Here is a 55,248-nt window from a genome sequence, read left to right as displayed (position 1 = left end):
TTGCCTCGTGTCGTGACGACCGTCACCGCGCGCGGCCAGCCGGCTTCCGCGACCGATGCCTCGGCGAGCGCCTGGGCCTGTTGCGGATCGGCGGCGGCGGCCAGTGCGGCGGCATCGGCCAATCCCTGGAGCCGGCGCGTTTCCAGCGTTGCCGATCCGATATCGACCGCGAACGCGGCAAAGCCGAGCACCATCGGGATGGCGGCGGCGGCGATCAGGCCGACCCCGCCGCGCCGATCCCCAGCAAGGCGGCTTTTGACGAAACGCTTCATGTAACCCCTCCTGGACGAATGACCGCGCGCCGTTCGATCATCGGATCCGGCATCGGGATCATGGTATTGCGGAACATCGGCACCGTGGTGGCGTCGAACCGAACGCGCACGGTCACGACCTGCCCGCTTTCGGTGGTGGTCGTGGTGATCTTGTCGGCGCGAAGCTGGGGCAGCGATGGGAGCGACGCCGCGACACTGGCAGTGGCGAGCGACTGTCGCTCGGTGGCGCTCACGCCGGCCACGGTTGCGCGCGCGGCGTCATTGGCCAGTTGCTGGACGCTGTGCGCAAGCAGGAAATATTGGCCGTAGCCGAGAATGCCGTACAGCATGCAAGCGAACAACGGCAGGATCAACGCGAACTCGACGACCGAGGTGCCGCGTTTGGCGCGAAGCAGGCGAGCGAAGGTCATTCCCAATTATCCCTGTGTTACAAAGGGATAATGGTCCGTCTAGGTTGCCGTGGAGAAAAGAGAAGCTGGAGACGAGTTGCGTAAATTACGCATTCCCCCTCCCCTTGGGCGGGGAGGGGTGCCACCCTCGTCAGGAAGGTGCCTGATCCGGCGTTACGGACGGGGCACAGCGCATTAAAGTCAGGTCTTCAAGATTCTCTTACCGCATCGGCAAGAGGATCGAGTCCGTTCCGAACCTGAAATCCGCAATCCGCGTAGTTGGCGGGCCGACTCAGCGCGCGCGCACGCCACCGAACGGCAAGGGCGGCGGCGGACGACGGTCGCGGCGTGGCAGCTGTGCCTGATAGGCATGGCCGCAATGCGCGACGCAATAGGGGAAACCTGGGTTCACCTTCTCTCCGCAGAAATGGAAATCGGGTTCGCCGGGATGGCCGAGCGGCCATTTGCAGATCTTGTCGTTGAGATCGAGCAACGTGGTCTTGCCCGCCATATCGGCCGACGGCTTGGCTGGAACCAGGCGGCGTGGCGGCGCGGGGGTGATCGGCGCCTGCTGCTCGCCAGGGGCCTGACGGAGAAAGCCGCCGGGGCCGACCGAGCGCAGGATCGGTTGAGGCGCTGCAACGGGCTTGGCGACAACGGCGTCCTCGCCATCGTCATCCTCGTCTTCTTCTTCGATCTCGACGGGCGCAGGCGCGGGCGCAGGTGCCGCGACTCGCTCGACCGGCTTGGGTGCGGGCGGGGGCGGGGCCGGCCTGGGTGCGACCGGCGCGGCCACCGCAGCCTTTGCGTCGGGCTCATTGGCCTTTACCGGCGACGGGCGCGATTGCAGGCCGAGGCGATGCGCCTTGCCGATCACGGCATTGCGACTGACACCACCCAGCTCCTCGGCGATCTGGCTCGCGGTGCTGCCCGATTCCCACATCTTCCTCAGCGTATCGATACGCTCGTCGGTCCAGCTCATCTCTTATCCTCAAATCTTGGCAGTGGCGGCTTGCGGGCGGCAGCGGCAGTCATTAGCGCGTTCGCTATGAGCAGCCAGCCCCCATTCGGCCCAGAAACCAGTCATCTTCAATCGGCGGTTGTTAACGCCCCCGGTGTCCCGGTCATCCGGAATGTCAATTGGGGCGGTCTTCGAACCCTCTATATCAAGGAGGTGCGCCGATTCTTCAAGGTGCAGCTCCAGACGATCTGGGCACCGGCGATACAAACCTTGCTCTACCTGATCGTTTTCACCGTTGCGATGGGCGGCCGCAGCGCGATTCATGTCGGCGGCACTCAGGTCGCCTTCGCCGATTTTCTTGCCCCCGGCCTGATTGTCATGGGCATGCTGACCAACGCCTTCGCCAATGCCAGCTTCTCGCTGCTGGTCGGCAAGATCCAGGGCACGATCGTCGATTATCTGATGCCGCCGCTGTCGACCGCCGAACTGCTCGCGGCACTGGTCGGCGGGGCGGTGACCCGCGCCTTCCTCGTCGGCTTTGCCGTCTGGCTGGCGATGCTGCTCTGGCCCGGCGTGCATGTCTTTCCGCATCATCCGATCGCGATCCTGTGGTTCGGACTGCTCGGCGCGACTTTCCTTGCCTTGCTTGGTGTGCTGACCTCGATCTGGGCGGAGAAGTTCGACCATGCCGCGGCGGTGACCAATTTTGTGGTCGGTCCGCTGACCCTGTTGTCGGGCACCTTCTATTCGGTCGACAAGCTGGCCCCGACATTCCAGGCGATCAGCCACGCCAACCCGTTTTTCTACATCATCTCGGGCTTTCGCTACGGCTTTCTCGGCACGGCCGATTCGCCGGTCTGGATCGGCAGCATCGTGATCCTGACGATCGACATTGCGCTTGGGCTGCTCTGCTATGCGCTGCTCAAGGGCGGCTGGCGGCTGAAGAATTAGCGCGATGATCGTCAGAACTAGCGCGATGATCGTCGCATGCGATCGGAAGCGTGGATGACGGCACCGAAGATCGTCCTGGCCACGATCGGCTCGCTGGGCGATCTTCACCCTTTCATCGCGATTGCCCTCGCGCTCAAGGCGCGTGGAGCGTCGGTGGTCCTCGCCGTGCCGCAAGACCATGTCGAAAAATGCCGGGCGGCGGGCGTGGAAGCCGAAGCGCTGTTGCCGACATTCGAAGAAGTGGGGCGCGCCACCGGTCTTGATGACGATGCGGTCGTCCGCAAGGTCATCGACGATACCCATTTCCTGGTCAGTCATGTACTGCTGCCGCCGCTTGCCGACAGCACCGACCGGCTGTTGCGGATTGCGGTGGGGGCAGATCTGCTGGTCGGGTCGGCTTTCGCTCTTGCCGCGCCGATCGTTGCGGAGCGACTGGCGATCCCGTTCGTTTCGACCATCCTGCAACCCATGTCGTGGTTTTCGCCAAGCGATCCTCCAGTGGCGCCTGGATTCACGGCGCTGGCCAGGCCGCCGCTGGGCCCAATCAGGACAGGCTGGAATCGCCTTGTCCTTGGCGGAGCGAAGCTTGAGATGCGCCGCCGCTATGGCCGGCGTGTCGATCGGGTCCGCGAGGCCCATGGGCTGGCGCGATCGCGCGCGGCGCCGATCCTTGAACCGGGTACCCCTCCCGCGCTCTCGCTCGGCACCTATTCGCCGGAACTGGCCACGCTCCCTGCCGAGGCGCCCAAGCCGGCACTGCTGACCGGCTTCCCATGGTTCGACAGCGCGGACGGAGCGCCATCAACGCTCACTCCCGATCTTGCCGCTTTCCTGGCGAAGGGGCCGCCCCCGCTGATCGTCTCGCTCGGCTCCTTCCTTCCCTTCGCGGCGGCCGATTTCTATCAGCGCAGCGCTGCTATTGCCGGTGAACTGGGGATGCGCGCGGTGCTGCTGACCGGCGAAGCCGTTGCCACGCCGTCGGATGACATCATGGTGTGTAATTATGCCCCGCACTCGCTGCTGTTTCCGCACGCCGCGGCGATCATCCATCACGGCGGCGTCGGGACGACCGGCCAGGCGCTTCGGGCCGGGAAGCCGCAACTGGTGGTCCCGTTCATGGGCGACCAGTTCGATCACGCCGACCGCATCACGCGGATGGGTGTTGGCCTTTCCACGACGCCTCAGCGCTTCGCGGCCGAAGCGGCGTTGCTGATAACGAGGCTTCTCGACCATCCCGAATTCTCGACCGCCGCCGCCAGGATCGGGCAGCGAGTGGCGGGTGAAGACGGCGCCGGCATCGCGGCCGAGAGAATATTGCAGCTATTGGCTGCTTCTCGTCAGAACCGGCTTTCGTAGCAATCATACGCACGCTGCGGGGCGGTTTTAGGCGCGTGCCGATCATCCAGAGAATGAGCCGGCGGCCTCCGACTGGCGTATGTCCAGCGGGCCTGGTCGAAGCTCGGCAAGGTGAGGGTTGAGTGCCGCTCAAACTATACTCATAAGATCGCCCATGCGCCCATGAGTATAGGGAGATGCCTGTGAAGTTTACCAAGCGATATCCGGGTTATGATGCGGTGCTCGACACGGACCGCTGCTCATCACGAAACAACGCGGATCTGACGCTCACCCTGCGTATCGGATTTCGCCAGATCAACCCGATGGCCGGTGCGGAGACCGGCAGCTATCCCGACTTTGGCGACCCGTCACGGACCCTGCGTCAAACCGTCAAATGGACGCCCAAGGACTGGGCCGCCTGGAAGCTTAATTTCTGCAATTCAGCGCAGAGATTCTGGGACAAGAAATTCTGGCTCGACAATCGGGGGGGCGATTTCGCGTTCCGGCAGGGAATGGAGATCTTCATCCCCAATATATTCTGTCGGCTCGAGCTGATCGGAAACGACGATACGGTCGGCACGCATCATGTCGTGATCGATGTCGTCCGCCTTGCCGCCACGGAGAGTTTTTTCGGATCGAATGCGCGGCTGTTCGACAGCAAGGATACGAATCTGGTCCAGAAAGGAACCGACAGCAAGGGCAAGGCAATCATGCAACGCGCTCATGTGCATGAAGTGGGGCATTTGCTTGGCCTGGGGCATGTCGCCATCGGGAAGCCGGGATGCCCTGCGTCGGGAGACCCTGATCTCACCCCTTGTTACGGCGTGACCGATGAGGACAAGAATTCGGTGATGGGCGGAGGTATGCGCCTCGATGTGGTGCATGCGGCGCCCTGGATAACTGCATTCAATGACCTGGCTGCCGCTCAGTCCACGTCCTCGCTTTTCAGGCTCTCGCCCAGTTTGCCGGTCTATTCACCCCCAATCCTGAAAACGCGGCCGACGGCGGCAGTGATGTCGCAAATTTACCCGCGAAACATTGCCGAGTTCGAGGCGGGCACAGAGCTGAAAACGCTCAAGCGCGGAAGGTAGACTCTGCCATGATCACTGTATCGCGATCGATAATTCCCCGGCTGTCGTGCTTCGCCATGCTGCTCATGGCAGGTTCGGGTCCGGTCATGGCCGCCAGCTCATCGTCTTCAAAAAAGGATGCCGTCATGTCGGAACAGCGTTGCGCCAACGACCAGCTTGCCCGGTCGACCTGCATGATCCGGATCATTCTCGACGATCTCCATGCCAGCTTTCCGGGCATTGACGGGGGCGGCATATCCCAGATCAAGGCCGTGACCTCGACCTCCTATGTCGTCTCGCTCCCCCGCGAGGAGCGAGTCCAGCTGCTCACCTATGAATTCGACGTGCGGGATGGCGCGGTAAAGCTCAAGCAGCGCAGCGAGTCGACCGAGCGTTTCTGACGGCCTTCATCGCCGGGTTGCTCATTCCCGCTTAAGCCCGAAGTTCGCGCGCGCGCCGTGAACCAATTTCAATCGGCACGCGGTGTTGCGCTCCCGGTCCAACCTGCTTAAAAATGCCCTTCGGGCGACCGGACGGGTCGCCCTTTGCTTTTTCAGGAGCACCGTCATGCCGATCACCCCACTCATGCCCGTCTATCCCCGCTGCGGGGTGCGGCCGGTTCGAGGCGAGGGCGTGTATCTCTATGGCGAACGGGGCGAGAAATATCTCGATTTCGCCAGCGGCATCGCGGTCAATGCGCTCGGTCATGGTCATCCGAAACTGGTCAAGGCGATCGCCGACCAGGCGGCGACGCTGATGCATGTGTCGAACCTGTACGGTAGCCCGCAGGGCGAGAAATTCGCGCAGCGGCTGGTCGATGCGAGCTTTGCCGACACGGTATTCTTCACCAATTCGGGTGCCGAAGCGGTGGAGTGCGCGATCAAGACCGCGCGCCGCTACCACTTCGTCAATGGCAATCCCGAACGCCATGACCTGATCACCTTCGACACCGCGTTCCATGGTCGGACGCTCGGCACGATCAGCGCGACCAACCAGGCGAAGATGCGCGACGGGTTCGAGCCGCTGCTGCCGGGCTTCAAATACGCCAATTTCAACGACCTCGAGGGCGCGCTGGCGCTGATCGACGACAATACCGCCGGCTTCCTGGTCGAGCCGATCCAGGGCGAAGGCGGTATCCGCCCCGCGACCGACGAATTCCTCAAGGGCCTGCGCAAGGCTTGCGACGATCACGGCCTGTTGCTGGTGCTCGATGAGGTCCAGGCGGGCTATGGCCGCACCGGCAAGCTGTTCGCGCACGAACTGTACGGCGTGGTGCCGGACATCATCGCCGCGGCCAAGGGCATTGGCGGCGGCTTCCCGCTCGGCGCGTGCCTCGCGACCGAGGAAGCGGCCAAGGGCATGGTGATCGGCACGCATGGCTCGACCTATGGCGGCAATCCGCTGGCGATGGCGGCGGGCGAAGCGGTGCTCGACGTGATCCTCGAGCCCGGTTTCCTTGAGCATGTCGAGACGATGGGCGCGCGGCTGCGCCAGGCGCTCGAACAACTGCTGCCCAATCATGACCATCTGTTCGATCATGTCCGCGGCCACGGCCTGATGCTCGGCATCAAGCTCAAGTCCGACAGCCGCCGCTTCGTCGCGCATTGCCGCGACAATCACGGCCTGCTGACGGTGGCGGCGGGCGACAATGTCGTGCGCATCCTGCCGCCGCTGGTGATCGATGAGAGCCATATCGCGGAATGCATCGAGCGGCTGAGCGAGGCGGCGCGGGTCTATGTACCCGCAGCGGACGATTGAGCTACCGTCACTTTCTCGACCTGTCGGATGCCGGGGGCGACGGGATCGCGGCGATGATCGCCGACGCGCTCGACCGTAAGGCTGCACGACCGGGCTGGCCCAAGGGCAAGGCGGATGCCGATGCGCCGCTTGCCGGCCATGTGCTGGGCATGGTGTTCGAGAAGAACTCGACCCGCACGCGCGTGTCCTACGACATGGCGATGCGCCAGCTGGGCGGTCATTCGATCGTGCTCGATGCCGGCACGACGCAGCTTGGGCGCGGCGAGACCATCGCTGACACCGCGCGCGTCCTGTCGGGCTATTGCGACGCGATCATGATCCGCACCGACGATCATGCCAAGATCGAGCAGATGGCCGAATATGCCAGCGTGCCGGTGATCAACGGCCTGACCGATGCGTCGCATCCCAGCCAGATCATGGCCGACCTACTGACCGTGATCGAAGCGGGCAAGCCATTGCCGGGCCTGAAATGGGCGTGGCTCGGCGATGGCAACAATGTGCTCGCGTCGATCATGGAAGCGGCGGCGCTGATGCATTTCGATGTCGTCGCGGCCTGCCCGCAGGGCTTCATGCCGTCGGAAAGCGACGTTGCGCGGGGACAGGGGCGGGCGCGTATCGTCGGGACGGCGGCGGAGGCCGTTAAGGACGCCGATGTCGTGGTGACCGATACCTGGATCTCGATGGGCCAGGAGCATGCCGCGACCAAGCTTGCGGCGATGTGGCCCTATCAGGTCAATGACGCAGTGATGGCCCAGGCCAGCCGGGACGCGGTGTTCCTCCACTGCCTGCCCGCGCATCGCGGCGAGGAAGTGACCGATTCAGTGATGGATGGGCCGCAATCCGTGATCTGGAAAGAGGCGGAGAACCGGCTTCATGCGCAAAAGTCGATCCTGCGCTGGTGTTTCGGCCAGATCGGCTGACCGGGATCGGCGAGTTGTCTGATGCGGGTTAATTCCTACATCGTCGGCTGAAACAAACAGATTCATTCCTTCCGTTCGCTTCGAGCGAAGTCGAGAAACATGCACCGTACTTGCAATGGTTTCCCGACTTCGCTCGAAACGAACGGAAGTGGCTGTGGGAACGACAATGGAAGACCCTGCACTCAACGACACCGACCGCGCGCTCGGTTTCACCATCCCGGAACGCCATGCGCGCGGCCGCATCGTGCGGCTCGGGCCGGTGCTCGACACGATTCTCGCTGCGCACGCCTATCCCCCGGCGATCGAGGCGTTGCTGGCCGAGGCGCTGACGCTTGCCGCGCTGATCGGCTCGACGCTAAAGGATGCCGGTGGCCAGCTGACTCTGCAGGCGCAGACCGATGGCGGCGTCGTCAAACTGCTGGTGTGCGATTACAAGGGCGGCGAATTGCGCGGTTATGTCGATTTCGACGCGGAACGGCTTGCCGCGGGCCCTGAGCAGCCGACCTTGTTCGCGCTGTTCGGCACCGGTTATCTCGCCATCACGTTCGACCAGGCGACGACGCGCGAGCGCTATCAGGGCATCGTGCCGCTTGATGGCGACACGCTGGCCGAGGCGGCGCAGAATTACTTCGTCCAGTCGGAGCAGATCCCGACGCTGATCAAGCTGGGCGTGACGCGCCGCGGCGATGACAGCCATGTCGCCGGCGGCCTGTTCCTGCAGCATCTGCCTGAGGGCGAGGAGGGCCGCGAGCGCCTCCACACGCGGCTCGACCATCCCGAATGGGAGCATGTCGCGATTCTCGGCGGCACCATGGGCATCGACGAACTCGCTGATTCGGCCCTGTCGCTCGAAACGCTGATCTGGCGATTGTTCAATGAAGAGGACGAGGTGCGCGTGCTGTCGGAAGTCGCCATGTCGCGCGGCTGCCGTTGCTCGTCCGACTATATCGCCCAGGTGCTGAGCAAATTCCCGGTCGAGGAACAGCGTGCGATGGCCGGCGACGACGGCATGATCACGGTCGATTGCGCTTTTTGCGCACAAAAATTCCCTGTTGCCGTGACGGATGTCGTTTTGTGACAATCAATGTCGTTTCGTGACCGTTATTGTAAGTCTTCGGCGCGTTCCCCAAATGATGTGAGGGTGCCGGCAGGAGTCGCGTAGGTCGCGGCGCTCGACGGGTGGGATTGAAAAGATGCGGGTTTCGACGATGATCCGCCCGGCGGTGTTCGGGCTGCTGTTTCTTGGCGGTGTCGCTGCTGCCGAGGGGCCTGCGGCCGCACCACATCTGGTCGCGCTCGATGCGATCGAGCAGGGGCAGTGGCAGCTGCGCGAAGTCGGCGGGACCAGCGTGCGGGCCTTGTGCGTGGCCGATCCCCGCGTCCTGATCCAGCTCGAACATGGCAGGGCGCAATGCTCGCGCTTCATCGTCGCCAATACGGCGAACTCGGCGATCGTCAATTATACCTGCCCCGGCTCCGGGCATGGCCGCACCACCATCACCGTCGAAACCGGCCGGCTATTCAAGCTGCAGACGCAGGGCATCGCTGATGGCGCGCCGTTCGACATGAGCTATGAAGCACGGCGCATCGGCGCATGCGGCAGCCATTAAGAACTTGTTTACCGTGGCCGGGTTAGAGAAGGAGCGTGTCATTTACGGGCACGCTTTCTTCCCTAGAGGGCTCCTGGAGGAGCCACCCCTGGGTCGCTTACGGGCGGCCCGTTTTTTTGCTCGGGCCCGATTTTCACTCAGGTCAGTTTTTGCTCAGGGTTGCGGTGCCGGGCCAATGGCCTTAGCGCGGGTTGAATAATGACATCTGCAAATACTTACGCGGTCGTCCTGATCTCGGGCGGTCTTGATTCGATGGTCGCGGCGGCGCGCGCGCGCGAGGACGGGCATCGCCTGCTCGCCTTGTCGATGGACTATAACCAGCGTCATCACGTCGAACTCGCCGCGGCACGGCGCATCGCCCATATGCTTGGCGCCGAACGCCATATCGTCATGCCGCTCGACCTGTCGGCATTTGGCGGATCGGCGCTGACCGCGGACATCGACGTGCCGAAAACCGGCGTGGAGACGGGGATCCCCGTCACTTATGTCCCAGCGCGCAATACGATCTTCCTCAGCCTGGCGCTGGGCTGGGCCGAGGCGGCGGGCGCGCGCGACTTGTATATCGGCGTCAACGCGCTCGATTATTCGGGCTATCCCGATTGCCGCCCCGAATTCGTCGCCGCGTTCGAGGCATTGGCCGAACTCGCCACCAAGGCGGGTGTCGAAGGCGCGCCGTTCCGTATCCACGCACCGCTGCAGCATATGACCAAGGCCGATATCGTGCGCGAGGCCGCCCGGCTCGGGCTCGATGCCGGGGTCAGCTGGTCATGCTATGATCCGGCTCCCGGCGGGCTGCATTGCGGACGGTGCGATTCCTGCCGGTTGCGTTCGAAGGGCTTCCAGGATGCGGGGCTGCCCGATCCAACCGCCTATGCCGTCACACCTTAAGGCGCATTTGCGATGAGCTATGCCGTTAAGGAGATGTTCCTCACCCTGCAGGGCGAGGGCGTCAATGCCGGGCGTCGTGCGGTGTTCGTGCGCTTTGCCGGCTGCAATTTATGGTCGGGGCGCGAACAGGATCGGGCAAGCGCGGTCTGCCAGTTCTGCGACACGGATTTCGTCGGTGTGGATGGGCTGGGTGGCGCCAAATTCGACACCGCCGATGCGCTTGCCGCCGCTGCGCTGGACTTTTGGGGTGAAGGTGAGGCCAGCCGTTTCGTCGTGCTGACCGGTGGCGAACCCATGCTGCAGGTCGATGACGCGCTGGTCGATGCACTGCATGCGCGCGATTTCGAGATCGCGATCGAGAGCAACGGCACGTTGGCGGCTCATCCCGGCATCGACTGGGTCTGCATCAGCCCCAAGGCCGGAAGCCAGGTCGTTCAACGTTCAGGCGACGAACTGAAGCTGGTCTGGCCGCAGGCGGGCACTGATCTGGCGGAGATCGAGGCCTGGGATTTCGACCATTTCCTGCTGCAGCCGATGGACAATCCGGAAGCCGCGGCCAATCACGCCGCGGCGATCGCGCTGGTGATGGATCGCCCGCTCTGGCGGCTGACGATCCAGACTCACAAGCTGCTCGGCCTGCGCTGACGTCCTTAGTAACGCGTTACCCACTGGACATCCGGCCCGCATTTTTTCACGACCCACTCGTTCTTCTTGCCCCAGCATATCGCGTCGAAACGCGGCATGGTGATGGTGCGATCGAAGCGCATGCCACGCGGAAAGCGTTGTTCGCCATAAGGCACCAGGCTGTTGTGCAACGAACGCAACCGGTTGCTCGCCACCTCGGCCAGTGATCCGCGCGGCGTGAAGAGTACGTCGCGGCCGACCCGCGACGCCGTCTGGCAAAAGCCATATTGCGCGGTCGCGGTCGAAAAACCGCTATAGACACGGGTGCCGAACTGATCGAGCGCGGTCTGCGCCGCCTTGGGCGTCTTGGTGACGCGTTTGAAATATTTGGTCAGCGTGTCGTAGGATTTGGCCAGCTCGTCCTTATGATCGCGCATCAGGCCATTATAGTTCGACACGGTCAGCAGCGTCGGTTCGAATTCGCAGCTCAACGCGGCGACGTTCAGCGCGGCGCGCAGGCTCCACACCAGCGAGGCGTTGAGTTCCGCATCGGTCGCGCCGGGCATTTCGATCCCGATCCCCGGTTCGTCACCACGCATCGGCGCACCGCTGAAATCGCGCGATGCCATGAAGAACTGCGCCGATGCCGGGGTTGCGGCAAGCGTGCCGGTCGCCAGGACCGCTGCAACGAGCGTACGCACCAATGTCATTACCAACCTCTCACCAGTCGCGGCGGCACCGGGTAAGACTTTTTACCCCGTGCCCCAAGCATTTTCACCATGATTCCACGCGCCTTGACGTGCCGGAACACCATGGCATCCCATCCGATATCGCCCTTGAATCGAAAAGGGCGCGATACCGCAAGGGCTAACTGCCCGGGTGGAATCAAAAGGGCCGCCCGGTTTCCCGGACGGCCCCCGAATACCAACCCGAAGGTGGATTACTTTGCGTTCGTCGTAACGGTTTCGTTCGTGACAACCGTTTCGTTCGCCACTGCCGTGTCGTTCGCCAGAGCCGCGCCATTGTCGAGACCTGCGCCGTCGACGGCGGTCATGTTGTCCGAGGTCATGGTGTCCATGCCTTCGGTGGCGTTCAGATCGGTAACCAGCGTGTTGTCGGTGGTCGTGGTGGTGGTCGGACCGCAAGCCGAGACCGCCAGTGCGGCGCCAACGATCATGGCCTTGGTGATGAATGCACGCATTTGGAAAGCTCCCTAGATAATGGATCTGGATGGTCTCGAGACCTTAATACCCAAACCGTGGTGGACATTAGACTTAATACGGGTGTGCCTCAAGCCCAGTTTTCTCGCTAGGAAGAAACTGTTTCAAGGAACGTCTCAGCGCTCAACGCCAACGCCGCGTCAAAGGTTGCAAAATCCGTCGGTTTTCCGAGGCTTCGGGCGCTCGTGACCGGGAATTCGGCAAGTCCGCACGGGACGATACCGCCAAAATGTGACAGATCAGGGTACAGGTTCACGGAGAAGCCGTGCATCGTGACCCACTTCTTCACCCGCACCCCGATCGCACCGATCTTCGCTTCTCGTCCCTGATCGAGCGTCCAGATGCCGATCCGGCCCGGCGCGCGAAACGCCTCGATCCCGATCACGCCAAGCGCGTCGATCACCCAGCCTTCGAGGCCATGGACGAAGCGCCGCACATCGCGGCCGCGCTTGTTCAGGTCGAGCACCAGATACCCGATCCGCTGCCCCGGCCCATGATAGGTATAGCGACCGCCGCGCCCGGCATCGATCACCGGGAAGCGTGGATTGATCAGCTCCGCCGGGTCGGCGCTGGTGCCGGCGGTGTAGACCGGCGGATGCTCAAGCAGCCAGGCCAGTTCGCGCGCCGAACCACCGGCCACGGCTTGCGCACGCGCCTCCATATCGGTCAGCGCGGCGGCGTAATCGACCGGTTGCGGCGCGACACGCCATTCGATGTCGTTGAGAAAGCTACCCACATGGTGCAATTGGGGCACCGGATGCGCGCGCGCAAGCATTGGCAAGCGCGACGTGGCTGGGCTAACAGCGGGACCAGCGCGAACGACGCGCCGGGAGTCGCATCTGATCATGGTCAACATGGGTAATGTCTGGGATCGTGCGACCGAGTTTTTGAGCGACAATTTATCGGCGATCGTGCCCATTGCATTGTTCGCGATCTTTTTGCCCCAATCGCTGCAATCCAATCTTCAGCCGCTGGCCAGATTAGCGCCGACGGCGACGGTGGTGATCGACATCATCTGGTGCATTGCCGCGATCGTCTCGCTCTGGGGGCAGATCGCGATCATCGCTTTTGCGATCGATCCGGCGGCGGGCCGCGTGACGGCGATCCAGATGGCCAACAAGCGCGTGGCGTCGGCTGTCGGGATCAAGCTGCTGATGGTTCTCGCAGCGGTGCTGCTGATCGCCCCGATCGGTGTGGCGATGGGCCTGGCGGGCTTCGATTTCGCGGCGGCGATGGCCGGCAGCGAACAGGATTTGCCCTCGGGCGTTGCCGGTTTCATCGCGCTCTATATCCTGGCGCTGACCGCACTGGTCTGCTGGCTCGTGGCCCGTCTCGCGTTGATCTATCCGGTCATCGTCTGGGAACGCCGCGGCATTGGCGCGCTTCGCCGGTCGGTCGTCCTGACGCGTGGTATCGCGTGGAAGGTCATTGGCGTGATGATTTTGTTCGGCGTCGTCGCCGGCGTGGCGATCATCGCCGCGCAGTTTGTCTTTGGATCGATCCTGCGGCTGGCAATGGGCGGGAAGGGCGATATTTCCGTCGCGACGGTACTGACGTCGGTTCTGGTCGGCGCGGTCATCACGGCTTTTATCGTGTTGTTTTCCGCCTTCATCGCCAAGCTCTATCTGGCGGTCCGCGATCGGCGGGAATCGATCGTCGAATCGGCGTGACGGCGCGCCATCATATGAAAAACAGGTCCTGATGAAAAATATCATGGCGGGCACGCTCGCCGACGCATGGGCGATGTGGAAGGCGGATCGCGATCTGCTGACCCGGTTGGCGGGACTGCTCCTCTTCCTCCCATCTTTTGCGATCCTGCTGCTGGTGCCGCGAATGCCCCCGCTTGTCATCGATCCGAACGCAACGGAGGCCGCGCAACGCGTGGTGGCCGAGGCGGTCGCAAGCTGGATGATGAAATATGGCGGCTGGCCGCTGCTCGCGTCGATACTTGTCCAATTCGCCGCATTGGCGTTGCAACTGCTCTACCTTCGTGCCGACCGTCCCGATCTCGGTACCGCCCTTGGACGTGCCATGCGGTTGTTTCCCCGATATCTGCCGGCGATGATTCTGGTTGGTGTGCCGCTCGGCGCCGCACAATTTTCCCTGCTTTTCTTCCTGCCGGGTCTGTATCTGTTCGGCCGCATGATGCTGACGGGACCGGTGCTCGTGGTCGATCCGAAGCCCAGCATTCGCAGGGCGGTCGCACGAAGCTGGGCGTTAACGCATGGACATGGCCTGGCCGCTGCGGGCCTGGCGGGCCTGGCTGTGTTCGGCGGTGGTACTCTCGCGTCGCTGTTCCTCGCGGTCGATCGCGGCCTCAACGCGGCGCAGTTGGCGAACCCGGTCGCGCTCGCGCTGGTCGATGCCGCCGCCGCCGCGATGATGGCCGCCACGATGCTGGCGCTCGCGCTGTTCCAGGTCGCGCTTTACCGGCGGCTGGCGTCGGGGCCGGTTTCGAACAGGGGAATTTGAGGCGCGGAATCTCGCGGTAGCGCGCCCGTCAGACGCGGATCGGGGAACGTCTCGATCATGCGTTTGATGGGGGCGAACCCGTGGCGCCGATAAAAGCCCAGCGCTGCCGGATGATCCAGCGTGCAGGTGTGGACCCAGACCCGCTCGACGCCTTTGCGCCACGCGAGGGTGAGGGCGGTGGCCATCATCCAGCCGCCATGCCCCTTGCCGGCGAGTTCGGGGACCAATCCGAAATAGCTCAGCTCGCACTGCCCGGCGGATCGGAAATCCAGCTCGACCATGCCGATCTCGATTCCCGCCCGGTCGATCGCGGCGTAAACCTCGACCGCCGGATCATCGAGGATATGGCGCAGCGCCTCATCCGGCATGACGAGCCGCGAAAACCATAGCCAGGGCGCACCGACGCGCCGGAATAGCGCGAGATAGCGTGCGCTGGCCGGCGCGGGCCAGCGAGTCAACGCAAAGGGTGCAGGCGCCATGGGGCGCACCGGCGGCCGCTGCCGCATCTCCAGCGTGGTGACGATCGTCGCCACTTCGCCATCGGGGACCGCAGTCAGGCCCATGTTGCGACCGGCGGCAGGCTCATCAGGATCGCGTCGATATTGCCGCCGGTCTTCAGCCCGAACAATGTGCCGCGATCATAAACCAGGTTGAATTCGGCATAGCGGCCGCGCCACGCGCGCATCGCGGCGATTTCCGCATCGTCGAACGGCTCATTCATCCGGCGGCGCACGATTCGCGGATATATGTCGAGAAAGGCGCGCCCGACATCCTGGGTGAAGGCGAAATTGGCGGCGAAATCGCCTTCGAGATGATCGTAGAAGATTCCGCCGACGCCGCGATGCACGCCGCGGTGCGGGATGTAGAAATAGTCATCCGCCCATTTTTTGAAGCGCGGATAGTGGCTTGCATCATGCGCATCGCAGGCGGTTTTCAGCGTGGCATGGAAATCGGCGGTGTCTTCCTCGCGCGGCAAGGGGGGATTGAGGTCCGCGCCACCGCCGAACCAGCGCTTGGTGGTGGCGAGGAAGCGCGTGTTCATATGGACGGCGGGCACATGCGGGTTGGCCATATGAGCGACCAGACTGATCCCGGTGGCAAAGAAGCTAGGATCCTCGCCCGCGCCATGGATCGATTTGGCGAAATCGCCCTCGAACGTGCCGCCGACGGTCGAGACGTTGACGCCGACCTTTTCGAACACCTTGCCTTTCATCACCCCGCGCACGCCGCCGCCGCCGGGCGCTCCGGAAGGATCGGTGCGGTCCCAGGCGATATACTCGAAGCTGGCGTCGGATCCCGCCTCGCGCTCGATGCTTTCGAATTCCGCGCAGATCAAATCGCGCAGCCGCTCGAACCAACCGCGCGCCTCTGCCTGTTCGCCATCCATGTCGATCATGCGGGATATCCTCCGGTCTGCCGCAACGCTTCACCCAGCGCGATGCCCGTCGCCACCGCCACATTCAAGGAGCGCATGCCGGGCGAGAGCGGGATCCGTACCGCCAACTCGGCGCGGTCATGGACATCAGCCGGCACGCCGCTGCCTTCCGATCCCATCAGCAGCACATCCTCCGGCGCGAATTGCGCCAGGTCGAGGCGAATCCCGCCGCGCGTCGTCAGCAGCACGATTCTGCCCACGACCTGCGCCTCGAACGCGGCCCAGTCGGCATGGCGTGTCACCATCGCCGCCGGGACATAATCCATCCCGGCGCGGCCCAGCGCGCGATCGGAAAATGCGAATCCCATCGGTTCGATCAGGTCGACCCCGACTCCAAGGCACGCCGCGGTGCGCAGAATGGTGCCGACATTGCCGGCGATATCGGGTTGATAGAGGGCAATGCGCATGTTTCGCGCATATCCAGCGTCGTCCCTGTCGCAACAAGCCTAAAATGCTGTTGGCAAAGCCGTCCGCTCGCGTCTATCAGGCCGCCAGCCTCCGTGGGGACGGAACAGGCTGGCTGAGGGCAATCTTTCTGCGCGACGCCTCGCCGCCGTTCGAACGGGTCAAGAAGTGCAAGGGCAAGTGAATGGCAATTGTTGATACCGCGGTGCCGCCCGGGGAAGACCCGGCTCCTTTCCACGAACATGTGGATGATCCGCGTCGCCGTGACTTCATCAATATCGCGGCGGTCGCCTGGATCGGCGTCGGTGGTGCGGTTACCGTGCTGCCGCTGCTTAACCAGATGAACCCGTCGGCCGACGTGCTTGCGCAGTCGACCACCGAGATCGATCTGTCGAAGATCGTTCCCGGCCAGGCGATCAAGACCTCGTTCCGCAAGCAGCCTTTGTTCGTGCGCAATCTGACGCCGAAGGAAATCGCCGAGGCCGACGCGGTCGACGTCAAGACGCTGCGCGACCCGCAGACGCTGGCCCAGCGCACCAAGGAAGGCCACAAGAACTGGCTGATCACGCTTGGCGTGTGCACCCATCTCGGCTGCGTGCCGCTGGGCGCGGGCGAAGGCGAGATCAAGGGCCCGTTCGGCGGCTATTTCTGCCCGTGCCATGGTTCGGCCTATGATACCGCCGCCCGCATTCGCAAGGGCCCGGCACCGAGCAACCTGCACGTGCCGGATTACACTTTCTCGTCGGACACGACGGTCGTCGTCGGTTGAGGATCCAGATATGAGCTTTCCCTGGGCCAAGCATTATGCGCCGACCAACCCGCTGATGAAGTGGGTCGATGAACGGCTGCCGCTCCCCCGTCTCGTCTACAACGCTGTCGGCGCGGGCTATCCCGTGCCGCGCAACCTCAATTATTTCTGGAACTTCGGCGTCCTCGCCGGCGCCGCGCTTGGCATCCAGATCATCACCGGCATCGTCCTCGCCATGCACTATGCGGCGAATGGCGGCGTGGCGTTCGATTCGGTCGAACACATCATGCGCGACGTCAATGGCGGCTGGATGTTGCGCTATGCGCACGCCAACGGCGCGTCGATGTTCTTCATCGTCGTCTATATCCACATGTTTCGCGGTCTTTATTACGGCTCGTACAAGGCGCCGCGAGAGATGGTGTGGCTGCTCGGCGTGGTCATCTTCCTGCTCATGATGGCGACCGCCTTCATGGGTTATGTGCTCCCCTGGGGGCAGATGAGCTTCTGGGGTGCGCAGGTCATCACCGGCTTCTTCTCGGCGATACCCGTGGTGGGTGAGACGATCCGCATCTGGCTGCTCGGCGGCTTTGCGCCGGACGATGCCGCGCTGAACCGCTTCTTCTCGCTCCATTACCTGCTGCCGTTCGTGATTGCGGGCGTCATCATCCTGCACATCTGGGCAATCCATATTCCGGGATCGAGCAACCCGACCGGCGTCGAGGTGAAGGGTGAACAGGATACGGTTCCGTTCCATCCTTATTACACCGCCAAGGACGGCTTCGGGCTCGGCATTTTCCTGCTGATCTTCGCCGTGCTGCTGTTCTTTGCGCCGAACTATCTCGGCCATCCGGACAATTATGTCCCGGCCAACCCGCTTTCGACGCCCGCGCACATCGTGCCCGAATGGTATTTCTGGCCGTTCTACGCGATCCTGCGCGCCTTCACCGTGGACTTCATCATCCCGGCGAAGCTGTGGGGCGTGCTGGCGATGTTCGGCTCGATCCTGCTGCTGTTCTTCCTGCCCTGGCTTGACAGCTCGCCGGTGCGCTCGGCCAATTACCGCCCGACCTATCGCATTTTCTTCTGGATCCTGATGCTCGACATCCTGATCCTCGGCTATTGCGGCGGGTCGCCGGCTGATCCGATCTATGTGATCCTCAGCCAGATCTGCGGTGCTTATTATTTCGCCCACTTCCTGATCATCATGCCGATGATCGCGCGTTCCGAACGGCCGCGGCCGCTGCCCAATTCGATCACCGAAGCGGTGTTGTCGAAGCATGGCGGCACCAGCCCAGCCGCGTCCGCGCTGGCGTAAGCGAACAAGAGGGATATCGACATGGTTCGCTTCATCGCATTGCTCGTCGGGGTCGCCTTTGCCGGCGTGCTCCTGCTCGCACTCGGCAGCACCGTTTATGGTGTGGTCACTGACCCGCCGGCGGCGACCGCCGAGCATGAATTCCACCTTCATCCGAAGGAGCTGAAGCTCGCCTCGGACGGTGTGTTCGGCAAATATGACAACCGTCAGCTGCAGCGCGGCCTGCAGGTCTACAAGGAAGTCTGCTCGGCGTGCCACTCGCTCCGCCTGGTCTCGTTCCGCGACCTTCAGGACATCGGCTATAACGAAGCGCAGGTGAAGAATTTCGCCGCCGGCTTCGACACGATCCCGACGGTCAATCCGGACACCGGCGAAGCATCGACGCGCAAGGGTATCCCGTCGGATCGCTTCCCGTCGCCGTTCGCCAATGATGTCGCCGCGCGCGCCGCGAACAACAATGCGATCCCGCCCGATCTGTCGCTGATGACCAAGGCGCGCCATGACGGCTCGGCTTATGTCTATTCGCTGCTGACCGGCTTCCAGAATCAGCCGGCAAAGCTGCTCAAGGAGTTCCCGGATTCGAAGACGCCTCCGGGGCTGCACTACAATCCCTATTTCGCGAACCTCAACCTCGCGATGGCGCCACCGCTGACCGCCGAGGGCCAGGTGTCCTATCTTGATGGTACGAAATCGACCGTCCCGCAGATGGCCGAAGACGTGGCGGCATTCCTGACCTGGACCGCCGAACCCAAGCTGCAGGCCCGTCGCCAGACCGGCTTCGCGGTGATCGGCTTCCTGCTGGTCTTCTGCGTGCTCGCCTGGGGTGCGTATCAGAATGTCTGGCGCAACGTTAAGCACTGAGGTGTCAAACGGTGCGAATGATGATCTGAAGGCGCTGATCCGCACGATCCCCGACTTTCCGAAGCCGGGGATCATGTTCCGCGACATCACCACTCTTTTGCTTGATGCGGATGGCCTGGCCCAAAGCGTCGAGCGGATGGCGGCGGCGACCATCGGCAAGATCGATCTGGTCGCGGGGATCGAGGCGCGCGGCTTCCTCTTCGCCGCCGCGCTGGCGCTGCCGCTCAAGGCTGGCGTCCTGCTGATCCGCAAGGACGGCAAGCTGCCCGGCGCGACGATCGCCGAAGACTATGCCCTGGAATATGGCAGCGACCGGATTGCGATCCATGCCGACGCCTGCGCGCCTGGCGCGCGCATCCTGCTGATCGACGACCTGATCGCCACCGGCGGCACGGCCCGTGCCGCGGTACGGTTGCTGCGCAAGGCGGGCGCGGTGGTCACGCAGGCGCAGTTCCTGGTCGACCTGCCCGATCTGGGCGGCGCTGACGCGCTGCGCGCCGATGGTATCGAGGTGACGTCGCTGGTCGCCTTCGAGGGGCACTGAGCCCCGTCGATCGGGCCGTCTCTCTTTAAATCGGCAGACTCGAGAGCAGCGTCGGGTTGCGCGGAATCACCCTCCCCCGTTCGGGCTGAGCTTGTCGAAGCCTCGTTCTCTCTTGCGGCAAAGGCAGCCGAAGAAGAGCGGCCCCCTTCGACTGCCTGCTAAGGCAGGCGCTCAGGGCAGGCTTCGACAAGCTCAGGGCGAACGGAAGGGGTGGATCAACTCAGCTCGAAGCCGCTCTAAGCCCCCACTCTCCGTTCGTTTCGAGCGAAGTCGAGAAACAGGCCACTAGTGCCGCGCATGGTTTCCCGACTTCGTTCGAAACGAACGGGAATGTCGTTCGGCGCCAGGCCCTGGAACGGCTTCCCGGTTGCGCTCAGCTCTTCGGCCGCGTCTGCACCAGGCCGATCGAGGTAAAGCTCATCACCGGCACATCGTCCTGGTTCAGCACCGTCATCCTGGTGCGGAAGCTGCCCATTTCCGGGCGGCTTTGCGAGGCGCGCTTCTCAAGCACCTCGGTCTCGCAGCGCAGCGTATCACCGGGATAGACCGGCTTCAGCCAGCGCAGTTCGTCCACGCCGGGCGACCCAAGACCAGCCTGTTTGTTGGCCTTGAGATTGGCGACGACCATCGACATGACCATGCCGCAAGTGTGCCACCCGCTGGCCGAGAGGCGCCCGAAATGCGTCTTCGCCGCTGCCTCGTCGGACAGATGGAAGGGTTGCGGGTCGAACCGCTCGGCATAAGCGACCACTTCTTCGCGCGTGACCTGATAGCTGCCGAAGCTGGACTTGGTGCCGATGGCGATGTCTTCGAAATATTGCATAATATCAGTTTCGCAATGAAACCTGCTTTGCGCAAGTGCCGAATTCAGCGCTTCGCCGCATCCCAGGTCGCCAGGCTGCCATCACCCTTTGGCGCCGTGATGCCAAGCGTGGCGGCAAGCAGTGGCTGGATGTCGACATTGTCGAAGGCGGGCGGGGTATGGCCGCGGGCAAAGGCCGGGCCATTGGCGATGAACAGCGCGGCCATTGCCGGGTCGGCATTGTCATAGCCATGGGTGCCGCCGCCCGAGGCTTCGGTCGGCGCGCTCTTGTTGATCAGCCAGCCAGTCTCGGCGAGGCAGAGATAGGGCGGCACGCGCGGGTTCCTGCCATAAGCGAAACGCGCGGGAATGTCGGCCTTGCGCCAGCATTGCATATGCGCGTGCGGCGCGAGCAAGCGCTGCTCCAGCGCGGCCTCATGCCCCGGAATGGCGGCGAGCGAGGCATAAGGGCCATATTCGACGATGCGATAGTCCGCGGGGTCGGCGACCTTGTCGAGCGCCACCACGCGCTCGCTGCTGGTCGCGGCCATGCCGTGATCGGCGACGATGATCAGATTGGCGGGCTGACCCAGCGCCTTCAATCCATCGACCAGTTCGCCGATCGTCGCGTCGATCTCGCCCACGGCCTTGGTGATGCGCGGATCGTCGGGGCCGTACAGATGGCCCGCCGTATCGACCGTATCGAAATAGAGCGTCACGAAACGCGGCCGGATCGCGGCCGGGCGGCGCAGCCAGTCGATCACCGCATTGACGCGCTGATGCCCCGACACGGCCTGGTTGAACTGCTGCCAGTCATCGGGCCGGGCGCCGCCGGTGATGGCATTGGGCCATTTCGCCGCGCGCGTGCCACCGACCGGCACATTGGATCCGGGCCAGAACATCGTGGCGGTGCGGATCCCCGCCTTGTCCGCCGTCACCCAGAGCGGCTCGGCTTGGTTCCACCAGAACGGGTCGTCGGTCGCCATGGTGAATGTCTCGCCGGGGCGGGCTGCATCCTCCATCATATTGGCGACGATGCCGTTGTGGTCCGGACGCAGCCCGGTGACGAGCGTATAATGGTTGGGAAAGGTCTTGGACGGGAAGGACGGCCGCATCGGCGCGGTCACACCTTCCGCCGCCAGCCTCGACAGCACCGGCGTCACGCCGCGCGTGAGATAATCCGGCCGGAAGCCGTCGATCGATACCAGGATCGTCACCGGCGCGCGAACCTCCGCCGCGACCGGCGGCGCCGGCGTGTTGGCCGGCGCGGTGACGCAGGCCTGAAGCGCCACGCAAAGCAGGGCGGCGATGATACGGCTGGTCCAATGCATCACCGCCTCCTGCTTCAGTTCCGCGTCACCCGTATGACGCCATTATCCGGCGATGGCGTCCGCTCACACATTGAAGCGGAACAGCATCACATCGCCGTCATGCACGACATATTCCTTACCTTCGGACCGCAGCTTGCCCGCATCGCGCGCGCCGCTTTCGCCGCCCAGCGCGACATAATCGTCATACGCGATCGTCTCGGCACGGATGAAGCCGCGTTCGAAATCGGTGTGGATCTCGCCTGCCGCCTGTGGCGCCTTGGCGCCGACATGCACGGTCCAGGCGCGCGCTTCCTTCGGGCCGACGGTGAAGAAGGTGAGCAGATGGAGCAGCGAGTATCCGGCGCGGATCACGCGCGCGAGGCCGGTTTCCTCCAGGCCCAGCTCGGCCAGGAATTCGCCGCGCTCCTCCGGCGCCATCGTCGCGATCTCGGCCTCGATCGCGGCGGAGACGATCACCGCTTCCGCACCCTCGGCCTTGGCCTTTTCGAACACGCGCGCCGACAGCGCATTGCCGTTCGCCGCATCGCCTTCATCGACATTGCAGACATACAGGACCGGCTTGGAGGTGAGCAGTTGCGCCTGCGCGAACACGCGCGCTTCTTCCTCGTCCTTCGGCACGGTCAGCCGCGCCGGCTTGCCCTCGCGCAGCAGCTCGAGCGCCTGGCCCAGCACTGACACCGCGATCTTCGCTTCCTTGTCGCCCTGCGCCGCCTTCTTGGCGAAATTGGGCACGCGCTTTTCCAGGCTTTCGAGATCGGACAGCATCAGCTCGGTCTCGACCGTCTCGGCATCGGCGATCGGGTCGACCTTGCCCTCGACATGAGTCACGTCGCCATCCTCAAAGCAACGCAGCACATGGACGACCGCATCGACCTCGCGGATATTGCCGAGGAACTGGTTGCCGAGACCCTCACCCTTTGACGCGCCGCGCACCAGGCCGGCAATGTCGACAAAGCCGAGCTGCGTCTCGATGATCTTGGCCGATCCCGCGATCGCCGCGAGCTTGTCGAGCCGCGGGTCGGGCACCGCGACGTTACCGACATTCGGCTCGATCGTGCAGAAGGGATAATTTGCCGCCTGCGCCGCCGCCGTTTCGGTCAGCGCGTTGAACAGCGTCGATTTGCCGACATTGGGCAAGCCCACGATACCGCACCGAAAACCCATCTTGTCGCCTTGATCGTCATGAAGCCGGTCCACCCGGCGGTTGGTGACGCGCGATAGGGGGTTCGGACGCCGAGCGCCAGTGTTGCGTTACAGCGCGACGATCGACTGTCTCAACTCACCAGACAAAGGGCCGGGCGCGCCGGCGATGGGGATCCCGGTGGCGCGCTCCTCGTGCATCTTTGCCAGCGTCCGGTGCACGCGCGCGACCGAGGGGTCGAGGGCGCGATGGGCACGGATCGTTTCGGCCTGCGCGCGCTGCTCGTGATATTCGCGATCGTCCAACTGCATAGCCGAATCCTCGTTCGAGTCGTTGGCCCCGGTGACGGTAGCTATACCTGAAATCGCGACGATCCGCCTTAACATCCGTCTAGTCGACTGCTTCGCCTGGCGAGGGGGGCAGGTTGAATGGGCAGACGCTGTCCCCCTTAGGCGTCGTTTCGATATGTCGATCATCACCACGTCAATGAGCTTTGCTTCGGCCTGATGATAAGTAACTGATGAATAATAGGGGTGCTCCGGAACTGTTTCCCTAGTTAATTGACTATAAATATTGATTCCACGAGAGCAGTATTGTGACGATTCGACAAATTATGCCTGACATGTAATGGTAAAAGTGATCGAGTCGAAAGAGCCGCTCATGACTCAGCAAGATATGGTTCTTTCTTCAGTATCGATCATCGTTAGGTGATCGCTGAGTCGCCTGCGCACGAGTTTTTGTGCGTCACAATGTCTGTCCAGTATGATGATCAAGCATGGCGCAAATGCGCTACAAGGAGATTTGTTATCGATCACGCATAGGAAGAGGATATCGAAAATGAAAATGATCACGAAGATTGCTGCTTCGGCACTCGCGCCGGTCTTTATGGCTGCGGTCGTTACATCTGCGGCGGCTCAGAACATAGTATCTCCAGCGCCTGGTACCAATATAACGATGGTTGGGATACTAATTAACACCGGCCCTACGGGACCAGGTCCGGGGGCGGGTGGTCCCGGTAACCCTGGATGCCCATTTATATTAAATGGGAAGGTATTGTCGGGAACTCCTGGGGTTATTCAGGTTGATAGTGTCACAAGTTGCAAGGTATTTACGGTTCCCATATTCTTTAGATATTTATCTGCAAATTCAGGAAAAATAGATAGGCTAGAAGCTACGCGCTTGGCTCAGTTTTCCATGAATGAAAAATGTGGAGCCAGTAATATAATGTTTTCATGGACTAATCCGGATCATGCCTATGTTCCGCCAACCGTGGGAAATGTTCCTAGTCTACCAGGGTTTCCGGCATGCTCGCTTGAAATCCATTTTTACACTTCATCTCCCGTCATTGTTCAGTAGCTAACTGCCAATGGTAGCGCAAAAAGGGTCATCAACTGATGCAGCCGGGCGGCGTGGCGCGTTCCATGCCACGCCGTCAATCCTTCCCGCCCGGATTGAAGCATCCCACCTGTGAGTCGGTTCGACGCGCGAACCCCGCCGCGAACGCACCATCAGACGTCGGCAGAACGTAGGTCATGCACAAGGCCGCTGCGCTCATCGCGCCGCGGCAATTCTGTTTTCCGACCATAAGAAAGAGCGCGCCGATACAAGCCCGGCAAGCGATCCATGGTCGATCCTGTGCGATGGTTGAATCGCCATCGGCGACAGGACCGCGCGCGGGGTCCTGAAAGAGCGGATCGCGGGAGATATGTTACGCCCACCTGTAACATGTCTCCCTGTCGCCGTCACAACGGAGAATTCACATAATTCATTATATATCAGTAGCTTAATGCGGCATCGCCGACCCCGGCCGCTGCCCGGTGCGCGGCTCGATTCCGGCGCATGCCGGCCTCAGCGATAATTGAAGCTGATGCTGATCCGCTCGCTCTTGGCGGTGCCCGGCGGCACTTCGTGGCGCAGCCAGCTTTCCCACAGCAGCACAGTGCCGTCGGACGGCGCGACATAGACGAAGCTGCGCAGATCCTCCGGCGCATCCTCGTCGCGGGTCGGTGCCGCCATCATCAGCGGCAGGCGCGGGTCTTCGAGCTTCAACGGTCCGGCGCCCGGCGGGACGGCGATATAGACCGTGCCCGACACCACCGAATGCGGGTGGATATGGCCCGAATGCGTGCCGCCGGGTTTCAGGATATTGACCCACAGGCTGTCGAGCTTGAGCTTGCGCCCGCCCAGATCGAACGCGCAATCCATGGCAAAGGCGGCGACATGCTTGTTGAGCCGTTTGACCAGCTCGCCAAAGGTCGGGTCGCGCAGCGGCAGGTCGTCGAGCGAGGCGTAGGACGTATAGCCGCGATAGCCATGCTCCTTCGACCAGGCGCGCCCGGCGCGGTCGTCCTCGCTGAGCATGCGGCAGGCATGATCCAGTTCCTCGACAAAGGCGGCATCGTCCAGCGCGCCTTCGTACAAGCGGGTGGCGAACAGGCTGCGGCTGCTCATGAGTCGGCGAGCCGGAGCGCGACATCGCTCATGAAGCGCGCATCGTCACCCTTCGCCAGCCATGGCGCCTCGGCTGACACTGCGCCGAGCAGGTCCGAGAGCGAGTCCATTTCCGCCTTGGCATAATTGCCCAGCACATGGCCGTGCACCCGGTCCTTATGGCCGGGATGGCCGATGCCGATGCGCACGCGGCGGAAATCGGGGCCGAGATGCTGGTCGATCGACTTCAGCCCGTTATGCCCAGCAGTGCCGCCGCCGGTCTTCACCTTGACGCGAAAGGGATCGAGATCGAGCTCGTCATGAAAGACCGTGAGCGCATCCATGTCGAGCTTGTAGAAGCGCAGCGCCTCGCCGACGCTGCGGCCGCTTTCGTTCATAAAGGTCGCGGGCTTGAGCAGCAGGATCTTCTCAGCCCCGACCCGGCCTTCCTGGGTCCAGCCCTGGAACTGCTTCTTGATCGGCGCGAAGTCGTACAGGTCGGCGATCGTGTCGGCGACCATGAAGCCGACATTGTGCCGGTTGAGCGCATAGTGCGCACCGGGATTTCCAAGGCCGACCCAGAGTTGCATTCGATCTCCCTGAGGCAAGGAAAAGGGGGAGGCAAGAAAAAGGGCAGCGGAAGCGGTCTTTTCGACCGGCATCCCACTGCCCCTCGTTCAATCCTCTCCCGCGAAGGAGAGGGTTTGTCGGCTTACTCGGCCTTGTCGCCTTCGGCGGCTTCGCCAGCGTCGGCGGCTTCGGCCTCAACGGCTTCAGCTTCGGACTCGGCGGCCTGTGCCTCGGCAACGGCGGCATCAGCTTCGTCGTCGGCGGCGGTCGGGACCGTCGGCGGGACGATCGTCGCGATGGTGAAGTCGCGATCGCTGATTGCCGAGGTCACGCCCTTGGGCAGTGCCACGTCGGAGATGTGGATCGCATCGCCGATCTCGCGGCCGGCGAGCGAGATGGTGATCTCGTCCGGGATATGGGCCGCGTCGCACACCAGCTCAAGCTCGTGCTTGACGATGTTGAGGACGCCATTGCCCTTCTTGATGCCGGGCGATTCTTCCTCGTCGGTGAACACGACGGGGACGTTGACATGGACGGTGGTGTGCTCACCGATGCGCAGGAAGTCGACATGGACCGGGCGATCGCTCACGGCGTCGAACGCGACATCCTTGGGCAGCGTGCGGATAGCCTTGCCACCGGCATCGATCATCACGACCGAATTCATGAAGTGACCCGTCATCAGGAGGCGCATCAGCGCCTTTTCCTCGACATGGATCGACAGGGGATCTTGCTTGTTGCCGTAGATCACGGCGGGTACGCGGCCTTCGCGACGCAGCGAACGGGAGGCTCCCTTGCCAACCTGTTCACGCGTCTCGGCTGCGAGCGTCAGCTGTTCGCTCATATTCTTGCTCCGAGTGTGCGTTGTCATTTCCGCGTCAGGCCTCCAGGGATGACCCTGACCGGAAGCGCGGCGCTATAGGGGAGAGCGGACCGGGACGCAACTATTGCACGCGCTCGACTTTCAACCCCCGCGCCCGCAGCATCGCGACGACTGACGTGCCGCCCGCCAGATGCCCCGCGCCGACCGCGACCAGCACCGTGCCGGGTGCGGTCATGCGCTGCGCGATCCAGCCCGACCAGCGCCGGTTGCGGTCAGTGACCAAAATGGTTTCCAGCGCTGGCGCGCCGCGAAAACCGGGCTCGAAGGTCGCGGCGATCCTGGCCGTGTCGCCGCTGCCCCAGGCGGCAAGCGTGCGGTGATAGCCATCGGATTGCTCGATCGCGCGCAGCAGCAACAGGCGCTGCGCCGCTTCGGGCAAGGTATCGAACATCGCCAATTGCCCGGCCTGGGTTTCCAGCGCGCGGCGCGGCTTGCCCGCCGCCGCGAAGCGCCGTGCGACCACGGCTTCGACGCCATGGTCGATCGTCGCGCCCATCGCCCGGCTCTCGCCGCCGCTGAGCGTCGCCGCCACGGCCCAGCTCTTCATCCCGCCCAGCGTGTCGGCCGACAGGCCGGCAGCGCGCGCCGCCTGCTTCAGCCGGTCGCGCTGCCCGGGCGGTACGCGGTCGGCGATTGGCGGCAACCCGTCCGCATGGGCGGCGGCGGCAAAGGTCGCCGCTGCCTGTTCGGGCGGCTGGGCCGGGATTTCGGTCACCAGCATGTCGGCCGCATCGATCGCCTGGTCGATCGCCGGCGTCTCCCATTTCACCCCGGGCGGCAGTACATGGATCGTGCCGAGCAGCCAGATCGTCGTATCATGATCCTGCACCCGCCACAGCGCCGGCCGCGCCTCGATCATGGCGGGCCGGTCGCAGGCGGTGACGAGCAGCGCGATCGCCGCTGCCAGCAAGGGCCGCATCATCGCAGGAGCAACATTGTTCGAGCAACAGGGGATTGGGCAGAATCCCCTCGCCCCGTTCGGGCCGGGCCTGTCGAAGCCCCGTTCTTTCTCGCCGCAGAAGAACGGCCGTTCGACAAGCTCAGGGCGGATCGAATGGAGTGGAGCAAGCCACCCCCGTTCACCCTGAGCCCGTCGAAGGGTACGCGCAGCGCATGGGCTTCGACGGGCTCAGCCCGAACGGACGGAGGAAGGCTATTCCACCCAAGTCGATGGTGCCCTGGAGGAAAACCACGGATCAATGCAGGACTCGGGTGGCCTTCAGTCCGTAGCGGGCGAGCTGGCGCTGCACGCTGTCCGGGCCGGCCAGATGGCCCGCGCCGACCGCGACGAACACCGTGCCCGGCTGCTTCATGCGATCGGCGATCACCGTCGCCCAGCGCTGGTTGCGATTCTTCAGCAGCACATCGTACAGCGAGCGCGAATCCTTCAGGTCCTCATTCATCATTTCGCCCAGCTTCACATCCTGTCCCTTGCTCCAATAGCCGAGCATTTCATTGATCTTCGGGCCGAATTCCTCGGCTTCCTCGATGCTGCTCATCAGGAACACGACCTGCGCCGCCTCCGGCAGCGTATCGAAATAGCCGAGCTGCTGAGTCATGGTCTCGAAGCCTGACAGGCGCTTACCCGCTGCCTTGGCCGCCTTGGTCAGCTGCGCCTCGGTGCCGTTCTCGGCGCTGAAGCCGGCCTTTTGCATGGCCATTTGCGACAGCATGATGCTGACGAACCAGGGTTCATATTGCTCGACCGCGGCGGGCGGCAGGCCAAGCCTGGTCATGCCGGCGGTATAGGCCGCGCGCTTGTCCTGCGGGATCTTGTCGGACAGCTTCTTGCCGCTGGTATCGGTTGCAAGCGGCATGATGATCTTCTGCGCTTCGGCCGCCTCCGGCATATTGAGTTCGAGCACGACCTGGTCGCTGGCGTCGAACGCGGCTTTCACCGGGCCGTCGAACCAGTTGAGATTGGGCTTCAGCGCATGAAAGGTGCCGAACAGATAGATCGTCGTGTCCTTGTCCTTGACCACCCACAAGGCCGGGTCCGCCTCGACCTTCCCGGCGGGTGCGGCTGTCGGATTGGGCGACGGGGTGGGGGCGGGGGTTTGCGCCCAGGCTGATGTTGCCGACAGGATTGCCGCGATCAGCGCGGCGATGAAACGCTTCATGAAGTTCGAGTCCTTAACAGCTGGATCGGGAGGAAGATGGGGGCGTCTTGCGCGAAAGCCTAGCGGAAGCATCATCATAAAAAGGTTATCGCCGCAGTTGGGGTGACAGGTTCCCAGATGAAGGCCCCCCCCCAGGAGACTGGCCCCCCGGAGATTGGGCCCCAGGAGACTGGCTGCGCGGGATTGGCGGTCGTGCCGGATCGGGTTCGTCACGGGCAACGCCCGAACTACTGGATACGCGTGACCTTGATGCCCCGCCGCTCGAGCAGGTCGATCACTGATCCCGGCCCGATAAAATGCCCCGCGCCCGCCGCGAACAATATCGTGCCACGCCCGGTCCGCAGCCGCCGGATCAATTCCCCGGTCCAGGCCTGGTTGCGATCGGTGAGCAAGGGCGCCGACAGCGCCGCCGACCCGGTGACCGATTGCAGGTCGACGGTCAGCGCTGATCCGGGCCCGACTTCGCCCCTGGCCCAGGCATGGATCGAGGCGCGCATTTCGGCACGCGAGAGTTGCGGCGCGTCGAGCGCCCGGTCGAGCATCCGGCGCTGATCGGCTTCCGGGATCGCATCCACAGTCGCCATCACCTGCGCGCCATCTTCGATTTCCTCGACCGGGCGGCCGCGTGCGCGGAAATTCTCCTCGAACCAGTCATCGGCGCCCGGGCCCGGTATCTCGCCGCTGCGATAATCGCGCACGAACGACACCGCGACCGCCGCGATCCAGGTCGGCAGCGCGTCCATCATGCTGTTCGCCTGGGGCGGCAGTGCCGCGCGAAACCGCGCCAGTGCCGCACGGTGGCTGGGCGAGACGCGCGCGGCAAGCGGTGGTGGCCGCAGCCCCTTGCGCTGCGCGCCCGTGAGCAAGTCGATCGCCGCGAGACCGTTCCCCGCAACACCGTCATCGACGGCTTCGACGATCAGGGTCTGCGCTTCGGCGGCGATCCGGTCGACCGCGGCGTCGCGCCATTCGAAGCCGGGCGGCAGGACATGGATCGTGCCGAACAGATACAGCGTCGTGTCGTGATCGGCGATCCGCCAGATGGCGGGGTGCGGGCGGTAATTCTGCGAGAGCTGCGCCAGCTTCAGCCGGTCGATCAGCGCTGCCTGTTGCGCCGCCGACGGCAAATCCTCGGCATCGTCGTCATAAACGAAATCGTCGGGCGTGACGCGCTCGTCGGCCGGCAGTTTCGGATAGACGATTCGCGGCGGCGCATGACGCGACGTGACGATCGGCGTGTCGGGGATCGCCGGATAGGGGATATGCCGGGCAGCGGCGGATTGCGCGCCGATGACCAGCAACAGGGCGGCCATCCCGGCCGCACCGCGCCGTCCCCCCACGCCGTAGCCCGGCTTACGCGCGACCAGCCCCCGGTTCATCATGGTTAACAAGCCCAAAGCCGACCCGCCGTCAATCGCCGCACCGGCGCTTCGGGCGCGCCACATGCCATGGCCTCTCCCCTCACTTCACTCGGTTCGATTCACATCACTCGCCGGCGGCATCATGCTCGCTCTCCGGCGCGCATCCTGTGTGCGGCGAAGAAAGAACAGTCGACCGACCATTTGACTCAACCAGACCCGGAACCGAGCCGATCATGACTCTCACGCCCGCTTTTTCCCGTCACTCCCGCAGCACGCGCGAAAAACTCCCGTGCGGATCCATCAAAACTCCCGCAGCTTTTCCCGCAGCCTCCCGCAGAACCCTCAAAAAGCATTTTCCCCCGGAAACTCCCGCAACAACTCCCGCAGCTGCGGGAAAATGACGGCGCTGGCGGCACTGTTCCAAAGCGCTTCGGGGCGGGGATGATCACGCCGATTCAATCGCACCGGTCGATCCGTGCCAGTTGACCCTAAAGAGGCCATGCGCCAAAGCGGCGGCGCTTTTTATCCCGCACTTGCGAAGGGTTTCCGCCGCGTGACCGCTGGTCCCGACACCAAGCCGCTGAGCTTTCAGCGCATGATCCTGACGCTCCATGACTATTGGAGCGATCATGGCTGCCTGATCCTGCAGCCTTACGACATGGAAATGGGCGCCGGCACTTTCCATACCGCGACCACCTTGCGCGCGCTTGGCCCCGATACGTGGAACGCCGCGTTCGTGCAGCCATGCCGCCGCCCGACCGATGGTCGCTATGGTGAGAATCCCAACCGGCTGCAGCATTATTACCAGTATCAGGTGATTCTGAAGCCAAGCCCGCCCAACCTGCAGGAACTCTATCTCGGCAGCCTGGCCGCGATCGGCATCGATTTCACCCATCACGACATCCGCTTTGTCGAGGATGACTGGGAATCGCCCACGCTCGGCGCCTGGGGTCTGGGCTGGGAAGTGTGGTGCGACGGGATGGAAGTGACTCAGTTCACCTATTTCCAGCAAATGGGCGGGTTCGACTGCAAGCCGGTCGCGGGCGAGCTGACTTATGGGCTCGAACGCCTCGCCATGTATTTGCAGAACAAGGATTCGATCTACGACCTCGCGTACAATGACGTGCCCGAGGGACGCAACGTGCCGGCGGTGAGCTATGGCGACGTCTTCCTCGAAAATGAGCGTGAGATGTCGAAATGGAATTTCGAGATCGCCGACACCGACACGCTGTTCGACCTGTTCCGCAAGGCGGCGGCGGAATGCGAGAATTGCCTCGCCAATGAACTGCCGATCCCCGCATACGAGCAGGCGATCAAGGCGAGCCATGTCTTCAACCTGTTGCAGGCGCGCGGCGTGATCTCGGTCGCGGAACGCCAGGCCTATATGGGCCGGGTGCGCGATCTGGCGAAGGGCAGCTGCCAGGCATGGATGGACAAGAACGGGTGGGCGGCGTGACGGCTCTCTTAAATCCTCCCCGGAACGGGGAGGGGGACCAGCGTAGCTGGTGGAGGGGGCGTGCCTCGGACGTTACGCTTGTGGAGGTCCCCCTCCACCACGCGCTGAAGAAGCGCGCGGTCCCCCTCCCCGTTCCGGGGAGGAGCACAATATGACCGATTTCCTGCTCGAACTCCGTTCGGAAGAGATTCCGGCGCGCATGCAGGACAAGGCGCGTGACGATCTCGCGCGGCTGTTTGCCGCTGAGCTCGACAAGGCGGGCCTGAAGGCCGGCGCGCTCGAAACGCTCGCCACGCCGCGCCGCCTGACCTTGATCGCCCGCGACCTGCCGCTTCAGACCGAAGCGGTGTCGGAGGAGACCAAGGGCCCGAAGACCTCCGCACCGCCCCAGGCGCTGGAAGGCTTTCTGCGCAAGACCGGCCTGACGCAGGATCAGCTGATCGACCGTGACGGCATCTATTTCGCCGTGGTCGAAAAGCCTGGCCGCGCGACCGCTGATGTGCTGGCGGAGGCGATCCCGGCGATCATCCGTGCTTTCCCCTGGCCCAAATCGATGCGCTGGGGCGATGCCTCGGCCTCGACCGAAAGCCTCAAATGGGTCCGCCCGCTCCAGGGCATCATCGCCTTGCTCGGCGAGACGATCGTGCCGTGCCAGATCGCCGGGATCGCCTCGGGCGCGACCACCGTCGGCCACCGCTTTCATGCTCCGGCTGCGATCACCATCACCAGCGCGGCGACCTATGCCGAGCAATTGCGCGATGCGCATGTCATTGTCGACCAGGCCGAACGCCGCCAGATCATTGCGCTCGGCGCGACCATGGCCGCGCGCAAGGCCGGGCTGGAACTGGTGCAGGACGAAGGCCTGCTGACCGAGAATGCCGGGCTGACCGAATGGCCGGTGCCGTTGCTCGGCCGCTTCGACGAAGCGTTTCTGGCGGTGCCGCCCGAAGTGATCCAGCTCACCGCGCGGGTGAACCAGAAATATTTCGTGTGCCGCGATGCGGGCGGCAAGCTCGCCAATGCGTTCGTGTGCACCGCCAACATCGACGCGGTCGATGGCGGCGCGAAGATCATCGACGGCAACCGCAAGGTGCTGGCGGCGCGGCTGTCGGACGCGAAATTCTTCTACGAGACCGATCTGAAAGTGCCGCTCGAGGCGCAGGCGAAGAAGCTCGACCGCATCATATTCCATGAGAAACTCGGCACGGTGGCGGACAAGGTCGACCGCGTCGCGAAGCTGGCAAGGTGGCTGGTCGAGGAAGGCATTGTCGGCGCCGATCCGACCACCCGTCATCCCCGCGAAAGCGGGGATCCCGCTTCTTCTACTTCTTCTGCTTCGCCGTCGGAAACCGCACAAGGCAGCGGGATCCCCGCTTTCGCGGGGATGACGGCGGAGGAACGGGCGCAGCTTGCCGATATGGCCGAACGCGCCGCACGCCTGTGCAAGGCCGATCTCGTCACCGGCATGGTCGGCGAATTCCCCGAGCTACAGGGCCTGATGGGCGGCTATTACGCCGCCGCGCAGGGCGAACCCGCCGAAGTCGCCGAGGCGATCCGCGATCATTACAAGCCAGTCGGGCAGGGCGATGATGTGCCGACTGCGCCGGTAACGGTGGCGGTGTCGTTGGCGGATAAGCTGGATACTCTCATTGCCTTTTTTGGCGCCGACGAATTGCCATCGGGGTCGCGAGATCCGTTTGCTCTACGACGCGCAGCTTTGGCGGTTATCCGACTCCTCGTTGATGGACAACACCGTCTGCCGATCCGGTTGCTCTACCGTAAGGTTTTGAAGACTCTGGTTCCTCAGCGCATGAGGGCTTTCAGCAAACCGCAAACGCAAAATGACATTGAAGCGTTTAATCGGGCAGGGGTTGATCTCGACGGTGAAGCGCTAGAACGATATTTAGATAACTTGGTCGATCAGCCTCACATCGCGGCGATGATAGAAGAAATTGCCAAAGGCCAACAACTACTCCTCGACTTCTTCGCCGACCGCCTCAAGGTCCAGCAACGTGAAGCCGGCGTCCGTCACGACCTGATCGACGCGGTGTTCGCGCTTGGCGGCGAGGACGATCTCGTCCGCCTGCTCGCCCGCGTTCACGCCCTGCAATCCTTCGTCACCACCGAGGACGGCGCCAACCTGCTCGCCGGGTACAAGCGCGCCGCGAACATCCTCAAGAAGGAAGGCTTTACCGCCGCCGAGGATAAGCTTGTGGCGTATGACCGCGATCCCGCCGAAGGGGCGCTGGTCGCCGCGCTCGATTCCGCTGAGCCGCGCGCACGTGACGCCGTGGCGGCGGAGGATTTCGAGGGGGCGATGGCGGCATTGGCGAGCCTGAGAGGGCCGATCGACCAGTTCTTCGAAGACGTGACGGTCAATGATCCCGATCCGGACAAGCGCGCCGCGCGGCTCGCGCTGCTTTTGCGGGTGCGCGACGCGGTCCATTCGGTCGCTGATTTTTCGAAGATCGAGGGCTGACACTTTTCACGGCAGCCGGCACAAATCTAATGGGGACGAGTGAATGACGCAGTACGTCTACCGCTTCGGCGGCGGGGTTTCCGATGGGGGCAAGGGCGACAAGAATCTGCTCGGCGGCAAGGGCGCGAACCTCGCCGAAATGGCCTCGATTGGCCTGCCGGTGCCGCCCGGCTTCACCATCTCGACTGAATTCTGCGAAGTCTATTATGACGAAGGCCGCGCCTTTCCGCCGGCGCTGCGCGACGAAGTCGCCACCGGCATCGCGCATATCGAGGGCGTGACGACCAAGAAGTTCGGCGATGCGTCGGATCCGCTGCTCGTCTCGGTCCGCTCCGGCGCGCGTGCGTCGATGCCGGGCATGATGGACACGGTGCTCAACCTCGGCCTCAACGACGAAACGGTGAAGGGCCTTGCCGCCACCTCGGGCGACGCGCGCTTCGCCTGGGACAGCTATCGCCGCTTCATCCAGATGTATGCCGATGTGGTGCTCGAACTCGATCATGGCAGCTTCGAGGAAGCGCTCGAGATCGCCAAGGAGGACAAGGGCTATTATCTCGACACCGAACTGACCGCCGAGGACCTGCAGGCGCTGGTCGCCGAATATAAGGCGCTGGTCGAGGCGCAGTGGAACAAGCCCTTCCCGCAGGACGTGCATGACCAGCTCTGGGGCGCGGTCGGCGCAGTGTTCGGATCGTGGCAGTCGGAACGCGCCAAGGTCTATCGCCGCCTCAACGACATTCCCGCCGCCTGGGGCACCGCCGTGAACGTGCAGGCGATGGTGTTCGGCAATATGGGCGATACCTCCGCGACGGGCGTGGCGTTCACGCGTGACCCGGCCAAGGGCGACCGCGCTTATTATGGCGAATTCCTGATCAACGCGCAGGGTGAGGATGTCGTCGCCGGCATCCGCACGCCGCAATATCTGACCAAAGCCGCGCGCGAGACCGCCAATGCCAAGCCGGCCTCGATGGAAGAGGCGATGCCCGCGGTGTTCGGCGAGCTGGCCAAAGTGTTCGACCTGCTGGAGACGCATTACCGCGACATGCAGGACATCGAATTCACCGTGCAGCAGGGCAAATTGTGGATGCTGCAGACCCGTTCGGGCAAGCGCACCGCCAAGGCTGCGCTGAAGATCGCGGTCGATATGGCCGAGGAAGGGCTGATCACGCGCGAGGAAGCGGTGGCGCGGGTCGATCCGCAGGCGCTCGATCAATTGCTTCACCCGACGCTCGACCCGAGCGCGGTGCGCGATGTGCTGACCAAGGGGCTGCCGGCATCGCCGGGGGCCGCCAGCGGCGCGGCGGTGTTCGACAGCGACACCGCGGAGCGGCGTGCGGCGGCAGGCGACAGCGTGATCCTGATCCGCGTCGAGACGTCGCCGGAAGACATTCACGGCATGCACGCCGCCAAGGGCATCCTGACCGCACGCGGCGGCATGACCAGCCATGCGGCGGTGGTCGCGCGCGGCATGGGGCGTCCCTGCGTCTCGGGCGCGGGCACCATCTCGATCGACGCCAAGGCGGGCGTGATGCGCGTCGGCACCGGCAGTGCCGGGCGCGAAATACGCGAGGGCGACACGATCACCATCGACGGCACCACTGGCGAAGTGATGGCCGGCGCGGTGCCGACCGTGCAGCCCGAACTGTCGGGCGATTTCGGCACGCTGATGGTGTGGGCCGATGGTGTTCGCCGCCTGAAGGTCCGTGCCAATGCCGAAACGCCACTCGACGCCCGGGTCGCACGCGAATTCGGCGCCGAGGGCATTGGCCTGTGCCGTACCGAACATATGTTTTTCGACGCGGCGCGGATCACCGCGGTGCGCCAGATGATCCTTGCCGAGGATGAGAAGGGCCGCCGCGCCGCGCTGGACAAGCTCCTGCCCGAACAGCGCGCCGACTTCATCCAGCTGTTCGAGGTGATGGCGGGCCTGCCCGTCACCATCCGTTTGCTCGATCCGCCGCTGCACGAATTCCTGCCGCATGAGGAAAGCGAATTCGCCGAGGTCGCGGCGGCCGCCGGGGTCGATGTCGAGATCCTCAAGCGTCGCGCGGCTGAACTGCATGAATTCAACCCGATGCTTGGCCATCGCGGCTGCCGGCTCGGCGTGACCTATCCCGAAATCTACGAGATGCAGGCACGCGCCATTTTCGAGGCGGCGGTCGAAGTCGCGGAGAAATCGGGCGACGCGCCGATCCCCGAAGTGATGATCCCGCTGGTCGCGACGCGGCGTGAGCTGGAGCTGATGAAGATCGTCGTCGACAAGGCCGCGCAGGCGGTGTTCGCCGACAAGGGCCGCACGATCGAGTATCTCGTCGGCACGATGATCGAACTGCCCCGCGCCGCGCTGATGGCGGGCGAGATTGCCGAGATCGGGGAATTCTTTTCCTTTGGTACCAATGACTTGACCCAGACGACGCTCGGGGTGAGCCGCGACGACGCGGCGCGCTTCCTGACCACTTATGTCGAGCGCGGCATCTACGCCAAGGACCCGTTCGTCAGCCTCGATATCGAGGGCGTCGGGCAGCTGATCGAGATCGCGGCGGAACGGGGCAGGGCGGCGCGCCCGGGCATCAAGCTCGGCATTTGCGGCGAGCATGGCGGCGACCCGGCATCGATCGCGTTCTGCGAAAGCATCGGGCTCGATTATGTCAGCGCCTCGCCCTACCGCGTGCCGATCGCCCGGCTGGCGGCGGCGCAGGCGGCGCTCAAATAGGCTGGCCTGCCCGCCGCTTTTCGCGCAGTCTCCTGCTCAGGGCAGGGGGAGACAGCGCGATGTGGCCATGGGCAAGATATGCGATCACCGGCGTGGCCGGCATCCTGATCGGTGCCGGCGGTGCGGTATGGAGCGTGCGTGCCGGCGCGCTGGGCAGCGCCACATCGATCGGGCCCTGGACCACCGGCAAGGATTACGGCACCGCCGCGGCCAGCGCGAAGACCCGCGCGGTGGTGGCGTTGCGCGGGCTGCTCGCACTGCCGGCGACCGAGACGCGCTACTACAACGCCGCGACCGATGATGCCGGCCGCCCGCTCGATGGCAAATGTCGCTACCTCGTGATGGGCGGCGCCTTGCCGGTCAAATGGTGGAGCCTGACGCTTTACGATCCGCAAGGCTATCTCGTCGCCAACCCGGCCAATATCTGGTCGATCGGCAGCGCTGCGCTGCCGGCGGCGGAGCAGGGGCAGTGGCTGGTGACGATCGCGCCCGACAAGCAGGTGGGATACTGGCTGCCGACCGGCAGGCCCGGTCGGTTCGAACTCACCCTGCGCGCCTATCTGCCCGCCGATCGCGGCGCGGGCGATTTCACCCGCGACCAATTGCCCAGCATCGTGCGGGAGGGCTGCGCATGATCCGCCGCTGGTCTCTCCCGCTGCTCGTCGGGCTCGTGCTTGGTCTGGTCGCCTGGCAAGCGACTCTGGTCGCCACGCCACGGGTGCTGATGTGGCTCGCGGTCAAGCGCGTCGCGTCGATCGGCGGCGTCAACCAGATGACGCACACGCCGCTCGCCACCGCCGCGTCGCGGGCGATCGTCCGGCCAAGCCCCGATCTGGCCTATTCCTCCTGCCCCTATGACGTGTCGCGCGGCCCGGTGCTGGTCGAGGCGATACCGGTCGCGGCGCCATACTGGTCGTTGTCGATCTTCGATGCGAACACCAATGCCGTGTTCGTGCGCAACGATGCGGCGGGCGCGCGCAAGCCGCTGCGCATCGCCATCGCTCGTGCCGGCCAGACGATTCCGGCCGGGGCCGAGGTGGTGCGCGTCGAGGGCGACCGCGGCGTGGCGCTGATCCGCATCCTGATTGAGAACCGCGCCGGTTTCGCCGCGATCGATGCGGCACGACGCTCGGCGCGCTGCTCGGCGGTGGCCGGCTGACGCGTCAGGCCGCGCCGAAGCGGGCGCCATGCTCCTCGGTCTTGCCGGCGCGCAGCAGGGCCGCCTGATCGCGCCATTGTTCGCTGGTGATCAGGCCGGCGGGGATGCCGAGCCGCTGCTCCAGCGCCATTTCATCCTCGGCCGACATTTGTTCGATATCGGCAAAGCGGGTGACGCCGAGCCCGGCAAGCTTTTCCCGGAGCGGCTCGTCCACGCCGCGCAGGCGCGAAAGGTCATCCGGGTTACCTTCCGCTGGCAGATCCGGTTCGACCACCGGTTCGGCCCCTGGCTCGGCTGATGCGAGGGCGGGTGAGGGCGGATCCGGCACGGCGACGGGGGGCGCCACCTCCGGCTGACCCCGGAGCGAGGCATTGTCGCGTTCGAGCTCGGCAATGCGGGCGCTGCCTTCGCTGATCTTCGCTTCGGCCTTGCGGCGATAGGCGCTGTACGCCTCGCTCTCGGCGTAAAGGCGCTTGCGCCATTTCTTGCCGCCCGGATGCAGCCCGAGCCCAAGGCAGAGGCCACCGAAGAAGAGCAGCACCAGGACGACGACCTGGCCAAAGCTAGTGAACAGCATACGAGCATTCCCGACGAGTTCCGGCGCGATGCGTGTTGCGCCGGTAACGATCCTGACGAGTCAGGCGGTCGGGATCAAGCGTGTGCGGAGCCTAGATCCCGCTCTTGAACGCGTCGGAGATGGAGCATGCCGCCGGGCCGAGAATGACGACGAACAGCGTCGGCAGGATGAACAGGATCAGCGGCACGGTCATGATCGCGGGCAGGCGCGCGGCCTTTTCCTCGGCGCGCATCATGCGCTCATTGCGGAATTCGGCCGACAGCACGCGCAGCGCGGACGCCAGCGGCGTGCCGTATTTCTCGGTCTGCACCATGGTCGTCACCACGCCTTTGACGGCGTCCAGCTTGACTCGCATGGCGAGGTTCTCGAACGCCTGGCGGCGTTCGGCGAGAAAGCCGAGCTCGATCGCGGTCAGGGTGAATTCGTCGCCCAGCTCGGGATAGGCGCGGCCCAGTTCGCGCGACACGCGATGGAATGCGGCATCGACGGTCAGTCCCGCTTCGGCACAGATCACCAGCAGATCGAGCGCATCGGGCAAACCCTTGCGGATCGCATCGGAACGCTTGGTGATCTTGTTCTTGAGGAAGATGTCGGGCGCCTTGTAGCTCAGGATGAACGTGCCCGCGACGATGCCATAGCGTTTGATCGCGCTGTAGTCGGCGAACATGTCGGTGCCGTAGACGAGATAGAGCATCAGCCCGCCAAAGATGATCGGCAGGACCAGGCGGCCGAAAATGACCGCGACGGCATATTCCTTCGACCGGATGCCGGCCTGCATCAGCTTGATCTGCGCGGCCTTGACCTGGCTGTCCTGCAGCACCTGGAGCGACGACAGGATCGACCGGATCCGGTCGGTGGTGTGGTTCTTGGTGACCAGCTTGGCGCGGCGCTTGGTCGAGGCGGTGATGCCTGCCTTCAATTGCTCGCGGCGTTCGTTCAGCGCCTTGACGCGCTTGACCATCGGGTCGCGCACCGTCGTCGCCGCATAGATGGCGAGCATGACGGCGAACGCGGCGACGCCGGCGAGCAGCGTCGCCGCCATCATCACATCGACCCCGAGGATCGTTGGTCCAGCCGTGTCGCCCATGATGCCCGTATTCTTCCTTAAATCTCGAAGTTGATCATCTTGGCCATGATGAAGGCGCCGATCGCCATCCACAGCATCCCGCCGCCGCCGGCGACCATCAGTCGCTCGTCCTTGAAGAAGGTCTGCATATAGTTGCCGTTGATCATCCAGATCATGCCGAACACGATGAACGGCAGCGATCCGATGATGTAGGCGGATGCCTTGGATTCGGACGACATCGCCTTGATCTTGAGCTTCATCTGGCCGCGCATGCGCAGCACCGTGGCGAGATTGGCGAGTGTTTCCGCCAGATTGCCGCCGGTCTCGCGCTGAATCGCGATCGAGATGACGAAGAACTGGAATTCGGGCGTTCCGAGCCGGTCGGCGGTATCCTGCAACGCGACGTCGAGCGTGCGGCCGATCTTCATCTTGTCGGTGACCATGCGGAATTCGACGCCGACCGGGCCATGGACCTCGTTGCCGACCACCGCGATCGTCTCGGTGATCGGCAGGCCCGAACGCAGGCCGCGCACGAGCAGCTCGATCGCGTCGGGCAGCTTGGCGGTGAATTGCGCGATGCGGCGCTTGATGAAGAAACCGACGACCATATGAGGGATGCCCGCGCCGAGCACCACGCCAAGCAGCAGCGACAAGGCCAGGGGCAGGCCCTGGAGCCAGAGCAGGGCGCTGACCACGACCAGGATGCCGACCGTCGCCATGCCATATTGGCCGAGCGTCCAGGGCTTGCCGGTCATTGCCAGACGCTTCTTCAGCACGGCGGGGCGCGGCAGGAAGCGCATCGCCACGCCGTCCATCCGCGTGTCGCGATTGGCGGTGATACGGCGCATCTGCGCTTCGACCGCGACATTGGTCGAGTCGCTGTGACGGGCGCGCACCGTCGACAGGCGGCGCGCCTGGGCACGCTCCGCCGAAGGCCCGGAAAAGGCGAAGGCGATGAGCAACAGGACGACCACGGCGCCCCCGCCCAGCATGATGATTGGCGTCAATTCCATGACGGTATCAAGCGCTCCGCTTGGTTACGATCCGGTCAATCGACCGGCCCGCAACGGTTTATTTTTTTCGTTTCGGCATCATCGATTTGAAATCGCCGAACTTGCCCATCAGTGACGTGCCCTTGGCGACCGCTTTCTTGGCCGGGGCATTTTCCGCCGCCGCATCGCCTGCGCCCATCAGCTTCATGGCGAGATCGACGATCGGTGCGACGGTTTTCGACCCCTTGCCGGCTTCCGCCAATGGCTTGCCGAGCTTGGCCGATTGCGCCGCGATCTTCTGGTCGAAGGCGACCAGGAAATCGATGCGGCGTTCGATCGAGCCTTCGAAATCCTTGCGGCTGATCTCGAGCTGCGCGTTGGCATGGACACGGTTGGCGACGACGAAGACCTGAGTCTGTGGCGCGTTCGATTTCAACCAGGACAGGATGCGGATCGAATCGCGCGCGGCGGCAAGCGTCAGCTCGGTTACCACGACGGCGATCTGCACATCGGTGATCAGGTGCGGATGGAGCACCAGCATGTTGCGCGGCAGATCGACCACGGTGCACTCGAACGCCGAGCGCATTTCCTCCTGCAACTGGTAGAAGGCGGCGCCGTCGGTCAGCACCGGCGAGTTGATCGGCGCTTCCGCCGACAGCACGGACAGCGTGTCGCTCGACTTGACCATGGCGCGTTCGATGAACAGGCCGTCGATGCGGCTGGGATTCTCGATCGCGTCGGTCAGGCCGCGGCCCGGCTCCAGGTCGAGCGTCAGCGCGCCGGTGCCGAAATGCACGTCGAGGTCGAGCAGCGCCGTGTTGCGCTTGCCCTTCTCGCTCAGCACCCAGGCGACCGACGTGGCGATGGTCGAAGCGCCGACCCCGCCACGCGCACCGATCACCGCGGTCGAGCAATGCGGCCGTTCGGCCGAGGCATCGGCCACCTTGGGCGCATTGAGCATGGTCTGCGCATGGGTGAAGGCCTCGCGCAGCATATCGGGGCTGAGTGGCTTCAGCAGGTAATCCTGGATCCCGCTGACCACCAGGTCGCGGTACAGGCGCACGTCATTGACCTGGCCGGCGGCGATCACGACCGTGCCGGGCTCGCACACTTCGGCGAGCGCGTTGATGTCGTTGAGCGGGTCGCCCGATTCGGACAGATCGACGAACAGGATCTGCGGGCTCGCGGAGACCGAGAGCGACTGGACCGCATTGCGCAGCCCGCCCTTGTTCACCTTTTCGGGCGCCCAGCCCATTTCGACGACGACCGGACGGATCGATTCAGCCGTGGTCTCGTCGCAGACATAGGCGACGAAGGGTTCGCGGTGCCCGACGCGACCGGGGTTGAAGGGTGCGTTCATGACTTAATTGCTCCCGCCGCTTTTACCCTGGCTGGTACCGACGCTGATCGGTGCCTTGCGATAGGCGTCGATCGCCTTGGTCGACGACGCCGGATCGGTGACGTCCGCGCCCGGCTGTCCGCGGACCAGATCGACCGGGTTGGCGACCATCGCGGCGATGTTCGAATTGATCGAGCAGCCCTGGTTGGACGATGTGTTGCTTTCGAATTCGGGCTGGCTGACGCGGCTGAAGTCGGGGCATCCGGGAACCTTGGCGCGCATCCGGCTGACCACCACGCGGACCATGCCCGGCTGTACCGGCGCGCCGGTGATCGGAGCATCGTCGGACAGCAACAGACCATAGCGGGAGATTTGCGACTGCACGTCGTCGCGAACGCCATTGCCCGAAGGATTGGGGTCGTCGATCGCGACACGGTCGCCATAGCCGAGATGCAGCGATCGCATCCATCCGCCGAGGCGCTGTGCCTCGCCGTCGGCCAGGCCGTTGCCGTTGGTGCTTGCGTCGAACACGAGATCGGTACGGCTGACGACCGGCTGATGGACCGATTCGAGACCACGGTTCTTCGTGCCGGTGCTGCACGCCCCCACCAGCAGGGCCGGAGCGAGGGTCGATGCGATCAGGATACTGCGCTTGAACATGGTTCTATCCCTTTGGGGCTCATCTCTTCTTGGCCGGTCATTTTTGGCCCGTCGCTGTTTGAACATGGTCAGTTGAGGCTGAAGCCGGGCGCGACGGCCGCGCCCTTCTTGGCCTTTGCGGGTGGCGGGGCCTTTTCTTCGCGGCGGTCCTCGGCGCGGGGTGCGGGGAGGACGGGCGCCGCGGCGCCAAAGGATGGAGTCGCCCCTTCATCCGGGGCCATGCGCGGCTTGGGTCGGTCACCGCCGGTGATGCCGCCGCTGAGCTCGCCCATGAAGACCCGCCCGAGATCGGTCGGCGCCTTATAGCCGTCGGTCGGCAGGACGATGGAATTCGCATCGACCGGCTTGACCAGATACGGGGTGATCACGATCACCAATTCGGTCTCGTTGCGCTTGAAGCCGTTCGACCGGAACAGCGCGCCAAGCACTGGCACATCGCCCAGGCCCGGGGTCTTGTCGATCGAGTTGTCATGGCTGTTCTGCAGCAGCCCGGCGATCATGAAGCTCTGGCCGGAACCGAGTTCGACCGTTGTTTCCGCGCGCCGCGTGCTGATCGCCGGGATGGTCGTCCCGTTCAGCTGCACCGCGCCCGCCGAGGTGAGCTGCGACACTTCGGGACGCACCCGGAGCGAGATGCGCCCGTCCGCGAGCACGATCGGCGTGTAGGACAGGCTGATGCCATATTGCTTATATTCGACCGACACCGCGCCCAGCCCCTGGCTGATCGGGATCGGGATCTCGCCACCGGCCAGGAACGTGCCGGTCTCGCCCGACAGGGCGGTCAAATTCGGATTGGCCAGCGTCGAAACCTGTCCGAGCGTTTCACCCAGATCGAGCGATGCGAGCAAATCGACGCCAAGCAGACGCCCGGCCGCCCCGATCGTGGAACCCATGCCAAGCGCGGGTGGGAATTTCACGATCGTCTGGCCCGGAAGAGCGCCATTGGCGTCGACCGTGCCGCTGCCGATAACGCCCGGCGCGGTCGCGATCGATCCCTGACGACCCTGGGCGAGCCCGAACAGGAAGCCACCCTTGTCACGCGTAGTCAGATTGACGCCGATATTCTTGACGAAACTGCGGCTGACCTCGGCGAACTTGACCTGCAGATTGACCTGCAGCGGCGTCGCGTTGCGCAGGCGGCTGATCACCTTGGTGTTGTCGCCGACAAAGGCCTGAACCAGCCGCTCCGCTTCGGCGCCGTCCGCTGGCGTGGCGACGGTGCCGGTCAGCAGGATCAGGCCGTTCATCGGGGTCGCCACGATATGCGCTTCGGGCATGGCGAGGTTCAGCATCTGCTGGATCGAATCGAAATTGTTGCCGACCCGGACCGTGGCGGAATAGACCACCGCGCCCGCCTTGTTGGTGGCGGAGATGGTGGTCTCGCCCGCCGTCTTGCCGAACACGTAGATTTGCGTGGCCGAGCGGACCTGTACGTCAGCAATCGAATCGCTGGCGACGAACACGTCGCTCATTGGCCGGGCGAGCGTGATCAGCCGGCCTCGACCGGTGTTGACCTGCAGCACGGGTGCGGCGGCGGCGGCGGCGGCGGTCTGGGCCGGGGCGGGCGCGGAAGCGCCGCCAACGGTTGCCGCGACAAGAGCGGCGGCCAGCGGCCAGCCGATCGGCGTGAGCGCGATACGCATGTTACTTCTTCCCCCCGACCGGAACTTCGGTCACGTTGTTACCGCGTGCGACGCGCACGACCGGGCCGTGCACGGCGGCGACCGGAAAACTCCCCGCCGGCACCGCGCCCCCCGGCGCTCCCGGCATCATGCTGGTTTCTGCGGCCTTGCCGGGCACGGTGCGGCGCTGGAAGCGCGACACATCGGCACCGACGGCGAATGTGTTGTTGCCGGTGGCGGGCTGGCTCGCAAGCTTCAGCATCATCGCCTTCTCGGCCTTGGGATCGTCGGTTTCCGGGACCTTGATGTCCCCGCTGGCGATCGCCTGTTCGAGTTCGGAATTATTGTCGGCGATCGAACGCAGCGACAGCGACAGCGCGCCCAGCGTCTGTGCGACGGCGATCTGTTCGGCGATCTTGGGCGTCGCCTCGATCGTCACGTTGGAAAAGGTGCGGACCACGGTCTTGCCGTCTTCGCCGGTGGTGTTGTCGGTGCGCTGGTCCGTCGCGAGGACGCGCAGGTTGCGCATGATCGTCTCGGACGCCTTGAGCGGCGGGCCATCGCCACCACCGGGAACTGTCTGGGTCAGGATCAGGTCGATGCGGTCGCCCGGGAACACGAAGCCGGCAACGCCGGTCTGGACCGAAATCGGAATGGTCACGGCGCGCATGCCGGCGCCGAGGGCCGCCGCCAGGAAGCCGCGGTCGCCGGGCTTGACCAGCGCGCCTTGCGTCACCGGCTGCCCCGCCGTGATCGCATTGCGCACGACCGTGCCCTGCAACGCCTTCAGGTCGGTGTCGGCCTTGATGTAATAGGCGTTCTCGACCAGCTCCTTGGGCCAGGGCTGAAACTTCAGCGCCGTCGCGTCGAGGATGGTGCCGACCGGTAATGCGCGCGTCGCCACCAGCACTTCCGGTCCATCGACCGGCGCGGCCACCGTCGCTGCACCGGCGACAGGCGCAGGGCTGCCCGTGATCAGGCTGCGCGCCATGAACGCGGTGATGGCGGCGACGATCAATGCACCCACCAGCAGGACGATCTTACGGGTATCCATAACGCTTCGGACCTTTTCGAGCGCGGATCACGGTCGATCCGGCGTTAATCATTCACAGAAACTGGTTAAAAATCGGTTCGCGAACTGTAATGAGGGCGGCGATCGCGATCGCGACGCCGTAAGGGATCTCCGGCGACCCCGGCTTTTTGCGGACGCGCTGCTCGATCAGCAGCAGTAAAGTCAGCGCGCCGCCGACCAGCGACATGATGATCAGCATCGATGCGAGCGGAACGAGCGGGAACCACAAGGCGAGCGCGCCGATCATCTTGACGTCGCCGCCGCCCATCTGACCGAAATGGAACGCGATGTAGAACAGCGTGAACACGATCAGAGCCAGGCCGATCTGAGTCGCCATGTCGGGCCAGATCGCGAGGCCGTTCACCCACCACCAGAGCGGGGCGAGCAGCGCGATCGTGATGTTCTTCCAATCGGCGATTTCACGGTGGCGCAAATCCTCGATCCCGGCGGAAACAAGGAGCAGCGCCAGTGCGCCGAGCAGCGAAGCAATCGGAATTCCCCAACCCATAAGGGAATTCCCTAGACGGCATGGCTTTCCAAAAAGTAACGATTGCCAATGGATTCACCTCAATCGTATCGCCGCGCGATTCCGCCGGGTGCCGGCATCACCCATTGGCAGGGCCCCGATGGCTGGGAATTCCGCCGTTTCGACTGGCCCGCAGCGGGCGCAACCAAGCGCGGCAGCATATTATTCGAGGGCGGACGCGGCGATATTTTCGAAAAATATCTTGAGGTTTTCGCGCATTGGCATGCCCAGGGCTGGTCGATCACGTCGCTCGACTGGCGCGGACAGGGCGGATCGGGGCGGGTGTCGCCCGATTCTCATGTCGGCCATATCGAGGATTTCGGCACCTATATCGCCGACTTCGCCGCCTTTTGGGCCGAATGGCAGCAAGCGGCTGTCGGCCCGAAGATATTGATGGGCCATTCGATGGGCGGGCATTTGATCCTGCGCGCGATGATCGAGGGTGTTGCGAAACCTGATGCGGCGGTCCTGGTTGCGCCGATGCTTGGCCTGCACAGCCCGCTTGGCGCGCGGCTGGGTGAGCGGATGGCGAAATTCCTCGGTGGCGTCGGCAATTCGGCGCGACCGGCGTGGAAGGGCAATGAGCGCCCAGCAACGACCGTGACGCGCCAGGCGCTGCTGACTCATGACCGCGCGCGGTACGATGACGAAATCTTCTGGCAGCGGACCAAGCCCGAATTGCTGCTCGGCCCACCAAGCTGGCGCTGGGTGATGCAGGCATTCGAATCGACCCGGCGCCAGCGCGACGACCCGCGATTGAAGACCATGACCGTGCCGACATTGCTCATCGTCGCGGAGGCCGACAAGCTGGTGAACCCGAAGGCGGCGTTGCAGGTTGCGGGCAAGCTGCCCGATGTGCGCGTGGTACGTTTCGGCCGGGAATCGTCGCATGAGGTGCTGCGCGAGGGCGATGCGGTGCGCAATCGCGCGATCGGTGAGATCGACCTCTTCCTCGCGGCGCGCGCCCGGGCCTGAAACGAACCGCGCATGGACCGCTACGACATCGCCATTGTCGGCGCAGGGATTGCCGGTGCGAGTCTGGCCGCCGCCGTGGCGCCGCACGCGTCGGTCGTCCTGATCGAGGCCGAGGATACGCCCGGCTATCATTCGACCGGGCGATCCGCTGCCTTCTGGTCCGAAACCTATGGCGGTCCCGGCATCCAGCCGCTGACCACCGCATCCGGCCCCGCGCTTCGTGATGGCGGCTTTCTCGATCCGCTCGGATCGCTCCATATCGGCCGTGCCGAGGATGAAACGGCGATCCAGGCCTTGCTGGCCCGGTTCGCGGGAACCAGCGTCCCGCTCGTCGCGGTCGATCCCGCCGGATTGATCCCGGGCCTGCGTCCCGACTGGACATTGGGTGTGCTGGAGGCGAGCACCAACTATATCGATGTCGGTGCGCTCCATGGCGATTTTCTCGCTCGCGCACGGCGGGCGGGGGCCATGCTGAGGCTGTCGGCGCCGTTGCGCAGCGCCGTACGGCTGGCCGATGGCTGGCAGGTCGAGGCAGGCGCGCAGCCGCTCAACGCGACCGTCCTGGTCAATGCCGCCGGCGCCTGGGTGGACCAGGTGGCGGCGATCGCCGGTGTCGCGCCGATCGGTATCAAGGCCTATCGCCGCACCATCGCGCAATTGCGGATCGATGCCGTCACGCCGGCGGACATGCCGATGGTCGCCGATATTGCCGGGCGCTTCTACTTCAAGCCGGAAGGGGCCGGGAGACTCTGGCTCAGCCCGCATGACGAAACCCTGGTCGACCCGGGCGATGTCGCGCCCGAGGAACTCGATGTGGCGATCGCGATCGACCGATTCGAACAGGTGGTCGATTGGCGTATCGCGGCGGTCGAGCATAAATGGGCCGGGCTGCGCAGCTTCGCGCCCGACCGGCTGCCGGTCTATGGTTTCGATCCCGTCGTGCCGGGCTTTTTCTGGTGTGCGGGGCAGGGCGGTTTCGGCATCCAGACCGCACCGGCCGCCGCCGCGCTGGCCGCGGCGCTGTTGCTCGGCCGCGCACCCGACCCGATCGTCGCGGCGATCGATCCTGCGGCGTACGCGCCCGGCCGTTTCAGACCGCTGGCGTAACGGGATTTTTGCGCTTAACCTGAATTAGTCCAACGATGGAGGATGACCATGGCGCACAAGTTCGAGATCTATAAGGACAAGGCTGGCGAATTCCGCGTTCGCTTCAAATATAACAGCGAAGTGATGTTCTCGACCGAAGGCTATTCGAGCAAGGCATCCGCCGAGAATGCGATCGACTCGATCAAGAAGAACGGCCCGGGCGCGCCGACCGAAGACAATAGCTGAAGCTGAAGAGCTAAAGCCTAGCCTTTGCGCGCGGCATCGGCCGCGTCGCTTGCCAGCCGGTCGGCCCGCTCATTGTCGGGGTGACCGGCATGGCCCTTTACCCATACCCATTCGATGCGGTGCGGCTTGGCGGCGTCAAGCAATTCCTGCCAGAGATCGGCATTCTTGACCGGCTTCTTGTCAGCGGTCTTCCAGCCATTACGCTGCCAGCCCTTGATCCATTTGGTCAGGCCATCCATCACATAGCGGCTGTCGGTCGACAGTGTGACCAGGCACGGCCGGGTCAGCGCGTTCAGCCCCCGGATCGCCGCGGTCAATTCCATCCGGTTATTGGTGGTCAGCTTCTCGCCGCCGGACAATTCCTTTTCCTTGCCGCCCGACCGAATCAGCGCACCCCAGCCGCCAGGCCCCGGATTGCCCTTGCACGCGCCATCAGTGGCGATCTCGACTCGCGTCATCTCAGTCTTGGTATCAGTCATGCGAAAAGCGTCGCGCCTTCTGCCTCATAGGCGTTGAGCCGGCGCAGATAGGCCAGCGGATCCTTGCGCGTGACCAGCGCATCGGCGGGCGTATTGAGCCAGTCCCAGGCGCGCGTCAGCAGGAAACGGATGCACGCGCCACGCGCAAGCACCGGCAGCGCCGCACGTTCGGCATCGCTCAAGGGGAAGCGCGAAGCATAACCCTCGACCAGTGCCGGCCCGATGTCGCGATCGGCCATGATACCATGCGCATCGAACGCCCAGGCGCTGTGCATTACCGCCAGGTCCCAGGCCCGGATATCGGTGCAGGCGAAATAGAAATCGATCAGCCCGCTGACCTGATCACCGAGCATCAGGACATTGTCGGGAAACAGATCGGCATGGATCGCCGCACGTTGCAGATCGTGCGGCCATTCGGTCAATACGCGGGCCAGCGCCGTATCGACATGGTCGAACAGGCCTGGCTCGATCGTATCGAGATCGCGCCCGCAGCGGGCCAGCAAAACTGCCCAGTCGTCCGGGCCAAGGCTATTGGGCCGTGCACCGGTGAAGTCGGTCAGCGACTCATGCATCCGCCCCATGGCAGCCCCGGCCGCAACGGCCTGCGCCCGTGTCGGGTGCGATATGGAGACGCCGGGCAGGAATTCGATCAGGCATGCCGGCCGACCCTCGAGTTGCTGGATCGCGACGCCTGACCGGTCGGTCAGCGCGCGCGGCACCGGATTGCCGCGTTCCGCGAGATGATCGAGCATCGCGAGGAAGAAGGGCAGATCGCCTTCGTTCACACGCTTCTCGTACAGGGTCAGGATAAATCGGCCGCTCGTCGTATCGACCATATAGTTGCTGTTCTCGACACCCTCGGCGATGCCCTTGGCCGAGACGAGTTCGCCATGATCATAGCGCGCGAGGAAACCGGTCAGCGCTTCGGCTGACACATGCGTATAGACGGCCATTCAGGCGGCCGCTTCGAGGCCGCGGGGGAGCTTGAACGAGACGGTTTCGCGATTGGTTTCGACTTCCTGCTCGTCAATCGTGAAACGCTGGCTCAGTCGTTCGACCAGTTCGCGTACCAATATCTCGGGAGCCGAGGCGCCCGCGGTGATGCCCAGTGTCGTCACGCCCGCGAGAAAGCCGAAGTCGAGATCGTCGGCGCGCTGGATCAGCCGCGCCGGCGTGCCCTCGCGCTCGGCGACTTCCACCAGCCGCACCGAATTCGACGAATTGGGGGCGCCGATCACCAGCATCGCGTCGCACATCGACGCGATCGACTTGACCGCCGCCTGGCGATTCGACGTCGCGTAGCAGATGTCGTCGGGGCGCGGCGTCTGGATGGCGGGGAAGCGGCGCTGCAGGGTCGCCACGACATCGGCCGTATCGTCGACCGACAAGGTGGTTTGAGTCAGAAAGGCGATGTTGGTCGGGTCGGCGGGCGCGAAATTCTCGGCATCGGCGACATCCTCGATCAGCGTCATCGCGCCTTCGGGGACTTGTCCGAACGTACCGATCACTTCGGGATGGCCGGCATGGCCGATGAACACGATATGCCGGCCCGCCGCAACGAGCCGTTCGGCCTGGCGATGCACTTTCGACACCAATGGGCACGTCGCATCGAGATAGGTCAGGCCGCGATCCTGTGCTGCGGTCGGCACGGATTTCGGCACGCCATGCGCGGAGAACACCACCGGCACGCCTTCGGGAACCTCGTCGAGTTCTTCGACGAAGATCGCGCCCTTGGCGCGCAGCGTGTCGACGACATATTTGTTGTGGACGATCTCGTGCCGGACATAGACCGGTGTGCCATGCTTCTCGATCGCGAGTTCGACAATGCGGATCGCACGATCGACGCCGGCACAAAAACCGCGCGGAGCCGCGATCAGCAGTTGCAGGGCAGGCTTTTCCGGGATGCTCATGTGGCGTGGCTCTACGCGATTGCTTGCGCGGGCGAAAGCCGGTTCCTATGGTGACGGCATTTCCGGGGCCGGCATGCGAGTGTCATGGCCCCTTCCTTGTGATAAGGTGCGTATGCCCGTGACAGCCCCGAAAATCGTCCTTCCCGTCATTGCGCTGTTGCTGGTCGGCGGCTGTGCCAAAAAGGGCGACATCGACCTGACGGGCGGCGTCGGCATCACCGCGGTCCGCTCGGCCTGTCCGACGGTCGGTATTCCGGCCGCGACCGGTGACGTCACCCTGTTCGATCCGCCGGCCAGCCGCGATGCGTCGGCGATCGACGTGACCGCATCGATGACCAATGTGCGTTCAACCTGTGCCGATGCGACCAATGATATCGTCACCAGCGTGACGTTTGAGGTCCGCGCCAGCCGCGTCCGCGCCGATGCGCCGCGCGATGTGACGCTCCCCTATTTCATCACCGTGGTGCGGGGTGGCACCGCCGTCATCGCCAAGCGGATCGGGCACGTGAACCTGCACTTCGACGCCGGCCAGACCCGCGCCTCGGCCACGGGTGAGGGCAGCTCGATCATCGCGCGCAGTGCCGCGACGCTGTCCGATGAGGTGAAGCAGAAGCTCACCCAGAAGCGCAAGGCCGGCGACAACGACGCTGCGGTTGATCCGTTGACCGCGCCGGAGATTCGCCAGGCGGTGCAGCGCGCGACCTTCGAGGCGCTGGTCGGCTTCCAACTGACCGACGATCAGCTGAAATATAACGCCACGCGTTGATCGATGCGGTGGCGTCTTGCTGGATCAAATTCTAGCAGGGCGCGCCAGCCGCATACCAGCGATCATAGCGCGTCACCGATGCGCCGGCCTCGGCGCTGAGCCATTCCCTCAGGACATGGACGTGGGGCCGCGAGCGCAAATCGGCGCTGGCATAATGAAGGCTATAGCATTGGTCGGTGGGAAGCCGCAGGTGCGCAAAGGCAACCAGCCGCTCATCGGCCAGGAAGCGCTCCGAGACCATGGGTGTCGCCAGCGCCACGCCCAGCCCGGAAGCCGCCGCTTCATTCTTGAGCTGGTTGGTATCATAGCTGGCGATGACCGCGGGTGGCGGGCCGCGATAGCCGGCCTTGTGCAGCCAGTGCCGCCACAGCCCGGCATTGGCCCGCACTTCGATCAGCGGCTGTTCGGCCAGGTCGGCGAGCGTTCGGGGCGCTGAGCCATTATCGGTCAGCCGTGGCGCGATGACCGGCACCGCGTCGAGATTGGCGATTACATCGACCAGCGGCTTCCGGTCGGCCGTCGGCCCGCCCCACAGCGCGATGTCGGCCATTTGTGTGCGCAGGCAGTCCGGATCGCGCGATACGACAAGGTCGAGCTCGATGCCGGTTTCCGACAGGAGCCTCGGCAGCCGCGGCATCAACCATTCGGCGGCCAGCGAATGGGAGGTCGCCATGCGCAGCATATGGTCGCTCCCGGTCTGACGCAGCGAACGGGTCGCGTGCAGGATCGTTTCGATCGCTGGCCCGATATCGGCCAGATATCGCGCGCCATCCGCACTCAGGAATGTCGCTGAGCTGGTGCGCTCGAACAGCTGCCGCCCAGCAAAGCGCTCGAGCAGCTGGATACGCCGGGAAAAGGCCGAAGGACTGAGTGCGAGCGCGGTGGCGGCGGCGCGGAAACTGCGCGATTTCGCCGCGACGAGAAACGCTTCGACGGCTTCCAGCGGGGGCATTTGACGCAACATGCAGACCAATTAACACGCTCCCGTGACGGTTCCGTTGCGTCGCACGCAACGCGACGTGCGGCTCTGCGCGATACCGGCCCCGATCGCCCTGCGCTTATGGACCGCGCAGAAATCGGGGGTTGATCATGCGTTTGACGTTCATCACTATGTTGCTCGCCGCTTCAGCGGCGACGCCGGCATTTGCGCAAGAGGCGGAGGAAGCCGACATTCTCGTCGTCGGCACGCGCTCCTCGGGCCGGCTGGTCACGGAATCGCCATCGCCGGTCGATGTGTTCAGCAGCGATGACCTGCAGGCGCGGGGGCTGACCGATCTCAACCGCGCGCTGCAATATCTCGCGCCGTCGTTCAATTATCCCCGCACCGCGACGGGCCCGTCCGGCGCCAACACGCGCGCGGCGACCTTGCGCGGGCTGGCGCCAGACCAGGTGCTTGTGCTGGTCAATGGCAAGAGATGGCATTTGTCGTCAGTGCTCAATTTCAACAATGTCGTCGGGCGCGGATCGGTGCCCGTCGATCTTGGCGCCATTCCGGTCTCGGCGATCGAGCGGATCGAGATCCTGCGCGACGGCGCCGCGGCGCAATATGGCTCGGATGCGATCGCGGGCGTGATCAACATCACGCTGCGCTCATCCGCCAGCGGTGGCTCCGCCAGCGTTCAATCGGGCGTCACCGAAAAGGGCGACGGCCGGACTTTGGTCGCGGCGCTCAACCATGGCTTTGCGATCGGGCAGGGCGGGTCGCTCAACCTGACTGCCGAGCTGCGCGATCGCGGTGCGACCAACCGTGCCGGCGTGGACAGTCGTTATGGCCGCATCACCAGTGAACAAGGCGACCCCAAGTCGCTCGACATCAATCTGGCGGGCAGCTTCCGTCTGCCGATCGGGGCCGTCGAACTCTATGCTCAGGGCATTTACGATCATCGCCGCTCGACCAGTCCGGCGCAGTATCGCGCGCCAACGATCGCGCCCGCCTTTTATCCGCAAGGATTCGTGCCGCATATTCGCGTGAACCTTGACGATGCCGGCGGATCGGTCGGCGTTTCGGGGGATGTGGATGGCTGGCGCTTCGATCTCAGCGACACGATGGGTCTGAGCGACGCGAGCTTCAATGTCTTCGACACGGTGAACACGTCGCTCGGCGCGGCAAGCCCGCGCGCCTTTGCCGGTGGCGGCGCGCGCTATTTTCAGAATGTCGCGAACCTGGACATCAGCCGGAAGATCGATCTTGCCGCCGGCCTGAACCTCGCCGCGGGCGTCGAGCATCGCCATGAGACCTTCAAGCTCCGCCCGGGCGAGCCGGGTTCCTATACCGGCGCGGGCGCACAGGGGTTTCCCGGCTATAACCCGCCCATTCCGGTCGATGAAAGCCGCAGCGCCTGGAGCTTCTATGGCGATCTCGAGCTGAGCCCGATCCGGCACATGACCCTGGGCGCCGCCGTGCGCCATGAGCGTTACAGCGACTTCGGCAATGCGACGACCGGCAAGCTGAGCTTCTTCTACCAGCCGGTGGACCTGATCGCGCTGCGGGCGACCGCGTCGACCGGGTTTCGCGCGCCATCGCTGCAGCAGCAATATTTCAGCACGGTCACCAGCCAGTCGAGCGGCGGGGTATTGGTCAATATCGGCACCTTCGCGGTTTCCGATCCCGTGGCGATCGCGCTTGGCGCTTCCCCCTTGCGCAGGGAGCGGTCGCGCAATCTCAGCGGCGGCATCGTGCTCAAGCCGTTCGCCGGCTTCGTCCTGTCCGCCGATCTCTTCCATATCGAGATCGCCGACCGCATCGCGCTCAGCGAGACGCTGAGCGGCGCGGCGGTCACCGCCATCCTGAAGGCGGCGGGCATCACCAATGCCTCGCAGGCGCGCTTCTTCACCAATGCGCTCGACACCACCACCAGGGGGTATGAGATCACCGCCGACTGGACCCGGCGCTTCGGCGGCATTCGCGCCAATGTGACCGCCAGCTATGCGCATGTCGACACCAGGGTGGATCGCCTGGCGGTCAATCGCGTGATTCCCGCGCTGCCGCTGCTCGGTGGACCCGCGTTGCAATTGCTCACCGTCGCGCAACCCAAGGACAAGCTTGCCCTTGCCGCGCGGATCGATGCCGGCGCTTTCGGCTTGAGCGCCGCGCTGGTCCGGTTCGGATCGTTCACCACCACGTCGGTGCTGACCCCGCAGACTTATGGCGCGGTGACGTCGATCGATCTCACCGCCGAACTCAAGGTCGCCGAACGCTTCCGCTTCGGCATTGGCATCCTGAACCTGACCAATGCCTATCCCGACAAGACCGTTGAGCGTGCCCTGACTCAGGGCGGCGGGCTGCTTTACCCCGAAGCGGGCGCGATCGGCACCAATGGCCGCGAGTTCTTCGCGCGCGCCACCATGACCTTTTGAAGGACCCGGGATGAGATCGCTGTTCGCACCGCTGCTGGTCGTCGCCATCGTCGCGCCATCCGCGCCCGCTCAGGCCTGGAGCAGGCCGGGGCATATGGTGGCCGCGGCGATCGCGTATGACGAACTGATGCGTGACGACCCGGCGGTGGTCGCGGAGATGCTGCGGCTGCTTGCCGCGCATCCGGATCCTGGTCCCTTTCAGGTGGCGATCGATCGCGCCGAGGGTGCGGAGCGCGACCGGCGCCGGTTCCTGGAAATGGCGCGCTGGCCCGATGATGTGCGCGGCGGCGCGCAGGATCATCCGACCTGGCATTACCGGATGCGGGCCGTGACTCAAGGCGGGGCGGGCGTGAAG

General features: G+C 64.3%; 60 protein-coding genes (1 of these 60 only partly in view). 28 read left to right on the top strand and 32 right to left on the bottom strand.

Annotated features, from left to right (window positions below):
- From OO12_RS19940 to OO12_RS19930, 3 genes are all read right to left on the bottom strand, one after another.
- Positions 1 to 272: the start of a pilus assembly protein TadG-related protein gene (locus OO12_RS19940; RefSeq protein WP_034160489.1), read on the bottom strand. It extends 1,384 nt beyond the left edge of the window; only the first 272 of its 1,656 coding nucleotides appear in the window; the start codon lies at positions 270 to 272; its stop codon lies beyond the left edge, outside the window.
- Entirely contained in the window at positions 269 to 682 is a 414-nt protein-coding gene (locus OO12_RS19935) for a TadE/TadG family type IV pilus assembly protein (protein WP_034160488.1), read from the bottom strand. The genes OO12_RS19940 and OO12_RS19935 overlap by 4 nt, the downstream gene beginning before the upstream one ends.
- Before the next feature lie 271 nt (positions 683 to 953).
- Positions 954 to 1,643, bottom strand: coding sequence for a GcrA family cell cycle regulator (locus tag OO12_RS19930; RefSeq protein ID WP_034160487.1), 690 nt, complete (start codon positions 1,641 to 1,643; stop codon positions 954 to 956).
- A gap of 66 nt (positions 1,644 to 1,709) precedes the next feature.
- Here OO12_RS19930 and OO12_RS19925 point away from each other — a divergent pair, with 66 nt between their 5' ends.
- The 3 genes from OO12_RS19925 (at position 1,710) to OO12_RS19915 (ending at position 4,999) form a co-directional block, all read left to right on the top strand.
- Positions 1,710 to 2,573: an ABC transporter permease gene (locus tag OO12_RS19925; RefSeq protein ID WP_034160486.1), complete on the top strand. Its 864-nt coding sequence runs from the start codon at positions 1,710 to 1,712 to the stop codon at positions 2,571 to 2,573.
- A gap of 36 nt (positions 2,574 to 2,609) precedes the next feature.
- On the top strand, positions 2,610 to 3,929 hold the full coding sequence (locus OO12_RS19920) for a glycosyltransferase (RefSeq protein WP_235364904.1): 1,320 nt from the start codon (positions 2,610 to 2,612) through the stop codon (positions 3,927 to 3,929).
- A gap of 182 nt (positions 3,930 to 4,111) precedes the next feature.
- Entirely contained in the window at positions 4,112 to 4,999 is an 888-nt protein-coding gene (locus OO12_RS19915; RefSeq protein WP_152616543.1) for a hypothetical protein, read from the top strand.
- On the opposite strand, the gene OO12_RS28705 is transcribed toward OO12_RS19915, so the two are convergent.
- Positions 4,983 to 5,126 carry a hypothetical protein gene (locus tag OO12_RS28705; RefSeq protein ID WP_160296855.1) on the bottom strand — a complete coding sequence of 48 codons (144 nt, stop codon included), beginning with the start codon at positions 5,124 to 5,126 and terminating at the stop codon, positions 4,983 to 4,985. The genes OO12_RS19915 and OO12_RS28705 overlap by 17 nt on opposite strands.
- Between OO12_RS28705 and OO12_RS19910 the strand changes: the two genes are divergently transcribed.
- From OO12_RS19910 to queE, 7 genes are all read left to right on the top strand, one after another.
- Entirely contained in the window at positions 5,125 to 5,379 is a 255-nt protein-coding gene (locus tag OO12_RS19910) for a hypothetical protein (protein WP_034160485.1), read from the top strand. The genes OO12_RS28705 and OO12_RS19910 overlap by 2 nt on opposite strands.
- Before the next feature lie 166 nt (positions 5,380 to 5,545).
- Complete coding sequence (locus tag OO12_RS19905; RefSeq protein WP_034160484.1) at positions 5,546 to 6,736, top strand: aspartate aminotransferase family protein; 1,191 nt, start codon at positions 5,546 to 5,548, stop codon at positions 6,734 to 6,736.
- A 53-nt stretch (positions 6,737 to 6,789) separates the two neighbouring features.
- Entirely contained in the window at positions 6,790 to 7,656 is an 867-nt protein-coding gene (gene argF / locus OO12_RS19900; RefSeq protein ID WP_052216127.1) for an ornithine carbamoyltransferase, read from the top strand.
- Positions 7,657 to 7,822: 166 nt separating this feature from the next.
- On the top strand, positions 7,823 to 8,734 hold the full coding sequence (hslO, locus tag OO12_RS19895; protein WP_034160482.1) for an Hsp33 family molecular chaperone HslO: 912 nt from the start codon (positions 7,823 to 7,825) through the stop codon (positions 8,732 to 8,734).
- Between the two features lie 115 nt (positions 8,735 to 8,849).
- Positions 8,850 to 9,266: a DUF3617 domain-containing protein gene (locus OO12_RS19890; protein ID WP_034160481.1), complete on the top strand. Its 417-nt coding sequence runs from the start codon at positions 8,850 to 8,852 to the stop codon at positions 9,264 to 9,266.
- A gap of 198 nt (positions 9,267 to 9,464) precedes the next feature.
- Positions 9,465 to 10,154 carry a 7-cyano-7-deazaguanine synthase QueC gene (queC, locus tag OO12_RS19885; protein WP_034160480.1) on the top strand — a complete coding sequence of 230 codons (690 nt, stop codon included), beginning with the start codon at positions 9,465 to 9,467 and terminating at the stop codon, positions 10,152 to 10,154.
- A gap of 12 nt (positions 10,155 to 10,166) precedes the next feature.
- Positions 10,167 to 10,799: a 7-carboxy-7-deazaguanine synthase gene (queE, locus tag OO12_RS19880; protein ID WP_034160479.1), complete on the top strand. Its 633-nt coding sequence runs from the start codon at positions 10,167 to 10,169 to the stop codon at positions 10,797 to 10,799.
- A gap of 5 nt (positions 10,800 to 10,804) precedes the next feature.
- Here queE and OO12_RS19875 read toward each other — a convergent pair whose 3' ends face one another.
- The 3 genes from OO12_RS19875 to lipB all read right to left on the bottom strand — a co-directional run bounded on the left by OO12_RS19875 (position 10,805) and on the right by lipB (position 12,734).
- Positions 10,805 to 11,488, bottom strand: a complete 684-nt coding sequence (locus OO12_RS19875) for a hypothetical protein (RefSeq protein WP_034160478.1) — start codon at positions 11,486 to 11,488, stop codon at positions 10,805 to 10,807.
- 230 nt (positions 11,489 to 11,718) lie between these two features.
- The gene (locus tag OO12_RS19870) at positions 11,719 to 11,979 is read right to left on the bottom strand and encodes a hypothetical protein (protein ID WP_034160477.1); all 261 of its coding nucleotides are present in this window, start codon (positions 11,977 to 11,979) and stop codon (positions 11,719 to 11,721) included.
- Positions 11,980 to 12,086: 107 nt separating this feature from the next.
- Entirely contained in the window at positions 12,087 to 12,734 is a 648-nt protein-coding gene (gene lipB / locus OO12_RS19865) for a lipoyl(octanoyl) transferase LipB (protein ID WP_235364903.1), read from the bottom strand.
- Between the two features lie 109 nt (positions 12,735 to 12,843).
- On the opposite strand from lipB, the gene OO12_RS19860 reads away from it, so the two are divergent.
- Together OO12_RS19860 and OO12_RS19855 are read left to right on the top strand one after the other, a co-directional pair.
- Positions 12,844 to 13,668: a hypothetical protein gene (locus OO12_RS19860; protein WP_034160476.1), complete on the top strand. Its 825-nt coding sequence runs from the start codon at positions 12,844 to 12,846 to the stop codon at positions 13,666 to 13,668.
- A gap of 31 nt (positions 13,669 to 13,699) precedes the next feature.
- Positions 13,700 to 14,470, top strand: a complete 771-nt coding sequence (locus OO12_RS19855) for a hypothetical protein (protein WP_034160475.1) — start codon at positions 13,700 to 13,702, stop codon at positions 14,468 to 14,470.
- Here the strand turns inward: OO12_RS19855 and OO12_RS19850 are convergent.
- The 3 genes from OO12_RS19850 to OO12_RS19840 are packed head-to-tail and all read right to left on the bottom strand — an operon-like array spanning position 14,425 to position 16,312.
- Complete coding sequence (locus OO12_RS19850; protein ID WP_034160474.1) at positions 14,425 to 15,033, bottom strand: GNAT family N-acetyltransferase; 609 nt, start codon at positions 15,031 to 15,033, stop codon at positions 14,425 to 14,427. The genes OO12_RS19855 and OO12_RS19850 overlap by 46 nt on opposite strands.
- Positions 15,024 to 15,866 carry an oxygen-dependent coproporphyrinogen oxidase gene (gene hemF / locus OO12_RS19845; RefSeq protein WP_034160473.1) on the bottom strand — a complete coding sequence of 281 codons (843 nt, stop codon included), beginning with the start codon at positions 15,864 to 15,866 and terminating at the stop codon, positions 15,024 to 15,026. Before hemF ends, OO12_RS19850 begins: the two co-directional genes overlap by 10 nt.
- Entirely contained in the window at positions 15,863 to 16,312 is a 450-nt protein-coding gene (locus OO12_RS19840) for a tRNA (cytidine(34)-2'-O)-methyltransferase (RefSeq protein WP_034160472.1), read from the bottom strand. Before OO12_RS19840 ends, hemF begins: the two co-directional genes overlap by 4 nt.
- Positions 16,313 to 16,356: 44 nt before the next feature.
- Here OO12_RS19840 and OO12_RS28700 point away from each other — a divergent pair, with 44 nt between their 5' ends.
- Genes OO12_RS28700 through OO12_RS19820 form a run of 5 tightly spaced genes read left to right on the top strand, consistent with a single transcriptional unit; the run spans position 16,357 to position 19,778 of the window.
- Entirely contained in the window at positions 16,357 to 16,494 is a 138-nt protein-coding gene (locus OO12_RS28700; RefSeq protein WP_160296854.1) for a hypothetical protein, read from the top strand.
- Positions 16,495 to 17,079, top strand: a complete 585-nt coding sequence (gene petA / locus OO12_RS19835) for a ubiquinol-cytochrome c reductase iron-sulfur subunit (RefSeq protein WP_052216087.1) — start codon at positions 16,495 to 16,497, stop codon at positions 17,077 to 17,079.
- A 10-nt stretch (positions 17,080 to 17,089) separates the two neighbouring features.
- Positions 17,090 to 18,373, top strand: a complete 1,284-nt coding sequence (locus OO12_RS19830) for a cytochrome b (RefSeq protein WP_034160471.1) — start codon at positions 17,090 to 17,092, stop codon at positions 18,371 to 18,373.
- A 21-nt stretch (positions 18,374 to 18,394) separates the two neighbouring features.
- Positions 18,395 to 19,234, top strand: coding sequence for a cytochrome c1 (locus OO12_RS19825; RefSeq protein ID WP_034160470.1), 840 nt, complete (start codon positions 18,395 to 18,397; stop codon positions 19,232 to 19,234).
- 1 nt (position 19,235) lies between these two features.
- Positions 19,236 to 19,778: an adenine phosphoribosyltransferase gene (locus OO12_RS19820; RefSeq protein ID WP_034160469.1), complete on the top strand. Its 543-nt coding sequence runs from the start codon at positions 19,236 to 19,238 to the stop codon at positions 19,776 to 19,778.
- 373 nt (positions 19,779 to 20,151) lie between these two features.
- Here the strand turns inward: OO12_RS19820 and OO12_RS19815 are convergent, their stop codons facing one another.
- From OO12_RS19815 to OO12_RS19770, 10 genes are all read right to left on the bottom strand, one after another.
- On the bottom strand, positions 20,152 to 20,601 hold the full coding sequence (locus OO12_RS19815; protein WP_034160468.1) for a MaoC family dehydratase: 450 nt from the start codon (positions 20,599 to 20,601) through the stop codon (positions 20,152 to 20,154).
- 44 nt (positions 20,602 to 20,645) lie between these two features.
- Complete coding sequence (locus tag OO12_RS19810; protein WP_034160467.1) at positions 20,646 to 21,911, bottom strand: alkaline phosphatase family protein; 1,266 nt, start codon at positions 21,909 to 21,911, stop codon at positions 20,646 to 20,648.
- A 63-nt stretch (positions 21,912 to 21,974) separates the two neighbouring features.
- On the bottom strand, positions 21,975 to 23,075 hold the full coding sequence (gene ychF / locus OO12_RS19805; protein WP_034160653.1) for a redox-regulated ATPase YchF: 1,101 nt from the start codon (positions 23,073 to 23,075) through the stop codon (positions 21,975 to 21,977).
- Positions 23,076 to 23,162: 87 nt separating this feature from the next.
- Positions 23,163 to 23,363: a hypothetical protein gene (locus tag OO12_RS19800; RefSeq protein ID WP_034160466.1), complete on the bottom strand. Its 201-nt coding sequence runs from the start codon at positions 23,361 to 23,363 to the stop codon at positions 23,163 to 23,165.
- Positions 23,364 to 24,900: 1,537 nt separating this feature from the next.
- Positions 24,901 to 25,503, bottom strand: coding sequence for a TIGR02466 family protein (locus OO12_RS19795; protein ID WP_034160465.1), 603 nt, complete (start codon positions 25,501 to 25,503; stop codon positions 24,901 to 24,903).
- Complete coding sequence (pth, locus tag OO12_RS19790; RefSeq protein ID WP_034160464.1) at positions 25,500 to 26,072, bottom strand: aminoacyl-tRNA hydrolase; 573 nt, start codon at positions 26,070 to 26,072, stop codon at positions 25,500 to 25,502. The genes OO12_RS19795 and pth overlap by 4 nt, the downstream gene beginning before the upstream one ends.
- A gap of 122 nt (positions 26,073 to 26,194) precedes the next feature.
- Positions 26,195 to 26,893, bottom strand: coding sequence for a 50S ribosomal protein L25/general stress protein Ctc (locus tag OO12_RS19785; RefSeq protein ID WP_034160463.1), 699 nt, complete (start codon positions 26,891 to 26,893; stop codon positions 26,195 to 26,197).
- A gap of 100 nt (positions 26,894 to 26,993) precedes the next feature.
- The gene (locus OO12_RS19780; RefSeq protein WP_235364900.1) at positions 26,994 to 27,854 is read right to left on the bottom strand and encodes a TraB/GumN family protein; all 861 of its coding nucleotides are present in this window, start codon (positions 27,852 to 27,854) and stop codon (positions 26,994 to 26,996) included.
- Between the two features lie 274 nt (positions 27,855 to 28,128).
- Positions 28,129 to 29,052: a TraB/GumN family protein gene (locus tag OO12_RS19775; RefSeq protein WP_034160462.1), complete on the bottom strand. Its 924-nt coding sequence runs from the start codon at positions 29,050 to 29,052 to the stop codon at positions 28,129 to 28,131.
- Positions 29,053 to 29,279: 227 nt separating this feature from the next.
- The gene (locus OO12_RS19770) at positions 29,280 to 30,434 is read right to left on the bottom strand and encodes a TraB/GumN family protein (RefSeq protein WP_235364899.1); all 1,155 of its coding nucleotides are present in this window, start codon (positions 30,432 to 30,434) and stop codon (positions 29,280 to 29,282) included.
- Positions 30,435 to 31,008: 574 nt separating this feature from the next.
- On the opposite strand from OO12_RS19770, the gene OO12_RS19765 reads away from it, so the two are divergent.
- From OO12_RS19765 to OO12_RS19745, 5 genes are all read left to right on the top strand, one after another.
- The gene (locus OO12_RS19765) at positions 31,009 to 31,869 is read left to right on the top strand and encodes a glycine--tRNA ligase subunit alpha (RefSeq protein WP_034160650.1); all 861 of its coding nucleotides are present in this window, start codon (positions 31,009 to 31,011) and stop codon (positions 31,867 to 31,869) included.
- Positions 31,870 to 32,020: 151 nt separating this feature from the next.
- Positions 32,021 to 34,348, top strand: coding sequence for a glycine--tRNA ligase subunit beta (gene glyS / locus OO12_RS19760; protein WP_034160461.1), 2,328 nt, complete (start codon positions 32,021 to 32,023; stop codon positions 34,346 to 34,348).
- A gap of 43 nt (positions 34,349 to 34,391) precedes the next feature.
- Positions 34,392 to 37,061, top strand: coding sequence for a pyruvate, phosphate dikinase (gene ppdK / locus OO12_RS19755; RefSeq protein WP_034160460.1), 2,670 nt, complete (start codon positions 34,392 to 34,394; stop codon positions 37,059 to 37,061).
- Positions 37,062 to 37,120: 59 nt separating this feature from the next.
- On the top strand, positions 37,121 to 37,696 hold the full coding sequence (locus OO12_RS27110) for a DUF1214 domain-containing protein (RefSeq protein ID WP_052216084.1): 576 nt from the start codon (positions 37,121 to 37,123) through the stop codon (positions 37,694 to 37,696).
- Complete coding sequence (locus OO12_RS19745) at positions 37,693 to 38,220, top strand: DUF1254 domain-containing protein (protein WP_034160459.1); 528 nt, start codon at positions 37,693 to 37,695, stop codon at positions 38,218 to 38,220. The genes OO12_RS27110 and OO12_RS19745 overlap by 4 nt, the downstream gene beginning before the upstream one ends.
- A gap of 4 nt (positions 38,221 to 38,224) precedes the next feature.
- Here OO12_RS19745 and OO12_RS27105 read toward each other — a convergent pair whose 3' ends face one another.
- The 8 genes from OO12_RS27105 to OO12_RS19700 form a co-directional block, all read right to left on the bottom strand.
- Positions 38,225 to 38,797: a hypothetical protein gene (locus tag OO12_RS27105; RefSeq protein WP_052216083.1), complete on the bottom strand. Its 573-nt coding sequence runs from the start codon at positions 38,795 to 38,797 to the stop codon at positions 38,225 to 38,227.
- Between the two features lie 91 nt (positions 38,798 to 38,888).
- Complete coding sequence (locus OO12_RS19730) at positions 38,889 to 39,884, bottom strand: type II secretion system F family protein (protein WP_034160458.1); 996 nt, start codon at positions 39,882 to 39,884, stop codon at positions 38,889 to 38,891.
- A gap of 17 nt (positions 39,885 to 39,901) precedes the next feature.
- Positions 39,902 to 40,876 (bottom strand): type II secretion system F family protein, encoded by a 975-nt coding sequence (locus OO12_RS19725; RefSeq protein WP_034160457.1) that lies wholly within the window; start codon positions 40,874 to 40,876, stop codon positions 39,902 to 39,904.
- A 58-nt stretch (positions 40,877 to 40,934) separates the two neighbouring features.
- Positions 40,935 to 42,215: an AAA family ATPase gene (locus OO12_RS19720; RefSeq protein WP_034160456.1), complete on the bottom strand. Its 1,281-nt coding sequence runs from the start codon at positions 42,213 to 42,215 to the stop codon at positions 40,935 to 40,937.
- A 3-nt stretch (positions 42,216 to 42,218) separates the two neighbouring features.
- Positions 42,219 to 42,854, bottom strand: coding sequence for a CpaD family pilus assembly protein (locus OO12_RS19715; protein WP_034160455.1), 636 nt, complete (start codon positions 42,852 to 42,854; stop codon positions 42,219 to 42,221).
- 68 nt (positions 42,855 to 42,922) lie between these two features.
- A complete protein-coding gene (locus OO12_RS19710; RefSeq protein ID WP_034160454.1) occupies positions 42,923 to 44,497 on the bottom strand; it encodes a type II and III secretion system protein family protein in 1,575 nt (524 codons plus the stop codon).
- A 1-nt stretch (position 44,498) separates the two neighbouring features.
- A complete protein-coding gene (cpaB, locus tag OO12_RS19705) occupies positions 44,499 to 45,530 on the bottom strand; it encodes a Flp pilus assembly protein CpaB (protein WP_034160453.1) in 1,032 nt (343 codons plus the stop codon).
- Between the two features lie 52 nt (positions 45,531 to 45,582).
- On the bottom strand, positions 45,583 to 46,056 hold the full coding sequence (locus OO12_RS19700) for an A24 family peptidase (protein WP_034160452.1): 474 nt from the start codon (positions 46,054 to 46,056) through the stop codon (positions 45,583 to 45,585).
- 48 nt (positions 46,057 to 46,104) lie between these two features.
- Here OO12_RS19700 and OO12_RS19695 point away from each other — a divergent pair, with 48 nt between their 5' ends.
- The 3 genes from OO12_RS19695 to OO12_RS19685 are packed head-to-tail and all read left to right on the top strand — an operon-like array spanning position 46,105 to position 48,381.
- Positions 46,105 to 47,049 carry an alpha/beta fold hydrolase gene (locus OO12_RS19695; protein WP_034160451.1) on the top strand — a complete coding sequence of 315 codons (945 nt, stop codon included), beginning with the start codon at positions 46,105 to 46,107 and terminating at the stop codon, positions 47,047 to 47,049.
- A 12-nt stretch (positions 47,050 to 47,061) separates the two neighbouring features.
- Entirely contained in the window at positions 47,062 to 48,156 is a 1,095-nt protein-coding gene (locus OO12_RS19690; protein ID WP_034160450.1) for an NAD(P)/FAD-dependent oxidoreductase, read from the top strand.
- A gap of 48 nt (positions 48,157 to 48,204) precedes the next feature.
- On the top strand, positions 48,205 to 48,381 hold the full coding sequence (locus tag OO12_RS19685; RefSeq protein WP_082006694.1) for a YegP family protein: 177 nt from the start codon (positions 48,205 to 48,207) through the stop codon (positions 48,379 to 48,381).
- 17 nt (positions 48,382 to 48,398) lie between these two features.
- Here the strand turns inward: OO12_RS19685 and rnhA are convergent, their stop codons facing one another.
- From rnhA to ispH, 3 genes are read right to left on the bottom strand one after another with little or no spacing between them, the layout of a single operon-like run.
- Positions 48,399 to 48,860, bottom strand: coding sequence for a ribonuclease HI (gene rnhA, locus OO12_RS19680; protein ID WP_034160448.1), 462 nt, complete (start codon positions 48,858 to 48,860; stop codon positions 48,399 to 48,401).
- On the bottom strand, positions 48,857 to 49,813 hold the full coding sequence (thrB, locus tag OO12_RS19675; protein WP_034160447.1) for a homoserine kinase: 957 nt from the start codon (positions 49,811 to 49,813) through the stop codon (positions 48,857 to 48,859). The genes rnhA and thrB overlap by 4 nt, the downstream gene beginning before the upstream one ends.
- Positions 49,814 to 50,770: a 4-hydroxy-3-methylbut-2-enyl diphosphate reductase gene (ispH, locus tag OO12_RS19670; protein WP_034160446.1), complete on the bottom strand. Its 957-nt coding sequence runs from the start codon at positions 50,768 to 50,770 to the stop codon at positions 49,814 to 49,816.
- A gap of 112 nt (positions 50,771 to 50,882) precedes the next feature.
- Here ispH and OO12_RS19665 point away from each other — a divergent pair, with 112 nt between their 5' ends.
- Positions 50,883 to 51,536: a hypothetical protein gene (locus OO12_RS19665; RefSeq protein ID WP_200887521.1), complete on the top strand. Its 654-nt coding sequence runs from the start codon at positions 50,883 to 50,885 to the stop codon at positions 51,534 to 51,536.
- A 31-nt stretch (positions 51,537 to 51,567) separates the two neighbouring features.
- Here OO12_RS19665 and OO12_RS19660 read toward each other — a convergent pair whose 3' ends face one another.
- Positions 51,568 to 52,488, bottom strand: coding sequence for a LysR substrate-binding domain-containing protein (locus OO12_RS19660; RefSeq protein ID WP_034160445.1), 921 nt, complete (start codon positions 52,486 to 52,488; stop codon positions 51,568 to 51,570).
- Positions 52,489 to 52,625: 137 nt separating this feature from the next.
- Here OO12_RS19660 and OO12_RS19655 point away from each other — a divergent pair, with 137 nt between their 5' ends.
- On the top strand, positions 52,626 to 54,893 hold the full coding sequence (locus OO12_RS19655) for a TonB-dependent receptor plug domain-containing protein (protein WP_034160645.1): 2,268 nt from the start codon (positions 52,626 to 52,628) through the stop codon (positions 54,891 to 54,893).
- Between the two features lie 10 nt (positions 54,894 to 54,903).
- Positions 54,904 to 55,248, top strand: a 345-nt coding sequence (locus tag OO12_RS19650) for a hypothetical protein (protein WP_034160444.1), incomplete at its 3' end; no start/stop codon positions are given.

This window comes from Sphingomonas sp. ERG5 (assembly GCF_000803065.1).
In the GTDB taxonomy this organism is placed as follows: domain Bacteria; phylum Pseudomonadota; class Alphaproteobacteria; order Sphingomonadales; family Sphingomonadaceae; genus Sphingomonas.
The sequence above is the reverse complement of the archived record's forward strand: the minus strand, read 5'-3'. Positions and strand labels throughout refer to the sequence as shown.

Coding starts and splice junctions, on each gene's coding strand:
- OO12_RS19695 (WP_034160451.1), top strand. CDS start 46,105: ATGGATTCACCTCAATCGTATCGCCGCGCGATTCCGCCGGGTGCCGGC.
- OO12_RS19770 (WP_235364899.1), bottom strand. CDS start 30,434: ATGATGAACCGGGGGCTGGTCGCGCGTAAGCCGGGCTACGGCGTGGGG.
- OO12_RS27110 (WP_052216084.1), top strand. CDS start 37,121: ATGTGGCCATGGGCAAGATATGCGATCACCGGCGTGGCCGGCATCCTG.
- OO12_RS19690 (WP_034160450.1), top strand. CDS start 47,062: ATGGACCGCTACGACATCGCCATTGTCGGCGCAGGGATTGCCGGTGCG.
- OO12_RS19825 (WP_034160470.1), top strand. CDS start 18,395: ATGGTTCGCTTCATCGCATTGCTCGTCGGGGTCGCCTTTGCCGGCGTG.
- OO12_RS19930 (WP_034160487.1), bottom strand. CDS start 1,643: ATGAGCTGGACCGACGAGCGTATCGATACGCTGAGGAAGATGTGGGAA.
- OO12_RS19840 (WP_034160472.1), bottom strand. CDS start 16,312: ATGCGCATTGCCCTCTATCAACCCGATATCGCCGGCAATGTCGGCACC.
- pth (WP_034160464.1), bottom strand. CDS start 26,072: ATGCAACTCTGGGTCGGCCTTGGAAATCCCGGTGCGCACTATGCGCTC.
- thrB (WP_034160447.1), bottom strand. CDS start 49,813: ATGGCCGTCTATACGCATGTGTCAGCCGAAGCGCTGACCGGTTTCCTC.
- OO12_RS19800 (WP_034160466.1), bottom strand. CDS start 23,363: ATGCAGTTGGACGATCGCGAATATCACGAGCAGCGCGCGCAGGCCGAA.
- ispH (WP_034160446.1), bottom strand. CDS start 50,770: ATGAGCATCCCGGAAAAGCCTGCCCTGCAACTGCTGATCGCGGCTCCG.
- OO12_RS19715 (WP_034160455.1), bottom strand. CDS start 42,854: ATGTTCAAGCGCAGTATCCTGATCGCATCGACCCTCGCTCCGGCCCTG.
- queC (WP_034160480.1), top strand. CDS start 9,465: ATGACATCTGCAAATACTTACGCGGTCGTCCTGATCTCGGGCGGTCTT.
- argF (WP_052216127.1), top strand. CDS start 6,790: ATGATCGCCGACGCGCTCGACCGTAAGGCTGCACGACCGGGCTGGCCC.
- OO12_RS19920 (WP_235364904.1), top strand. CDS start 2,610: ATGCGATCGGAAGCGTGGATGACGGCACCGAAGATCGTCCTGGCCACG.
- OO12_RS28705 (WP_160296855.1), bottom strand. CDS start 5,126: ATGACGGCATCCTTTTTTGAAGACGATGAGCTGGCGGCCATGACCGGA.
- hslO (WP_034160482.1), top strand. CDS start 7,823: ATGGAAGACCCTGCACTCAACGACACCGACCGCGCGCTCGGTTTCACC.
- ychF (WP_034160653.1), bottom strand. CDS start 23,075: ATGGGTTTTCGGTGCGGTATCGTGGGCTTGCCCAATGTCGGCAAATCG.
- OO12_RS19935 (WP_034160488.1), bottom strand. CDS start 682: ATGACCTTCGCTCGCCTGCTTCGCGCCAAACGCGGCACCTCGGTCGTC.
- petA (WP_052216087.1), top strand. CDS start 16,495: ATGGCAATTGTTGATACCGCGGTGCCGCCCGGGGAAGACCCGGCTCCT.
- OO12_RS19830 (WP_034160471.1), top strand. CDS start 17,090: ATGAGCTTTCCCTGGGCCAAGCATTATGCGCCGACCAACCCGCTGATG.
- OO12_RS19785 (WP_034160463.1), bottom strand. CDS start 26,893: ATGAGCGAACAGCTGACGCTCGCAGCCGAGACGCGTGAACAGGTTGGC.
- OO12_RS19850 (WP_034160474.1), bottom strand. CDS start 15,033: ATGGGCCTGACTGCGGTCCCCGATGGCGAAGTGGCGACGATCGTCACC.
- OO12_RS19745 (WP_034160459.1), top strand. CDS start 37,693: ATGATCCGCCGCTGGTCTCTCCCGCTGCTCGTCGGGCTCGTGCTTGGT.
- OO12_RS19685 (WP_082006694.1), top strand. CDS start 48,205: ATGGCGCACAAGTTCGAGATCTATAAGGACAAGGCTGGCGAATTCCGC.
- OO12_RS19655 (WP_034160645.1), top strand. CDS start 52,626: ATGCGTTTGACGTTCATCACTATGTTGCTCGCCGCTTCAGCGGCGACG.
- rnhA (WP_034160448.1), bottom strand. CDS start 48,860: ATGACTGATACCAAGACTGAGATGACGCGAGTCGAGATCGCCACTGAT.
- OO12_RS19775 (WP_034160462.1), bottom strand. CDS start 29,052: ATGAAGCGTTTCATCGCCGCGCTGATCGCGGCAATCCTGTCGGCAACA.
- OO12_RS19795 (WP_034160465.1), bottom strand. CDS start 25,503: ATGAGCAGCCGCAGCCTGTTCGCCACCCGCTTGTACGAAGGCGCGCTG.
- OO12_RS19890 (WP_034160481.1), top strand. CDS start 8,850: ATGCGGGTTTCGACGATGATCCGCCCGGCGGTGTTCGGGCTGCTGTTT.
- OO12_RS19855 (WP_034160475.1), top strand. CDS start 13,700: ATGAAAAATATCATGGCGGGCACGCTCGCCGACGCATGGGCGATGTGG.
- OO12_RS19765 (WP_034160650.1), top strand. CDS start 31,009: ATGATCCTGACGCTCCATGACTATTGGAGCGATCATGGCTGCCTGATC.
- OO12_RS19860 (WP_034160476.1), top strand. CDS start 12,844: ATGGTCAACATGGGTAATGTCTGGGATCGTGCGACCGAGTTTTTGAGC.
- OO12_RS19710 (WP_034160454.1), bottom strand. CDS start 44,497: ATGCGTATCGCGCTCACGCCGATCGGCTGGCCGCTGGCCGCCGCTCTT.
- OO12_RS28700 (WP_160296854.1), top strand. CDS start 16,357: ATGCTGTTGGCAAAGCCGTCCGCTCGCGTCTATCAGGCCGCCAGCCTC.
- OO12_RS19665 (WP_200887521.1), top strand. CDS start 50,883: ATGCCCGTGACAGCCCCGAAAATCGTCCTTCCCGTCATTGCGCTGTTG.
- OO12_RS19810 (WP_034160467.1), bottom strand. CDS start 21,911: ATGCATTGGACCAGCCGTATCATCGCCGCCCTGCTTTGCGTGGCGCTT.
- OO12_RS19780 (WP_235364900.1), bottom strand. CDS start 27,854: ATGATGCGGCCCTTGCTGGCAGCGGCGATCGCGCTGCTCGTCACCGCC.
- cpaB (WP_034160453.1), bottom strand. CDS start 45,530: ATGGATACCCGTAAGATCGTCCTGCTGGTGGGTGCATTGATCGTCGCC.
- queE (WP_034160479.1), top strand. CDS start 10,167: ATGAGCTATGCCGTTAAGGAGATGTTCCTCACCCTGCAGGGCGAGGGC.
- OO12_RS19910 (WP_034160485.1), top strand. CDS start 5,125: ATGTCGGAACAGCGTTGCGCCAACGACCAGCTTGCCCGGTCGACCTGC.
- OO12_RS19725 (WP_034160457.1), bottom strand. CDS start 40,876: ATGGAATTGACGCCAATCATCATGCTGGGCGGGGGCGCCGTGGTCGTC.
- ppdK (WP_034160460.1), top strand. CDS start 34,392: ATGACGCAGTACGTCTACCGCTTCGGCGGCGGGGTTTCCGATGGGGGC.
- OO12_RS19925 (WP_034160486.1), top strand. CDS start 1,710: ATGAGCAGCCAGCCCCCATTCGGCCCAGAAACCAGTCATCTTCAATCG.
- OO12_RS19815 (WP_034160468.1), bottom strand. CDS start 20,601: ATGCAATATTTCGAAGACATCGCCATCGGCACCAAGTCCAGCTTCGGC.
- hemF (WP_034160473.1), bottom strand. CDS start 15,866: ATGATCGACATGGATGGCGAACAGGCAGAGGCGCGCGGTTGGTTCGAG.
- OO12_RS27105 (WP_052216083.1), bottom strand. CDS start 38,797: ATGCTGTTCACTAGCTTTGGCCAGGTCGTCGTCCTGGTGCTGCTCTTC.
- OO12_RS19660 (WP_034160445.1), bottom strand. CDS start 52,488: ATGCCCCCGCTGGAAGCCGTCGAAGCGTTTCTCGTCGCGGCGAAATCG.
- OO12_RS19870 (WP_034160477.1), bottom strand. CDS start 11,979: ATGCGTGCATTCATCACCAAGGCCATGATCGTTGGCGCCGCACTGGCG.
- OO12_RS19905 (WP_034160484.1), top strand. CDS start 5,546: ATGCCGATCACCCCACTCATGCCCGTCTATCCCCGCTGCGGGGTGCGG.
- OO12_RS19700 (WP_034160452.1), bottom strand. CDS start 46,056: ATGGGTTGGGGAATTCCGATTGCTTCGCTGCTCGGCGCACTGGCGCTG.
- OO12_RS19730 (WP_034160458.1), bottom strand. CDS start 39,884: ATGGGCGACACGGCTGGACCAACGATCCTCGGGGTCGATGTGATGATG.
- glyS (WP_034160461.1), top strand. CDS start 32,021: ATGACCGATTTCCTGCTCGAACTCCGTTCGGAAGAGATTCCGGCGCGC.
- OO12_RS19720 (WP_034160456.1), bottom strand. CDS start 42,215: ATGAACGCACCCTTCAACCCCGGTCGCGTCGGGCACCGCGAACCCTTC.
- OO12_RS19875 (WP_034160478.1), bottom strand. CDS start 11,488: ATGACATTGGTGCGTACGCTCGTTGCAGCGGTCCTGGCGACCGGCACG.